General features: G+C 57.5%; 56 protein-coding genes (2 of these 56 only partly in view). 36 read left to right on the plus strand and 20 right to left on the minus strand.

Annotated elements, in window-relative coordinates:
- Nucleotides 1–1,284: the 3' portion of a M20/M25/M40 family metallo-hydrolase gene (locus B9A24_RS02760; protein WP_084443641.1), read on the plus strand. The gene continues 246 nt to the left of window position 1, outside the view; the window shows 1,284 of its 1,530 coding nt (coding positions 247–1,530); its start codon lies beyond the left edge, outside the window; its stop codon occupies nt 1,282–1,284.
- A 25-nt stretch (nt 1,285–1,309) separates the two neighbouring features.
- Here the strand turns inward: B9A24_RS02760 and B9A24_RS02765 are convergent, their stop codons facing one another.
- Nucleotides 1,310–1,762, minus strand: a complete 453-nt coding sequence (locus B9A24_RS02765) for a GNAT family N-acetyltransferase (RefSeq protein ID WP_084443642.1) — start codon at nt 1,760–1,762, stop codon at nt 1,310–1,312.
- Between the two features lie 78 nt (nt 1,763–1,840).
- Nucleotides 1,841–3,250 (minus strand): APC family permease, encoded by a 1,410-nt coding sequence (locus B9A24_RS02770; protein ID WP_084443643.1) that lies wholly within the window; start codon nt 3,248–3,250, stop codon nt 1,841–1,843.
- A gap of 122 nt (nt 3,251–3,372) precedes the next feature.
- Between B9A24_RS02770 and B9A24_RS02775 the strand changes: the two genes are divergently transcribed.
- From B9A24_RS02775 to B9A24_RS02820, 10 genes are all read left to right on the plus strand, one after another.
- On the plus strand, nt 3,373–3,813 hold the full coding sequence (locus B9A24_RS02775) for an SRPBCC family protein (protein ID WP_084443644.1): 441 nt from the start codon (nt 3,373–3,375) through the stop codon (nt 3,811–3,813).
- 55 nt (nt 3,814–3,868) lie between these two features.
- Nucleotides 3,869–5,113, plus strand: a complete 1,245-nt coding sequence (locus B9A24_RS02780) for a class I SAM-dependent rRNA methyltransferase (protein ID WP_084443645.1) — start codon at nt 3,869–3,871, stop codon at nt 5,111–5,113.
- A gap of 117 nt (nt 5,114–5,230) precedes the next feature.
- On the plus strand, nt 5,231–5,578 hold the full coding sequence (locus B9A24_RS02785; RefSeq protein WP_084443646.1) for an ArsR/SmtB family transcription factor: 348 nt from the start codon (nt 5,231–5,233) through the stop codon (nt 5,576–5,578).
- 32 nt (nt 5,579–5,610) lie between these two features.
- Nucleotides 5,611–6,195, plus strand: coding sequence for an ArsI/CadI family heavy metal resistance metalloenzyme (locus B9A24_RS02790; protein ID WP_084443647.1), 585 nt, complete (start codon nt 5,611–5,613; stop codon nt 6,193–6,195).
- An 83-nt stretch (nt 6,196–6,278) separates the two neighbouring features.
- Nucleotides 6,279–7,382, plus strand: a complete 1,104-nt coding sequence (gene arsB / locus B9A24_RS02795; protein WP_084443648.1) for an ACR3 family arsenite efflux transporter — start codon at nt 6,279–6,281, stop codon at nt 7,380–7,382.
- 23 nt (nt 7,383–7,405) lie between these two features.
- Nucleotides 7,406–7,825: an arsenate reductase ArsC gene (locus B9A24_RS02800; protein ID WP_084443649.1), complete on the plus strand. Its 420-nt coding sequence runs from the start codon at nt 7,406–7,408 to the stop codon at nt 7,823–7,825.
- A 380-nt stretch (nt 7,826–8,205) separates the two neighbouring features.
- On the plus strand, nt 8,206–9,717 hold the full coding sequence (gene crtD / locus B9A24_RS02805; RefSeq protein ID WP_084443650.1) for a 1-hydroxycarotenoid 3,4-desaturase CrtD: 1,512 nt from the start codon (nt 8,206–8,208) through the stop codon (nt 9,715–9,717).
- A gap of 222 nt (nt 9,718–9,939) precedes the next feature.
- Complete coding sequence (locus tag B9A24_RS02810; protein WP_159451925.1) at nt 9,940–10,629, plus strand: carotenoid biosynthesis protein; 690 nt, start codon at nt 9,940–9,942, stop codon at nt 10,627–10,629.
- Between the two features lie 74 nt (nt 10,630–10,703).
- The gene (locus B9A24_RS02815; protein ID WP_084443652.1) at nt 10,704–11,315 is read left to right on the plus strand and encodes a TetR/AcrR family transcriptional regulator; all 612 of its coding nucleotides are present in this window, start codon (nt 10,704–10,706) and stop codon (nt 11,313–11,315) included.
- 91 nt (nt 11,316–11,406) lie between these two features.
- Complete coding sequence (locus B9A24_RS02820; RefSeq protein ID WP_084443653.1) at nt 11,407–11,982, plus strand: arylesterase; 576 nt, start codon at nt 11,407–11,409, stop codon at nt 11,980–11,982.
- Between the two features lie 135 nt (nt 11,983–12,117).
- Here B9A24_RS02820 and glgP read toward each other — a convergent pair whose 3' ends face one another.
- Both glgP and B9A24_RS02830 read right to left on the minus strand, forming a co-directional pair.
- On the minus strand, nt 12,118–13,767 hold the full coding sequence (gene glgP, locus B9A24_RS02825) for an alpha-glucan family phosphorylase (protein ID WP_084443731.1): 1,650 nt from the start codon (nt 13,765–13,767) through the stop codon (nt 12,118–12,120).
- 203 nt (nt 13,768–13,970) lie between these two features.
- A complete protein-coding gene (locus tag B9A24_RS02830; RefSeq protein WP_084443654.1) occupies nt 13,971–14,597 on the minus strand; it encodes a ferritin-like domain-containing protein in 627 nt (208 codons plus the stop codon).
- 45 nt (nt 14,598–14,642) lie between these two features.
- Here B9A24_RS02830 and B9A24_RS02835 point away from each other — a divergent pair, with 45 nt between their 5' ends.
- The 5 genes from B9A24_RS02835 to B9A24_RS02855 all read left to right on the plus strand — a co-directional run bounded on the left by B9A24_RS02835 (nt 14,643) and on the right by B9A24_RS02855 (nt 19,924).
- Nucleotides 14,643–16,547: a glycoside hydrolase family 13 protein gene (locus B9A24_RS02835; RefSeq protein ID WP_084443655.1), complete on the plus strand. Its 1,905-nt coding sequence runs from the start codon at nt 14,643–14,645 to the stop codon at nt 16,545–16,547.
- Between the two features lie 50 nt (nt 16,548–16,597).
- On the plus strand, nt 16,598–16,978 hold the full coding sequence (locus B9A24_RS02840; protein ID WP_084443732.1) for a GxxExxY protein: 381 nt from the start codon (nt 16,598–16,600) through the stop codon (nt 16,976–16,978).
- 61 nt (nt 16,979–17,039) lie between these two features.
- Nucleotides 17,040–17,747, plus strand: coding sequence for an SDR family oxidoreductase (locus tag B9A24_RS02845; RefSeq protein ID WP_084443656.1), 708 nt, complete (start codon nt 17,040–17,042; stop codon nt 17,745–17,747).
- A 122-nt stretch (nt 17,748–17,869) separates the two neighbouring features.
- Nucleotides 17,870–19,708, plus strand: coding sequence for an alpha-amylase family glycosyl hydrolase (locus tag B9A24_RS02850; protein ID WP_084443733.1), 1,839 nt, complete (start codon nt 17,870–17,872; stop codon nt 19,706–19,708).
- A 27-nt stretch (nt 19,709–19,735) separates the two neighbouring features.
- Nucleotides 19,736–19,924, plus strand: a complete 189-nt coding sequence (locus B9A24_RS02855) for a hypothetical protein (RefSeq protein ID WP_084443657.1) — start codon at nt 19,736–19,738, stop codon at nt 19,922–19,924.
- Between the two features lie 191 nt (nt 19,925–20,115).
- Here the strand turns inward: B9A24_RS02855 and B9A24_RS02860 are convergent, their stop codons facing one another.
- The gene (locus B9A24_RS02860; protein WP_143434726.1) at nt 20,116–20,718 is read right to left on the minus strand and encodes a hypothetical protein; all 603 of its coding nucleotides are present in this window, start codon (nt 20,716–20,718) and stop codon (nt 20,116–20,118) included.
- Between the two features lie 338 nt (nt 20,719–21,056).
- Between B9A24_RS02860 and B9A24_RS02865 the strand changes: the two genes are divergently transcribed.
- Complete coding sequence (locus B9A24_RS02865; protein ID WP_234996931.1) at nt 21,057–22,478, plus strand: MFS transporter; 1,422 nt, start codon at nt 21,057–21,059, stop codon at nt 22,476–22,478.
- A gap of 86 nt (nt 22,479–22,564) precedes the next feature.
- Here the strand turns inward: B9A24_RS02865 and B9A24_RS02870 are convergent, their stop codons facing one another.
- Entirely contained in the window at nt 22,565–22,990 is a 426-nt protein-coding gene (locus tag B9A24_RS02870; protein WP_143434727.1) for a hypothetical protein, read from the minus strand.
- A gap of 321 nt (nt 22,991–23,311) precedes the next feature.
- Between B9A24_RS02870 and B9A24_RS02875 the strand changes: the two genes are divergently transcribed.
- From B9A24_RS02875 to B9A24_RS02895, 5 genes are all read left to right on the plus strand, one after another.
- Entirely contained in the window at nt 23,312–26,344 is a 3,033-nt protein-coding gene (locus B9A24_RS02875) for a M16 family metallopeptidase (RefSeq protein ID WP_084443735.1), read from the plus strand.
- A gap of 198 nt (nt 26,345–26,542) precedes the next feature.
- Complete coding sequence (locus tag B9A24_RS02880; RefSeq protein WP_159451926.1) at nt 26,543–27,073, plus strand: RNA polymerase sigma-70 factor; 531 nt, start codon at nt 26,543–26,545, stop codon at nt 27,071–27,073.
- A gap of 181 nt (nt 27,074–27,254) precedes the next feature.
- On the plus strand, nt 27,255–28,259 hold the full coding sequence (locus tag B9A24_RS02885) for a FecR family protein (protein ID WP_084443661.1): 1,005 nt from the start codon (nt 27,255–27,257) through the stop codon (nt 28,257–28,259).
- 29 nt (nt 28,260–28,288) lie between these two features.
- Nucleotides 28,289–30,955, plus strand: coding sequence for a TonB-dependent receptor (locus B9A24_RS02890; RefSeq protein ID WP_084443662.1), 2,667 nt, complete (start codon nt 28,289–28,291; stop codon nt 30,953–30,955).
- Between the two features lie 52 nt (nt 30,956–31,007).
- A complete protein-coding gene (locus tag B9A24_RS02895) occupies nt 31,008–31,823 on the plus strand; it encodes a DUF4249 domain-containing protein (protein WP_159451927.1) in 816 nt (271 codons plus the stop codon).
- A 78-nt stretch (nt 31,824–31,901) separates the two neighbouring features.
- On the opposite strand, the gene B9A24_RS02900 is transcribed toward B9A24_RS02895, so the two are convergent.
- The 5 genes from B9A24_RS02900 to thrA all read right to left on the minus strand — a co-directional run bounded on the left by B9A24_RS02900 (nt 31,902) and on the right by thrA (nt 39,411).
- A complete protein-coding gene (locus tag B9A24_RS02900) occupies nt 31,902–33,161 on the minus strand; it encodes a protoporphyrinogen/coproporphyrinogen oxidase (RefSeq protein WP_143434728.1) in 1,260 nt (419 codons plus the stop codon).
- A 129-nt stretch (nt 33,162–33,290) separates the two neighbouring features.
- The gene (locus B9A24_RS02905; protein WP_084443664.1) at nt 33,291–33,980 is read right to left on the minus strand and encodes a c-type heme family protein; all 690 of its coding nucleotides are present in this window, start codon (nt 33,978–33,980) and stop codon (nt 33,291–33,293) included.
- A gap of 90 nt (nt 33,981–34,070) precedes the next feature.
- Nucleotides 34,071–35,363 (minus strand): threonine synthase, encoded by a 1,293-nt coding sequence (gene thrC / locus B9A24_RS02910; protein ID WP_084443665.1) that lies wholly within the window; start codon nt 35,361–35,363, stop codon nt 34,071–34,073.
- Between the two features lie 204 nt (nt 35,364–35,567).
- Nucleotides 35,568–36,491: a homoserine kinase gene (locus B9A24_RS02915; RefSeq protein WP_084443666.1), complete on the minus strand. Its 924-nt coding sequence runs from the start codon at nt 36,489–36,491 to the stop codon at nt 35,568–35,570.
- A gap of 319 nt (nt 36,492–36,810) precedes the next feature.
- The gene (gene thrA / locus B9A24_RS02920) at nt 36,811–39,411 is read right to left on the minus strand and encodes a bifunctional aspartate kinase/homoserine dehydrogenase I (RefSeq protein WP_234996945.1); all 2,601 of its coding nucleotides are present in this window, start codon (nt 39,409–39,411) and stop codon (nt 36,811–36,813) included.
- Between the two features lie 323 nt (nt 39,412–39,734).
- Here thrA and prfA point away from each other — a divergent pair, with 323 nt between their 5' ends.
- From prfA to B9A24_RS02935, 3 genes are all read left to right on the plus strand, one after another.
- A complete protein-coding gene (gene prfA, locus B9A24_RS02925; protein ID WP_084443667.1) occupies nt 39,735–40,805 on the plus strand; it encodes a peptide chain release factor 1 in 1,071 nt (356 codons plus the stop codon).
- 164 nt (nt 40,806–40,969) lie between these two features.
- Complete coding sequence (locus tag B9A24_RS02930) at nt 40,970–42,484, plus strand: hypothetical protein (RefSeq protein ID WP_084443668.1); 1,515 nt, start codon at nt 40,970–40,972, stop codon at nt 42,482–42,484.
- Nucleotides 42,485–42,492: 8 nt separating this feature from the next.
- A complete protein-coding gene (locus B9A24_RS02935) occupies nt 42,493–42,924 on the plus strand; it encodes a secondary thiamine-phosphate synthase enzyme YjbQ (protein ID WP_200813851.1) in 432 nt (143 codons plus the stop codon).
- Nucleotides 42,925–43,318: 394 nt separating this feature from the next.
- Here B9A24_RS02935 and B9A24_RS02940 read toward each other — a convergent pair whose 3' ends face one another.
- Together B9A24_RS02940 and gpmI are read right to left on the minus strand one after the other, a co-directional pair.
- Nucleotides 43,319–43,897, minus strand: coding sequence for a hypothetical protein (locus B9A24_RS02940; RefSeq protein ID WP_084443669.1), 579 nt, complete (start codon nt 43,895–43,897; stop codon nt 43,319–43,321).
- Nucleotides 43,890–45,443: a 2,3-bisphosphoglycerate-independent phosphoglycerate mutase gene (gpmI, locus tag B9A24_RS02945; RefSeq protein ID WP_084443670.1), complete on the minus strand. Its 1,554-nt coding sequence runs from the start codon at nt 45,441–45,443 to the stop codon at nt 43,890–43,892. The genes B9A24_RS02940 and gpmI overlap by 8 nt, the downstream gene beginning before the upstream one ends.
- A 51-nt stretch (nt 45,444–45,494) precedes the next feature.
- Here gpmI and B9A24_RS02950 point away from each other — a divergent pair, with 51 nt between their 5' ends.
- The 7 genes from B9A24_RS02950 (at nt 45,495) to B9A24_RS02980 (ending at nt 50,511) form a co-directional block, all read left to right on the plus strand.
- A complete protein-coding gene (locus tag B9A24_RS02950) occupies nt 45,495–45,998 on the plus strand; it encodes a DUF4783 domain-containing protein (RefSeq protein ID WP_084443671.1) in 504 nt (167 codons plus the stop codon).
- A 45-nt stretch (nt 45,999–46,043) separates the two neighbouring features.
- Entirely contained in the window at nt 46,044–46,442 is a 399-nt protein-coding gene (locus B9A24_RS02955; RefSeq protein ID WP_084443672.1) for a DUF4783 domain-containing protein, read from the plus strand.
- Nucleotides 46,443–46,611: 169 nt separating this feature from the next.
- Nucleotides 46,612–47,472 (plus strand): carboxylating nicotinate-nucleotide diphosphorylase, encoded by an 861-nt coding sequence (nadC, locus tag B9A24_RS02960; RefSeq protein ID WP_234996934.1) that lies wholly within the window; start codon nt 46,612–46,614, stop codon nt 47,470–47,472.
- 111 nt (nt 47,473–47,583) lie between these two features.
- The gene (locus B9A24_RS02965; RefSeq protein ID WP_084443673.1) at nt 47,584–48,207 is read left to right on the plus strand and encodes a hypothetical protein; all 624 of its coding nucleotides are present in this window, start codon (nt 47,584–47,586) and stop codon (nt 48,205–48,207) included.
- Between the two features lie 125 nt (nt 48,208–48,332).
- Nucleotides 48,333–48,707, plus strand: coding sequence for a hypothetical protein (locus B9A24_RS02970; RefSeq protein WP_084443674.1), 375 nt, complete (start codon nt 48,333–48,335; stop codon nt 48,705–48,707).
- 246 nt (nt 48,708–48,953) lie between these two features.
- Nucleotides 48,954–49,694: a class I SAM-dependent methyltransferase gene (locus B9A24_RS02975; RefSeq protein WP_084443675.1), complete on the plus strand. Its 741-nt coding sequence runs from the start codon at nt 48,954–48,956 to the stop codon at nt 49,692–49,694.
- Between the two features lie 79 nt (nt 49,695–49,773).
- Nucleotides 49,774–50,511: a ZIP family metal transporter gene (locus B9A24_RS02980; protein ID WP_084443676.1), complete on the plus strand. Its 738-nt coding sequence runs from the start codon at nt 49,774–49,776 to the stop codon at nt 50,509–50,511.
- Nucleotides 50,512–50,523: 12 nt separating this feature from the next.
- Here B9A24_RS02980 and B9A24_RS02985 read toward each other — a convergent pair whose 3' ends face one another.
- The 3 genes from B9A24_RS02985 to B9A24_RS02995 all read right to left on the minus strand — a co-directional run bounded on the left by B9A24_RS02985 (nt 50,524) and on the right by B9A24_RS02995 (nt 52,296).
- Nucleotides 50,524–50,847, minus strand: coding sequence for a chaperone modulator CbpM (locus tag B9A24_RS02985; RefSeq protein WP_084443677.1), 324 nt, complete (start codon nt 50,845–50,847; stop codon nt 50,524–50,526).
- A gap of 45 nt (nt 50,848–50,892) precedes the next feature.
- Nucleotides 50,893–51,840 (minus strand): DnaJ C-terminal domain-containing protein, encoded by a 948-nt coding sequence (locus B9A24_RS02990; protein ID WP_084443678.1) that lies wholly within the window; start codon nt 51,838–51,840, stop codon nt 50,893–50,895.
- A 117-nt stretch (nt 51,841–51,957) separates the two neighbouring features.
- Nucleotides 51,958–52,296: a DUF3140 domain-containing protein gene (locus B9A24_RS02995; RefSeq protein ID WP_084443679.1), complete on the minus strand. Its 339-nt coding sequence runs from the start codon at nt 52,294–52,296 to the stop codon at nt 51,958–51,960.
- Nucleotides 52,297–52,465: 169 nt separating this feature from the next.
- On the opposite strand from B9A24_RS02995, the gene B9A24_RS03000 reads away from it, so the two are divergent.
- On the plus strand, nt 52,466–52,879 hold the full coding sequence (locus B9A24_RS03000) for a DUF6799 domain-containing protein (RefSeq protein WP_143434729.1): 414 nt from the start codon (nt 52,466–52,468) through the stop codon (nt 52,877–52,879).
- A gap of 64 nt (nt 52,880–52,943) precedes the next feature.
- Here the strand turns inward: B9A24_RS03000 and B9A24_RS03005 are convergent, their stop codons facing one another.
- The 3 genes from B9A24_RS03005 to B9A24_RS03015 are packed head-to-tail and all read right to left on the minus strand — an operon-like array spanning nt 52,944 to nt 54,452.
- The gene (locus B9A24_RS03005) at nt 52,944–53,138 is read right to left on the minus strand and encodes a hypothetical protein (protein ID WP_084443681.1); all 195 of its coding nucleotides are present in this window, start codon (nt 53,136–53,138) and stop codon (nt 52,944–52,946) included.
- Nucleotides 53,139–53,177: 39 nt separating this feature from the next.
- Nucleotides 53,178–53,567 carry a septal ring lytic transglycosylase RlpA family protein gene (locus B9A24_RS03010; RefSeq protein ID WP_084443682.1) on the minus strand — a complete coding sequence of 130 codons (390 nt, stop codon included), beginning with the start codon at nt 53,565–53,567 and terminating at the stop codon, nt 53,178–53,180.
- A 36-nt stretch (nt 53,568–53,603) separates the two neighbouring features.
- Nucleotides 53,604–54,452 carry a glycoside hydrolase family 25 protein gene (locus B9A24_RS03015; RefSeq protein ID WP_084443683.1) on the minus strand — a complete coding sequence of 283 codons (849 nt, stop codon included), beginning with the start codon at nt 54,450–54,452 and terminating at the stop codon, nt 53,604–53,606.
- 117 nt (nt 54,453–54,569) lie between these two features.
- Between B9A24_RS03015 and B9A24_RS03020 the strand changes: the two genes are divergently transcribed.
- The gene (locus tag B9A24_RS03020) at nt 54,570–54,851 is read left to right on the plus strand and encodes a VF530 family protein (RefSeq protein ID WP_084443684.1); all 282 of its coding nucleotides are present in this window, start codon (nt 54,570–54,572) and stop codon (nt 54,849–54,851) included.
- A gap of 40 nt (nt 54,852–54,891) precedes the next feature.
- The gene (locus tag B9A24_RS03025; RefSeq protein WP_084443685.1) at nt 54,892–55,215 is read left to right on the plus strand and encodes a hypothetical protein; all 324 of its coding nucleotides are present in this window, start codon (nt 54,892–54,894) and stop codon (nt 55,213–55,215) included.
- Nucleotides 55,216–55,299: 84 nt separating this feature from the next.
- Here the strand turns inward: B9A24_RS03025 and B9A24_RS03030 are convergent, their stop codons facing one another.
- The gene (locus B9A24_RS03030) at nt 55,300–55,680 is read right to left on the minus strand and encodes an Hsp20/alpha crystallin family protein (protein WP_084443686.1); all 381 of its coding nucleotides are present in this window, start codon (nt 55,678–55,680) and stop codon (nt 55,300–55,302) included.
- A gap of 239 nt (nt 55,681–55,919) precedes the next feature.
- Between B9A24_RS03030 and B9A24_RS03035 the strand changes: the two genes are divergently transcribed.
- Nucleotides 55,920–56,144: the start of an alpha/beta hydrolase gene (locus B9A24_RS03035; protein ID WP_084443687.1), read on the plus strand. It continues 459 nt past the right edge of the window; 225 of the gene's 684 nt are visible here — the first part of the coding sequence; its start codon is at nt 55,920–55,922; its stop codon lies beyond the right edge, outside the window.

The following is a 56,144-nucleotide window of genomic DNA, read 5'->3' on the forward strand; positions in this document are numbered from 1 at the left end:
ACTACGCCGGGCGTGCCGCCCGCCGTGTATGGGGAAGTGCGTACGCCCGGTGCCAAGCGCACCATCGTTTTTTATGCCCACTATGATGGCCAGCCGGTAAACGCGGCGCAGTGGGCTACAGGGCTGAGTCCGTTCAAACCCCAACTAACGAGCGCCGCTTTGACTCAAGGGGGGCAATTTATTCCGATGATGCAGGCTGGGGAAACGTCCAAACCTGACTGGCGCCTCTACGCCCGCAGCAGCTCCGATGACAAGGCCGGGGTTATGGCAATCCTGGCAGGCTACGAAGCCCTGGTGCAAAGTAAGCAGCGGCCCGGCGTCAACATCAAATTCTTTTTTGAAGGCGAAGAAGAAAAAGGCTCGCCGCACTTGAGTGAGATTGTGGAAGGCAACCGCGCCCTGCTCGCTTCCGACCTCTGGATTATCTGCGACGGGCCGGTGCATCAGTCGGGGCAGAAGCAGGTGGTATTTGGCGCCCGCGGCGACGTGAATGTGGGCCTCACCGTCTATGGCCCCAAGCGGCCCCTGCACAGCGGACACTACGGCAACTGGGCACCGAATCCAGCGCTGACTTTGGCGCAGCTATTAGCCTCCATGAAGGATAGCACTGGCCGCGTGACCATCGCCGGCTTTTACGACGACGTAACGCCACTCACTGCCAAGGAGCAGCAGGCGCTAAGCCGCGTGCCCAACCTCGACGCGCAGATACAGCAAGAGCTAGGCTTCGCCCGGCCAAATGGTGGGGGGCAAAGTTTGAATGAATTAATCAATCAGCCTTCGCTGAACATAAACGGTATGCGCAGCGCTAATGTGGGGGCGCAGGCGGCCAATGTTATTCCCACCACGGCCGAGGCTACCCTGGATTTGCGCCTCGTGCTTGGCAATGACTGGGAGCGGCAGGTAGCCAAAGTGACAAGCCACATCCAGCGTCAGGGCTTTTTTGTGACCACGCAGGAACCCACCGACGCCGAGCGCGCCCGCTATCCGCGCATTGTGCGCCTAACGCCTCATACGGGCTACAACGCCGAGCGCACCGCCATGGATTTGCCTCTGGCTCAGGAAGTAGTAGCCGCCGTGCGGCGCACCAGCACCCAGCCGGTAGTGCAGGTACCTACTTCGGGCGGCAGCCTGCCCCTGCATGTGTTCAGGAAAATAAACGCGACGACGCTCACCGTGCCGGTCGCTAACTATGACAACAACCAGCACGCGGAAAATGAGAATATCCGGCTGGGCAACCTCTGGGATGGGTTGGAAACCATGGCCGCGATTATGCAGCTGAAGTAGGGCCGTTTCTGAACCAGCTTAAGCGTTAGGTTAGCTCCTTCTGCATACATACGCTATTCTCTACGCCCACGTACTGCCCATAATTCGGAATGCGTTGGTAGCCGCTCTTTTGATAAAGACGGATGGCTTCAAGTTGCTTCATGCCCGTTTCCAGGACGCAGCCTTTGTAATGAAGTTCCTGTGCCCAGCGCTCTAATTCCGCTAGTACAGCCGGCGCAATTCCCTGGCCCCGCCAACTAGGGTGCACAAACATGCGCTTGACTTCCATCAGCTCGGCCGTAAACTCCTTGATAGCCCCGCAGCCGACCGGCTCGTCGTGCTGGTAAGCTACTACGACGTGCTTGATCTTATCAACCTTGTTGAACTGAGCGTAAAACGCATGATCAGGGCCGTTGCGCTCCCGCAAATCGTGGTCGAGCAATTGCACCAGCGCCCGAAAGTCGGGGTTGTCGGAGGCCGTTCGGGTGAGGCGTAGCATAGAAATTTAAGTTGTTGCGGTCGGGAAGATTAAAGCCAAAGAATTGCCCCCAGGCTGCAATGCGTTCGTTCTTTAGGCTTACGCTCGTTTTCTTTTGAAATAGAAGTAAAAGGGCAAGCTCGTAAGCATCAGGGCAAGGCCCAACATGGACTGCTGGGGTTGAGTGACGAGCGTATTGACAACTAAGGCGAAGGCGAACAGCAGAATAATAAACTGAATAATGGGGTAACCAGTCACCGGCACCGTGATTTTGCCCTGACGCTTCATCTTCAGTACCGCCGCCGCTAACATACCGTAGAAAAGGAAGTTACCGAAGATGACTAAGTCGGTTAGCCGCTCGAAGGTGCCGGAAATAACCAGCAGGCAGCTCCACGCAAAAGTGAACAGCAGGGCTACGTGGGGCGTGCGGTAGCGCTGGTGCACTGCCCCGGCGTGGGCAAAGAAAAAACGCTCCTGCGCCATGCGGAAATAAATGCGGCTATGGGAAAGCAGTACGGTATTGAGGGACCCAAATACGCTGATCATAATTAAAACCAGAATCCACGTTTTGCCCGCCTTTCCCAGCATCGCTTCGGCCACTACCGCCGCACCTATCTCATTCGGACTCACCGCCGCCAGAGCAGGCAAAGGCAATACCCGCAGGTAGGCATAGTTGACCAATACATACAGCCCAATGGCGATGCTTACCCCTAACAGGATGGCTCGCGGCACATTACGCGTCGGATTTTTGATTTCGCCCGTAACGAAAGAAAGGTCCATCCAGCCATCGTAAGCCCAAAAGACACTGAGCAGCGCCCCAAAAAAGGCGTTGAAAAAAGGCGTATCCGCAACCGCCGCGGTGCTTAGGTTGGGCAATGGCGTTTGCTCCGAAGTTGGGGTGGTCATAAACAATCCCAGAATGATGAGCAGCAGAATACCCATGATTTTGGCGGCCGTGAACACGTTGCTGAGCTTACCGCTGCCGGCCACCCCACGGTAGTTTACCCACGTCAGAACGCCGATGGTGCCGATAGCCAGAATTTTGATTCCTGAATCGGCAAAGGGATAAATGAGTTGGCCGATAGATACCTGCTCAAGGTGCCGCAACGGATTGGGTAGCGGCAACAGAGTGTTAATGGTTTGCGCGAAGATGAAAGCCAGCGCGGCCACGGAAGCGGTACCGATAATGGTGAAGTCGCTCCACCCAAACAGGAAGGAGGCAAAATTACCGAACGAAAGCCGCAGGTACTCATAAACGCCCCCCGACTCTTCTGTGAGGGAGGATAAGCCAGCTAGATTGAGTGCTCCACATATCGTAATGAGGCCAGCTAGTACCCACGCGGCCACTATCCAAGCTTCACTAAGGCCAGTCTGGGCCAGGGGCACGATCTTCTTGAACACCCCGGAGCCAATCACAACGCCGGCCACGAGGAAGATGCCGGTGAATAACCCAACTGCGCGGATCAAGGTAGGGCCGGAAGCACTGGTTGGCCTAGCGGGATTGTCCATGCACGAGGAATAAGTAAGGGTTAGAAGCCGGGGAAGATAGAAAAATTGTCCTGCGAAAGTGTAAGCAACAGGCGAAGGGGCGCTCCGTAAACTAACCTCGCATCCCGCCGTTTAAATTTGATATGCATCTCACCCTCCGTACCCGCGTCGCTCAGCCCCCGGCTCAGGTAATGGCCGGTTTCACCCGCGAGCTGTTCCTGCAACTGGCACCCCCGTTTCCTCAGATGCGACTGCACCGCTTCGACGGCAGCCGGCGCGGTGACCAGGTGGAGATTGAGTTGGTTGCGGGTCCCATCAGTCAGCGCTGGACTAGCCTGATTACCGACGACGGCGTGATGCCCGGCGGCACGCATTATTTCATCGACGAAGGACAAAAACTGCCCGGACCTTTGCGCTTCTGGCGCCACCGCCACCTCATGCAGCCCAGCCCCGAGGGTGGCACTATTATCATTGATGCGGTGGAATTCCGCACAGCCTCGCGGGTGCTGGATGCGCTGCTGTACCCGGTGATGTGGGCGCAGTTTGCCTGGCGTCAGCCTATTTATCGGCGGCTATTTCGGTGAAGGGGCAGGGATTGGCGTACTTTTGCCCCCCAGCTCTTTTTTATTTCTTGCCGCCATGCCTGCCATCGTCACCCTCAAACCTGGTAAAGATCAATCCTTGCGTCGCCTGCACCCGTGGGTGTTTTCGGGCGCTATTGCTCGTATGCAGGGTCAGCCACAGGAGGGCGAAGTGGTAATAGTGCAGGCCTCGAATGGTGAGCAGCTGGGCGTGGGGCATTATGCGCCGGGCTCAATTGCCGTGCGTATGCTGGGTTTTGGCCCCGAAGCCACGGAGCCGGATGCCTCTTTCTGGGAAGGTAAGCTGCGCAACGCGTACCAATTGCGCCAGCGCTTGGGTTTGACAACTCAGGGAGAAAATTCGTCGCAGCCCGTTGCTGGAAAAGCCCCCCAGACTGCAAAAGACAGTGTTACCGACGTTTACCGCTTAATTCACGCCGAAGGTGATGGTCTGCCAGGCCTGATTGTGGACGTGTACGGCGACGTAGCCGTGTTGCAAGCGCACAGCGCCGGTATGTACCTGGCCCGTCCGCAGATTGCCGCCGCGCTAAAAGCCGTGTTGGGCGAAAACCTTCGCGCCATCTACGATAAAAGCGCCGAAACCGTACCGGCCAAAGCCGCCCCCGACGCGCAGAACGGCTACTTATTGGGCAGCTCAACCGGCACCGAGCATCTGGTACACGAAAACGCGCATCCCTTTGCCGTGGATTGGGAAACCGGCCAGAAAACCGGCTTCTTCATCGACCAGCGCGACAACCGTGACCTGTTGGCCCGCTACTCGGCCGGCCGGCGCGTGCTGAACACGTTTTGTTATACGGGGGGCTTTTCGGTGTACGCCCTGCAAGCCGGGGCTACTTTGGTGCACTCCGTGGACAGCTCCAAACGCGCCATTGAGCTTACCGAGCGCAACGCGGCCCTTACTGGTCTGGAAGATAAGCACGCGGCCTACGCCCAGGATGTTTTCAGCTTTATGAAAGCCAGCGAGGAGCAGTACGACCTCATCGTGCTCGATCCGCCGGCGTTTGCCAAGCACCTCTCGGCCCGGCACAATGCCTTGATGGGCTACAAGCGCCTGAACGCGGCGGGCCTGCGCCGCATCGCGCCGGGGGGCATTTTGTTCACCTTCAGCTGCTCGCAGGTGGTGAGCCGGGAGCTGTTTCAGGGCGCAGTGCTGGCGGCGGCCATTGAGGCGGGCCGGCAGGTGCGGGTGCTTCATCACCTCACCCAGCCCGCCGACCACCCAGTAAGCTTGTTTCACCCCGAAGGCGAGTACCTGAAGGGATTGGTGCTGGCGGTAGAGTAGGACTATTTTCACAGAACCAGTCAAGCTTAGCACATCATAGCATAGATAAAATTTATCTATAACGTAAACATCTATCATACTATGTCGTATATTTGCGTCATACTTCATAGTTCGTTTATGACTTACGCCAAAACCACCGCCTTCACCGAGGAACAGCAACAGTTGGCTCGCGTAGCTAAAGCCCTGGCTCATCCGGCGCGGGTGGCCATTATTCAGCTGTTGGCTTCTAAAAGAACTTGTATATCCGGCGACATCGCGGCGGAGCTGCCGCTTTCGCGCACCACGGTTTCCCAGCACTTACAAGAGTTAAAGGCGCTGGATTTGATTCGGGGCGAGATTGACGGGCTGACCGTTTGCTACTGCCTCAATACGGAGCTGCTGCGCCATGTACACCAACAGTTCACCGCCTTTTTTGTCGAGTCGACTGCTGCCGATACCTGCGCGCCAGGTAGCGCTTGCTGCTAATTTTTTCTCTCACCTCTACCCTTTCCGCACTTATGGAAACTGCTGTTTTTCCCCGCATGCACGTCTCGCTGTACGTGTCCGATTTGGCCGCTACGGTCAACTTTTATACGGCTTTCTTCGGGCAGCCGGCGGCCAAAATCCGGCGTGGCTACGCTAAGTATGTGCTGGATAAGCCATCATTGATTATCTCCTTTGTCGAAAATCCCGACCGTGTAGCCAGCAACTTCGGTCACCTGGGCTTTCAGGTAGAGACGGTGCAGGAAATGGAGCAGCGCCTGGAGGCAGCGCGCAGAACTGGCCTGCTGCCCCGCGAAGAAATGGGCACCAGCTGCTGCTACGCTAAACAGGACAAGTTTTGGGTAAACGACCCCGACGGGGTAGAGTGGGAAGTGTACTACTTCCACGAAGACGCCGAGTTCAACGACCCGCGCTACCAGCAGGAGTACGATCAGGCCAACGGCAGTGGAAGTAGCCAGTGCTGCATCGCGCCAGCCGCTAAAGCTGCCCCGGTAGCCGAAGAAGTGCTGACCACGGCCCCGATGGCCTTCACGTTGGTAGACGCCACGCTGGCCAACTCGTCTGCGGCAGCCTGCACGCCCGGCGGCGGTTGCTGCTAGGAAAGAGTGTGCCTGTGCTGACTAGTCCTGCTTTCCGCTGATCGTGGGGGGCTTTTTCCTGCTCTTCTGACCATTGCTACCGCATGAAACCATCTCACCCGGCTCTTCCAAGTCCTCCGCCCGAAGCAGTAGCTCACAAAAAGCTCTCCGGCCTCGACAGAGGCCTGACGCTCTGGATATTTCTGGCGATGGGACTGGGCGTGGCTCTGGGCTACCTGGTGCCGGGCATAGAGCAGGCCGTGGACTACTTCACGGTAGGCACCGTGAACGTGCCCATTGCCATCGGCCTCATTCTGATGATGTATCCGCCCCTGGCCAAGGTGAAGTACGAGCAGCTGCCTCGGGTCTTTAAAAATACCCGCATCATTGGCTTGTCGCTGGTGCTGAACTGGATTGTGGGGCCGCTGCTGATGTTTTTTCTGGCCATCTGGCTGTTGCCCGACAAGCCCGAGTACATGATGGGCCTGATTCTGATTGGCATTGCCCGCTGCATTGCCATGGTGCTGGTCTGGAATGACTTAGCCGATGGCAGTCGTGAGTACGCGGCCGGATTAGTAGCCCTGAATTCCATTTTTCAGGTGCTGTTCTACTCGGTGCTGGCCTGGCTGTTTATCACGGTGCTACCGCCTTATTTTGGGCTGAAAGGCTACGCCGTGAATATTAGCATCTGGGATATTGCCCAGAGCGTGCTCGTGTATTTGGGTATCCCGTTCGCGGGGGGCTTTTTGTCGCGCCTCGTGCTGCGCCGGCTGAAAGGTGATGTCTGGTACGAGCAGGTATTTATCCCCGCCATCAGCCCTATTACCCTCATTGCCTTGCTCTTGACTATCGTGGTCATGTTTAGCCTGAAAGGTGAACTGATCGTGCGGATTCCGTTGGATGTGCTGCGTGTGGCGCTGCCACTGGCCTTGTACTTCGGTATCATGTTCGTGCTCAGCTTTGCGGCTGGCAAGTGGCTGGGGGCCGATTATGCCGAAAACGCCTCCATAGCCTTCACCGCCACCGGCAACAACTTTGAGCTGGCTATTGCCGTGGCCATTGGAGTGTTTGGCCTGAACTCGGGGCAGGCCTTTGCCGGCGTTATCGGGCCGCTGATTGAGGTGCCGGCGCTCATTGCCCTGGTCAACGTGGCCTTCTGGTTTCGCCGCCGCTGGTACGCGGGCCGAAGCGTAGCGGCTCCTTTTTGATTCCTCATCTCCCTCTTTTGTGTATGTCTGATAAGAAAAACGTGCTGTGCACCGGTAATTCCTGCCGCAGCCAGCTCATGCACGGCTACTTAGCTCAAAGTCTGGGCGACCAGGCCACTGTGTACAGTGCTGGCATCGAAACGCACGGCGTCAATCCGAAAGCTATTCAGGTGATGCGGGAAGATGGAGTAGATATTTCGCACCACACCAGCAACCACGTAGACGAGTACGCGGCCGTGTCCTTCGATTATGTCATTACCGTCTGCGACAATGCCCGCGAGGCCTGCCCGGTATTTCCCTCCTCGGCCACTAAGCTGCATCACAACTTCCCCGACCCGGCCAGAGCCACCGGCACCCCGGACGAAATAATAAATCAGTTTCGGGTAGTGCGTGATGAGGTGAAAGCGTATGCCCAGGATTTTACGCGTCGGTATTTTAATTGATTCTACTGGTTATCTGGATTTCTAAGCGACGTTAATTTTCACTGCGCCGCGCCTCATTCAGCGCGTGAAATACGCAAGCGGAGCTACAACCCGAAAAGAAGACTTCAGAGTGCTCGGGCTGCCATCCAGCCACAAAATCTCTTCTACCGTGTAAAAAAGCCACCCAGTAGACTTTTGCGCCTTTTACGCGCTCCTTCCCACATTCTGGTGAACCTGAAGGCAGTAGTGTTGAGTTTAGGTAGTCGTATTTGGTACTGCTCACTAACAATTCAGCTGTTGTAGCGGTAGAGTTCAGCAACGTGCCCCACCAGCGTAGGTGGAGCGCGCTGCTGAACTGCTAATTTTATGACCCTTCGGGGCTACTTATACAGCCAGTTAGCGTGAAGCAAACCAGCACTACAAACCGTACATCCGCTTCTTCCCTTAAGCAACCTGCCGCTATCATCGGGGCCGGCATTGCCGGTATCGCCACGGCCGTGCGGCTGGCGCTGAAAGGCCACGCCGTCACGGTATTTGAGGCGCAGGAGTCGTTTGGGGGCAAAATGTACCAGTTTGAGCTGCCCGGCGGCTACCGCTTCGATGCCGGTCCGTCGCTGTTCACCTTGCCCCAACTCGTAGACGATTTGTTTCGGCTGGCTGGCCGCGACCCGCAGGACCATTTTCGCTACGAGCGCCTTGATCCGATAACCCATTACTTTTTTGCCGACGGCACCCGTCTGAAAGCCTGGGCCGACGAAGAAAAGTTTGCCGCTGAAGTAGAGGAAAAGCTCGGTGTGCCGGCCGCCGATGTACTAAGCTTCCTGCGCCGCAGCGCCTCCGCCTATAAGGCCACCGAAAGCACTTTTCTGCATAAGTCCCTGCACAAAGCCGCCACCTACCTCAGCCCTGAGGTGCTGCGGGCGGTAGCGGCGCTGCCGGGCTTGGGCCTCACCGGCACCATGCACCAGCGCCACACCAAGGCATTCACTGACCCGCGCCTGGTGCAGCTCTTTGACCGCTTCGCTACTTACAACGGCTCCGATCCTTACCAAGCTCCTGCTACGCTCAGCCTGATTCCGCATCTGGAGCACGGAATTGGTGCTTTTTATCCCGTGGGGGGCATTTATAGCATTGCCCAAAGCCTGGTAGGTCTGGCCGAAGAGCTGGGCGTGGAGTTTCGCTATAATGAGCCGGTGGAAGAAATATTGACCGCTATGAGCCGCGTAACCGGCGTGCGCACGACCCAGGACGTGTACGACTTTGAACTGGTAATCAGCAACATGGATGTGGTGCCGACCTACCGCCGCCTGTTGCCGAGCCAGCCCGCGCCTGAGCGCACGCTGAGCCAGCCGCGCTCTTCCTCAGCCCTGATTTTTTACTGGGGAATCGCCCGCGAATTCGCCGAGCTGGACCTGCACAATATATTCTTCTCCCAGGATTATCAGCAGGAATTTAAGGCCATTTTCGAGCAGAAAACCGTGAGTGCTGACCCGACGGTCTACGTGAACGTGACGTCCAAAAAAACGCCCCCCGATGCGCCCGCGGGCCACGAAAACTGGTTTGTGATGGTGAATGTGCCCCACCATCAGGGCCAGGATTGGGACGCGCTCATTGCCCAAACCCGTCGGGCCGTGCTCGACAAACTAACCCGCACCCTGGGCGCAGCCGTAGAACCCCTGATTCGGGCCGAGCGGGTCTGGGACCCGCGTGGGATTGAGGAGCGCACATCGTCTTTTGGCGGCGCTTTGTACGGCAGCAGCTCTAACAATGCACTGGCCGCTTTTCTGCGTCATCCCAACTTTTCGCGCCAACTTGATGGCTTGTACTTTTGCGGCGGTAGCGTGCATCCTGGCGGCGGCATTCCACTTTGCCTGCTATCGGCCAAAATTGCCGCTGAGTTGATCAAGAGTTAAGAAGTTGTTTCACCTTTCGTCAGTCAGCCTCTGAAACGTCATGCCGAGCAACGCGCAGCATCTCGCGTGCCGATGCGGGGTTAATCCTATAACCGCTGGTAAGATGCTGCGCGTTGCTCGGCATGACGGTTTAGTGAAAGATTTATGTTAATTCCGAAAACATGCGTTCTTCCAGCTGCTGCTAAACTTCATTTAGAACGCTTACCGATAATTTCCTCCTCCGTGTCTTTTTCCGAATCTACGCAAAGCTTGCCCATCGCGCCGCCTACGGGCACCGACCCAGGGCAACACCGGTTGCGCCTGGCGCAGGGCATTCTGCTCCTGTTTCACGTCACGGGTTTCCTGGGCCTGGCGCTTTCCCAGGACCCCAGCTTTTTCCTGCAATTCACCCCGCTCAATCTGCTGCTGACGGCCGCGCTGCTGCTGGCTTTTCACCCCGACCACAGCCCCACGTTTATCTGGTTTAGTCTGGTGGTGATGGTAGTCGGCTTTTTCGTGGAGGTAGTGGGCATCAACACAGGCTACCTGTTTGGGCAGTACAGCTACGGCGATACGCTGGGCATAAAGGTGCTGGGCGTGCCGCTGCTGATTGGGGTAAACTGGTGGATACTAACCTATTCTACGGGCGTATTGGCCAGGTACCTGCCGCTGCCCAGTATCGGGCGGGCGGTGGTGGCGGCCCTGCTCATGGTGGGCCTCGATGCCTGCATTGAGCCCGTAGCCGGCAGCCTCGACTTCTGGCAGTGGCAATACGATTTGATTCCGCTCCTTAATTTTAAGGGCTGGTTCGTGATTTCATTCATTTTGCAGGTATATTTCAACCGAACGCAGTTCACGAAGCGTAATGCCCTGGTACCTTTCGTGTACCTATTACAGCTGCTATTCTTCTTCGGTTTAGGGTTGGTGAAATAGAGATTAAGAGGTTAAAAATCATCTTGTTGACTAGGAAAAGAAGGTGACGTACACGCTTTTCCTGTAGCTATAGTATGTTACAGACTTTTAAGAGCAACCTGCTGAAAGAGGCCCAGCTCGTATTTGCCCGCTTCGGCGTTAATCGCTTATCCGAGAGTGAGCTGATGGAGGCGCTGCATGTGGCACCGGCTACTTTCTATGGCCTGTTTCGCGACAAGGACGACCTGGTTGTGCAGGCCATGGCCTACGATCTGGAGCGGCAAAAACAGGAGCATCAAGAGCTGTTCGCCAACTTCTCGACGCCCGTTGAGCGCCTGTTGGCAGTGTACGCGCACGGGTACAATGAGATGAGTAAGGTGACGGGCAATGCTATCCTGGAGATTCAGCACCTGCATCCGAAAGCCTGGAATTTGATGCAGGACCATTTGAAAAACTATGGCTTTCTGATGCTCCGCGACCTCATACAGGAAGGCGTACTTCAGCAGCAGCTACGCCATGATATTGATATTGAGCTGGTAACCAAAATCTTAATGGAAATGCTAAATATGGTTTTAAACCACGAGCTTTTCCCTCCCGACCAATACACCCGCGCAGAAGTAATGCGTAGCGCGCACTTCTACTACATTCGGGGCCTGTGCACCGATTCGGGGCTGCGCCTGGTGTCTTCGCACTTTGCCAAGCTTTAAAAAAGCCCCCCAGCCATCGGGGAGTAGTGGGCGTCTGGCAAATAGTAAGGCTCACGCAAACAGGAGCTTCTTAGCGAGTCCACCCATTCGTATGCATAACATTATTTTCTTCGGTAATAGCCTTACCGCGGGTTACCAGCTACGCGCCAACGAGGCCTTCCCAGCCCTCATTCAGCAGCGCCTCGACTCGCTGAAGCTGCCCTACAAAGCCCTCAACTATGGCGTGAGCGGCGAAACGACGGCCGGTGGTCGTCAGCGCGTGGCCAGCGTATTGGCGCGCCAGCCCGTCGATGTGTTTGTGCTGGAGCTAGGTGCCAATGATGGACTGCGCGGCATTCCCGTCCGCGAAACCACTCAGAACCTGCAGGAAATCATTGACTTAGTGAAGCTAAAGCACCCGCAGGCCAGAATTGTGCTAGTGGGCCTGGAGTTTCCGTTCGATCTGAGCGCTTTTGGCAACCACCAATATGGCCGCTACGCTGCCGATTTTAAGGCTTCCTTCCGCACGCTGGCCGACAAAAACAACGTTGCCTTCGTGCCTTTTCTGCTGCAAAACGTGCTCGGCGTACGTGCCCTGAACCTGCCGGATGGCGTGCACCCGAACGCGGAGGGACAGAAGATTCTGGCCAGCAATGTGTGGGCTGTACTCCAGGCGGTTCTGGTCTGAACTGCGGCTCGAAGAATTAAAAAGAACGTCATGCTCAGCATGACCGCCTTGTGGAGGCAAGCACGTTTTTAAAATCCAAAAAAAGCCCCCCAGAAATGCTCCGGGGGGCTTTTTTACGCCTTGATTGTTGGCCTATTACGCCTTATACATCAGCTTGTAGTACTCGGTAGCCATGCGGTGCGACTCAAACTCGGGCTCTACCTCGCGCATTCCGGTTTTTATCACCTTCAGGAATTTGTCGGGCTGTCCGTAGTACAGGGGCACTACCTCGTTCTCCAGCACGGTTAGCAGGCTGTCGGCCTCGAAGTCATCCTTCTCGTGTTCGGGACGGTTCAGGTCGGCCAAAGGAATGAGGAAACCGTTTTCGCCGTGGCGCACGAACTCGGGTATCCAGCCGTCGGCGATGCTGAGGCTGGCGCTGGCGTTCATGGCGGCGGTCATGCCGCTGGTGCCGGAGGCCTCGCGGGGGAAGCGCGGCGTATTGAGCCAGATATCGGAGCCTTTTTTCATGGCCGCCGACAGGGCCAGCTCGTAGCCGGTAAGCACGGCGCAGGTTTTCAGATGGCGAGTCTGACGGATAATGTCGTTGAACAGGTTGATGGCCCCGTAGTCTTTCGGATACGGCTTGCCGGCCCAAATGACCTGCACTGGCCGGTCGGTGCTAGATACCAAGGCCTCGAAGCGCTCAAAGTGCCGCAGAATCAGGTCGGCACGCTTGTAGCCGGCGAAGCGCCGGGCCCACACCACGGTCAGCACGTCGGGGTTCAAGAGGGTGCCGGTCTGGTCGGCTACTATATCAAATAATTGCTTTTTCAGCACCCGCTTGCGGGCTTTCAGAGCCGTATCATCCTTTGCTTTGAGCGCCGCGTGCAGCTCCGGGTCGCGCCAGTAGGTGCCATTTTGCGCGTTGGTGATGGGGATAATCGGACAGATGCCTGCATTTGCCCCCCACATCTGATTGGCCACGATGCCATGTACTTTCGATACCGCGTTGGCTTTGCGGGCGAAGCGCAGGGCCGTGAGGGTATAGTTCAGGCGCTCGTGCTCTACGCCAGCCACTTGAGTAATTTCGGCGGCGGGCACGTTGCCAAAGAAGCTCATTTTGGCGAGCAGCTTCATGTCGTGCTCCTCGTTGCCGGCCAGCTCGGGCGTGTGGGTGGTAAATACCAGGCGCTTCTGCACTTCCTCCAGCTTGCGGCCGTGCTTGTCGTAGAGGTAAAAAGCCAGGGGCAGGCCGTGGCCTTCGTTGAGATGATAGGTATCCACCTTGACACCCAGCTCATCCAGCAATTTGCCGCCACCCACACCCAGCAGGATCGACTGGGCCACGCGGGCGGCGGTGTCGGCGTCGTAGAGGTGGTGCGAAATGGTGCGCGAAATGAAGTCGTTCTCCGGGATGTCGGTGGTCAGGAAGAACATCGGGGCGGTGCCGAAGGTATCGGGGGCCAGATACATGGCCTTTACGTTCACCTCGACATCGTGAATGACGATGGGAAATATGAGGCCCGTGTCTTCCAGAAACGAGTAATGCTTCTGGCTAAAGTCGGCGCGCATGGTCTGGTCTTCGTTGCGGCCCTGGTCGTAGTAGCCAAACGACCACAGAATGCCGATACCAATCAGGTTTTGCTTGAGCTCATAGGCCGAGCGCATATGCGAGCCGGCCAGAAAACCCAGGCCGCCCGAGTAGGTTTTGAGGGCTTGGTCCAGGGCAAATTCCATGGAGAAATACGCGGCTTGGGGGGCAAATTGGCGGGCAGGTTTGTACGGTTTGAATTCGAATGCCATAAGGGAAAAGTCGAAATGAAAAATGAAGGACGGGCCAAGTTCGGCTGTTGCGGCGGCCAAGGTCAGCATTTTGCGCAAAAAAAGCGGGAGCCGAACGTTTTGTTCAGCTCCCACTGATTAGGAAATGGGGAGAGAAAAGATCAAACCAGAAGAACTTGTCATGCAGCGCAGCGCGAAGCATAACTGCCTGCCTGGAGAACCGCTTACGTGCTGTGCTCTAGCTTCTTGAGCTTCTTGTAGGTTTTCTCCGAGATGTGGAACTGCCGCTCCACGGCGGGGCGGATAGAAGCGGGCAGGTGGTGGTCGTCGAGGGCGTCCTGGTAGGCTTTCAGGGCCCACTCCTCGCCGTAGACGTTCGAGCTGAGAATGGCTTTCTCGTCGGTGGCGGTGAGCAGGGCTTTGGCGTCCGTCCAGCCCCGGTAGAGCTTGCCTTTGAGCGTGGTGCCGGTTTCGGGGTCTTCGCCCTGCTTGCGCAGGTAGGCGTTTAGCTCGTTGGCAAACTGCTGGCTCTGGCTCACCAGCTGCTTGTAGTAACCCTGCATCTCGTGGTCTTTGCTTTCCTCGACGGCCTTCTTGTAGCCTTCGATGCGGTCATTGACGAAGAGCAGCAGCTCTTGCAGCGAGGCGGTGCCGTCGTTGTTTTCGGTAGCCATAGCATTGAGTAGTAAGGGGAAAGAATCGGAAAGAGGCGGACGGGTCAGCCCTGTGTAGCAAACGGCGGCGCGCGGAAAGGGTTGGCAGTGCATGCGCCCCGGCGCCTCTTCTCCGACTCCCAAGCCCGGCCCGCCGCCCACCCGGTGGCCGTGGGGGGCTTTTTTGGATGTGCTCACCCGTCGCTACCTTGCCCACTGATTCAACTCCTACGCTGCTTTCCTATGAAATCTGTTCGCTTTCTCGCCTTGCTTGTCGGAGTATTTCTTAGTGCTCACGCCGTCGGGGCCGTCGGAGCTACCGCTGTCCCCGAGGTAGCGGCTACCACTGCCTCGAAGAAAAAAGCTGGCCCCATTACCCGCATCGACCCCACATTTTGGTGGGTGGGCATGAAGAATCCGAAGCTGCAATTATTGGTGTATGGTCCCGGTATTGGTGCCAGCAAGGTCAGCTTGAAGTACGATGGAGTAACCCTGAACGGCGTGCAAAAGCTGGAGAATCCGAACTATTTGCTCGTTAATCTGACCATCAGCCCCAATACCAGGCCGGGCAAGCTGCCGCTGGAGTTTCAGGGCGAGCGAAAGATAAAGTACGACTACGAGCTGCGCGCCCGCAGCAATAAGGTTGGCCGCGTCCAGGGCATCACCAGCGCCGACTTCGTGTACCTGCTCATGCCCGACCGCTTCGCCAACGGCGACCCGAAGAATGACGTGGTGAAAGGCACTCTCGTGAACCGCGTGGCCCGCGACTCCATGTACGCCCGCCACGGCGGCGACTTGCTGGGCATCGAAAACCACTTCGATTACCTCAAAGAGCTGGGTGTCACGGCTATCTGGCCCACGCCCATCGTCGAGAATGACATGCCTAAAGCCAGCTACCACGGCTACGCCCTCACCGATTATTATGCCGTGGATCCGCGCTACGGCACCAATGAAGACTATGTAAACTTTGTGCGCAACGCCCACCGCAACGGCCTGAAGGTGATTCACGACGTAGTGCTCAACCACATGGGCAGCAAAAACTACCTGTTTCTGGATCAGCCGGCAAAAGACTGGTTTCATCAGTGGCCCACCTTCACGCGCAGCAACTACCGCGACGCGGCCTTCAATGACCCCTACGTATCCCAGGCCGACCGAAAGCAGTTTGGCGAAGGCTGGTTTGATACCACCATGCCCGACGTGAATCAGAGCAACCCGCTGGTAGCCAACTACCTGATTCAGAATTTTCTGTGGTGGGTAGAGTACACCGGCCTCGACGGCTACCGCATCGATACCTACCCGTACTCCGACCGCAGGTTTCTGATGGACTGGGGCGCGGCCATTCAGGAGCAGTACCCGCGGCTGGGCATGTACGGCGAGGCCTGGGTGCAGGGCAACGGGCAGCAGGCCTACTTTGCCCGCAATATTTTGCCCCCCGTCGATGGGTTCAAGTCCAACCTGCCCGGCGTGACCGACTTTCAGTCGCAGTACGCCATTACGGAAGCCATGACCAAAGATGCTGGCTGGACAGATGGTATCGCCAAGCTCTACTACGCCCTGCAAGGCGACTGGATGTATGAAAATGCCCTGCGCAACGTGGTTTTTCTGGATAACCACGACATGAGCCGCTTCTTTTCCGTCATTGGCGAAGATGTGCCCAAGCTCAAGATGGCCCTGAGCTGGCTCCTTACTACGCGTGGCATCCCGCAGCTTTACTACGGCACGGAGATATTGATGAAAAACTTCTCCAACCCCGATGGGCTGGTGCGCGCCGACTTTCCGGGGGGCTTTCCGGGGGATATTCAGAATAAATTCGTGGCTACCGGGCGATCAACTGCTGAGCAGGAGGTGTTTGCATTAGTAAGCAAGCTGGCGACTTACCGGAAAGCGCACCCGGCTTTGCACAGCGGCCGGCTCATGCAGTTCGTCCCGCAGGAGGGCGTGTACACCTACTTCCGCTACTCGGATGCGGGCACGGTGATGGTGCTCATGAACTCCAATAAAGACGCGAAAACCGTGGATGGGGGGCGTTTTGCCGAGCGCCTCAATGGGTTTTCGTCGGGGGTGGAGGTGGTGTCCGGGGCGGTGGTTCTCGATTTGAAGACCTTGCGGATTCCGGGGCGCACGGCCTGGGTGGTGGAGTTGAAGTAGTTCTTGCTTTGGGTTCCCGCAGAGGAGCGCAGAGGCTCGCTGAGGTTTTTATGCACGAGAATAATATTTCATTTTTAGTTAGGAAGGCTGCTTTTGCGGTCCATACTACCTTGGGTCCGGGATTGTTGGAGTCGGTGTATGAAACGGCTTTGACATACGAAGTAAGTCAGGCTGGATTAGGGGTACGCACTCAGGTGGCGTTGCCTATGCTATACAAAGAGGTGCGAATGGATGTCGGATTCCGACTTGATCTGTTGGTGGAAAACAAAGTAATTGTCGAAATTAAGTCGGTGGATGCACTACTGGATGTGCACCACAAGCAGCTATTGACGTACCTGGAGTTGTCCGGGTGCAAACTGGGCCTGCTTATTAATTTCAACGTGGCCCACGTAAAGGAAGGAATCGTGCGCAAAGTAAACGGTCTGGAATAGCCCCTGCGAACCTCTGCGAAGCCTCTGCGTTCCTCTGCGGGAACCCAACACCCGAACAAAAATGACCGACCTAACCGACAAAGTTGCCATCGTCACCGGGGCCAGCCGGGGCATTGGCCGGGCCATTGCCTTGCTGCTGGCCATGCAGGGGGCAAAAGTGGTGTGTGTGGCCCGCACCACCGACGATCTGCTCGACGTAGCCCACAAAATCAACGGCCTGGCCGTCCCTGCTGATATATCCGACGAAGACGACGCCCAAAACGTCGTGCAAGTAGCCCTGCGCCACTATGGCCGCCTCGACATCATCATCTGCAACGCGGGCGTGGGCAGCTTCAACCTGCTCGAGAACATGGCCGCCGACGAGTGGGACCGTATTTTTGCCGTGAACGTGAAAGGTACCTTTCTGCTGTGCAAAGCCGCCGCGCCCCACTTTAAGCTGCAAGGCTACGGCCACATCATCGGCATTGCCTCCGATGTGAGCAAGCGCACCTTCGCTACCGGCGCGGCCTATGGGGCCAGCAAATACGCCCAGGATGCCGTGCTCAGCGCCCTGCGCAAAGAGATGCGGCCCCACGGCGTCAAGGTCAGCACTATTTACCCCGGCCTGGTCGATACCTACTTCAACGACTCCCGTCCCGGCAGCCCCGAGGCCGAAAAAACCCACCTCCGGCCACTCGACATTGCGCAGGCCGTCCGCTACGTGCTGGAGGCCCCGCCTCATGTGGTAGTCGATGAGCTAATGTTGCATCCGCTTAGCCAGGAATGGTGAAGTGGTGAGGTGGTGAGGTGGTGAGTTTGTCGTTCAACCGGCGCTACTTGTGCAAGTTGCACATCAAACTCACCTTTCACCATTTCACCTTTCGCTACTTCACAAAATATTACCTTGCTCCTATGCATAAACTCATACCTATCGCAGCTTGCGCGCTGGCTTTGGTCGCGTTCCGGCTTTCTCCTTCGTCATCTCCTGTTTCCGTGACCGATTCTACTACGCTTCCCGACCCGAATACTACCGACGAAACGCCGAAGGATAACAAACTCGTTATCTATCAGCTGCTGCCGCGCCTGTTTGGCAACAAAAAGGCCGTGAACAAAACCCACGGCACCAGCGCTGAAAACGGCACTGGGAAGTTCAACGACATCACCGCGCCCGCCCTTCAGGCCCTGCGCCGGATGGGCGTGTCGCATGTGTGGTACACCGGCATCATCGAGCACGCCACCATGGCGGACTTCACCAAATATGGCATTCCGCTCGACGACGCCGACGTGGTGAAAGGGCGCGCCGGCTCGCCCTACGCCATCAAGGACTACTACGACGTGGACCCCGACCTGGCCGTGGACGTGCAGAACCGGATGCGGGAGTTTGAAGCCCTCGTAAAGCGCACCCACGACAACCAGCTCAAGCTCATTATCGACTTCATTCCCAACCACGTAGCGCGCACCTATACCTCGGATGCCAAGCCGGCCGGCGTGGTGGATCTGGGGCAGAAAGACGACAAGACCAAGGCATTTGCCCCCCAGAACAACTTCTACTACCTGCCCGGCAAAACCCTGGTCGTGCCGAAGGCCAACAACCCACTGGGGGCGGCGCTAGGGCCGAAAGAGGACAAGAAGTTCAACGAGACGCCGGCCAAAGCCACCGGCAACGACGTGTTTTCGGCCGAGCCGAAGATTGATGACTGGTTTGAAACCATCAAGCTCAATTACGGCGTCGACTACCAGCAGGGGCGCAAGAGCCATTTCGAGCCCGTGCCCGACACCTGGAAAAAGATGCGCGACATCCTGATTTTCTGGGCTAAAAAAGACGTGGACGGTTTCCGCTGCGACGTGGCCGAGATGGTGCCCGTTGAATTCTGGGCCTGGGTAATTCCGGAGGTGAAAAAGGTGAAGCCCAGCCTCGTGTTTATTGCCGAAGCCTACGACCCCAAGGTGTACAAGCGCTATATCGAGCAGGGCAAATTTGATTTCCTCTACGATAAAGTCGGCCTCTACGACGGCCTGCGCCGCCTCATGCGCGGCGAAGGCAACACGGAGGACATTACCAAAGTCTGGAAGGAGGAAAGCCGCGGCATCAGCTCCCACATGCTGCGCTTCCTGGAAAACCACGACGAGCAGCGCATTGCCTCCCCGGAGTTTGCCACCGACCCGCGCACCGCTATTCCGGCCCTCACGGTGTCGGCCACGCTGGCCTCCGGTCCCGTGATGGTGTACATGGGCCAGGAAGTAGGGGAGCCAGCCAAAGGGGTGGCCGGCTTCAACACCGGCGATGGCCGCACCACCATTTTCGACTATTGGGGCGTGCCCGAGCATCAGAAATGGATGAACGGCGGCAAGTTCGACGGTGGCCGGCTCAGCGCCGAGCAGCGCCAGCTTCGCGGCTTCTACTCCCGTCTGCTCAACCTCGCCGCCAGCTCCGACGCCATCCGCCGGGGCCGGTTCTACGAGTTGCAAGATGCCAACAACCTCAGCCAGAGCTACGACCAGAAGCACGTATACAGCTACCTGCGCTACACCGACAAGCAGAAATTGCTGGTCGTGGTCAATTTCAGCCGCGACCAGACCCTGAAGCCCACCATCGCCATTCCCAAAGAAGCGCAGGTGGCCATGGGCCTCGATCCGCAGCAACAGTCCACCTATACCGATCTGCTCAACCAGGCTCCGGCGACCGATAATTTAAGTCTAAACCTGGCTCCGCTTAGCGCCTACGTGTTTGAGATTAGTCCGAAGAAGTAGATTTCACTCTTCATTTTTGCCCCCCCAATGACGCCCGACGGAGGCCTAGACCAGCTTGAGGCCTTGCTCTCCGACGCTTTAACTGTTCTGAACCGCCACACGGCTCAACTCAAGCAGCACACGGTTATCCTGAACCAGCATATCACGCTGCTGAACCAGCTTGTCACGGCCATGGGCCAGCAAAGTGGCACTATTGGCTTCTTGCTGCGGGAGTGAGTAGAAGTGAAGACTGAGCTAGCCGGAGTACAAACGCAGGTGGCCGGAAGGCAAACCCAATTGACAGAAGTACAGATTCAGCAAACCGGCATGGACGGTAAATTGGATGTGATTCTGGAGAAGCTCAGTAAATGAGCTGCTAACCGGAGCTGGGCTGCTATACGGCGTAGCTCCGGCAGCGCGTATGGGCACTACAGCTGGTAAGAAAGCGTGGGGGTGAGCGTGAGCATTTCAAAGGTAGATACAGAGGCCAGGTAGTAGCCTCGTATTTTAAGGCCTAACCGCAGTCGGGTATCGATGGGCCGCGAATATTCCAGCCCCGCTACTATGCCGGCTTCCTCGGCGTAGTTGTTGCCACGGTTGCTTTCGCTCACTGTTACGAATGGCATATTGCCAGCGATAAGTGGATATACATAAGCCGTTTGCGAAGCTGTGGTCATATACACAAGTCCAGCGTGCGCTTTGAAATCGGAATTCAGGGCGCGCTCATACAGGACCTGGAAAGCGTTGTTGATGTAGCGCAACCGGAAATCAATCTGGGTGGTAGTAGTTGAGGAGTTTTGATAGCGCAGGTGTTTTTCATCCATATTCACACTGCGGGTGTAGCCTAAAGCCACCGCCCCTTTCTGCCCCACGCGGTACGACACTTCGCCGCCCCCAACGGCACCCTGCAGGTTCACGCGCTGTAGTTCACTGGGCGTATCGCGAAAGGAGGCTGCCTGAAAATTGGCCCCCACTCCATACTGTATTTGTAAAGTAAAGCGGGTATCATGTGTGGGGGCTTGCTGTGCCAAAGCACCTGGAGCAACGCCAACCCATAAGAGGGCACCAAAGGCCCTGAGATAACAAGTAGAGAAAAGCACGGGCATATAAGATAAGTAGTAGCACAGACAGAAAGCTAAATGTAGACAGAACAGGTGAAGCCCTATCTACTTGGCGTCTGAACCAGCTACTCCCTGTACTTACCGGACCTGAAATGGGGGAATAAGTTCGAGGAAATTGTTCCGATACAATCGGCTCTAATCTTCCCTTTCCCCGGCAGCGCCTGCACTTCAGGCGCGGTTGGCCGCGTTTTTACGTGATTTTTTGTACCTTTTTCGCCCTTATCCCTATCCCACCAAAAATCCCCCCAATGGCAACCAGCGTCGCAGCCGCCCCGGCCAGCAGCACCCGCGAGAAACCCCGCCTGAGCTTCTGGCAAATCTGGAATATGAGCTTCGGCTTTCTGGGTATTCAGTTCGGGTTTGCGTTGCAGAACGCCAACGTGAGCCGCATCTTCGAAACGATGGGGGCCGACGCCGACAATATTGCCTTTCTGTGGCTGGCCGCGCCCGTCACGGGCCTGCTGGTGCAGCCCGTCATCGGCTACTTATCCGACCGCACCTGGAGCCCGCGCTGGGGACGGCGGCGGCCGTTTTTTCTGGTGGGGGCCATTCTGGCTTCGCTGGCGCTGCTGGTAATGCCCAACGTGACGGCCCTGTGGATGGCTGCTGGCATGCTCTGGATCATGGATTCGAGCATCAACATCAGCATGGAGCCCTTCCGCGCGTTGGTCGGCGACCTGCTGCCTTCGGAGCAGCGCACGGCGGGTTTCGCGGCCCAAACCTTCTTTATCGGCGTGGGCGCGGTGGTGGCTTCGTCGCTGCCGTGGATGTTCACTAACTGGTTTGGCGTAGCTAATACAGCCCCGGCGGGTCAGATTCCACTATCGGTGAAGTACGCCTTTTATATCGGCGGCGCGGCGTTTTTTCTGGCCGTACTCTGGACGGTGCTGCGCACCCGCGAGTATCCGCCGGAGAACATGGCGGAGTTTGAGGAGGAGAAGCAGCGCAACGCGGGCTTTATGAATGGGGTGCGCGAGTCGTTCGCGGGTATTTTTGCCATGCCCAAAACCATGCGCCAGCTGGCCCTGGTGCAGTTTTTCTCGTGGCTGGCCTTGTTCTCGATGTGGATTTATACCACGCCCGCCGTTACCAGCCACATCTACGGCACCACCGACGCCACCTCCAAGCTCTACAACGAGGGTGCCGACTGGGTGGGCATCTGCTTTGCCGTCTACAATGGCGTGTCGGCCATTGCCGCGCTGCTGCTGCCCTTCATTGCCCGCGCTACCAGCCGCCGCTTCACGCATATGCTGTGTCTGGTGGCCGGTGGCCTGGGGCTGATTTCCATCTATTTTATTGATAATCCCACGATGTTGCTCTTCTCGATGGTGGGCGTCGGTATTGCCTGGGCCAGCATTCTGTCGGTGCCTTACGCCATGCTGGCCGGGGCGCTGCCGGCCAACAAAATGGGCTACTACATGGGCGTATTCAACTTCTTTATCGTGATTCCGCAGGTAGTAGCCGGCCTGATTCTGGGTTTCTTTACCAAGACTGTCTTTGAGGGTGAATCGGTGTACACCCTCGTGCTGGGGGGCATTTCCATGATTATCTCCGGCCTGCTCACCCTGCGCGTGGATGACGCCGACGACATCCGCCTGCCCGCCACTGAGCCCGTCGCACTCGATACTCCGGCCTACGACGCTCCTGTGCAAACTGATTCGCGGCTGTAAGTCAAAAGAAACTGCTACAAAAAGCCCCCCAACCGCCTGAGTAGGCTGCTGGGGGGCTTTTTTAGTTTAAATCAGATCCGATTGGGTCAGTCCTTGCCGGTGCGCAGCCACTGCTGGGCCGGCTGCTCTTCGGTGAAGGCACGCACTACGGCGCTCTGCCGCAGGGCCGCCGGATACGTGGGCTCCAGCGAGGTCAGGCGCGCCCGGATAGTATCGGCGTGGTAGGGGGCCACCAGGTAAGCGATGCGGCGCGGCACGGCGGGGGGCAGCGCGGCGGCCAGCTCCACCCGAAAATCCGTCAGAATCCAGGCGAAATCCTCGAGCGAGGCCAGGCCCCGGCTGCGCAGATCGACCAGCCAGCGGCCCGTGCTCACCGTGCGCGCCAGCTCCAGCGCTGCGCCGTAGCCCTGCCGGTGCTCCTGCGACGATACGGGCCGGCCCCAGCGCATAAAAAGTACCTGTAAATCGGGGCGATAAGAGAGTTGTAAGAAATCCAGATAAGGCGGGAGCATAGTGCTAAAATATCTTGCGAAGATACTAGAGCGCCGCTGACTTCGGATGTCTGAATCCGGAAAGAAGGCCGGAAAAATTATGGCCATTCGGGGCTACGTTCTGTGACTGCCCGGCTGGACCTAAGGCGGGCTTTTGGGGCAGTGAAGCCGGGCCAGAAGGCGCACATTGCCAAAAAAGCCCCCAAGGCGCGCTGCTCTATCCGAATATGCTGAAAAACAGGTAATCTTGGACAGGAATACGTGCGTCCTGACCGGGCCGTGCGGTGTCTTTGCTCGTCTCCGTCTTTCTTTATCCTTTACACGCAGGAATACATGCCCTTTATGATTCGAAAACAACTCTGGCTGCTGGGCCTGGGCCTGACGCTGGCCCTGAACCCGGCCGCAGCCCAGCAAACGCCCGCCCCCAAGAAAACGGCCAAGCCCGCCACCGCGCCCGGCGGCACCAAGCTGGTGGAAAAAGTAACCCGCAAAGGCTCGGAGCTGGTGATTCCCTACGAGAAATACGTGCTGCCCAACGGCCTCACGCTGCTCGTACACGAAGACCACAGCGACCCGCTGGTACACGTCGATGTGACCTACCACGTAGGCTCGGCGCGGGAGGAAATCGGCAAGTCGGGCTTCGCGCACTTCTTCGAGCACATGATGTTTCAGGGCTCCGACCACGTAGCCGACGAGCAGCACTTCAAAACCGTAACGGCGGCGGGCGGCACCCTGAATGGCTCTACCAACCGCGACCGGACTAACTACTACGAAACCGTGCCCAGCAATCAGCTCGAAACGGCCCTGTGGCTGGAAGCTGACCGCATGGGTTTTCTGCTCGATGCCGTCACGCAGCCCAAGTTCGAGGTGCAGCGCTCCACGGTGAAAAACGAGCGCGGCCAAAACTACGACAACCGCCCCTACGGCCTGGCCGGCGAGAACGTCTCCAAAAACCTCTACCCCTATGGACACCCGTATTCCTGGATGACCATCGGCTACCTGGAAGACCTGGACCGCTCTGATGCGAATGATCTGAAAAACTTCTTCCTGCGCTGGTACAGTCCCAATAACGCCACCGTCACCGTGGGCGGCGATGTGAAGCCGGCCGAGGTAGTGAAGATGGTGGAGAAGTACTTCGGCCCCATTGGCCGGGGCCCGGCCGTGCAGAACATGAAGCTGCCCGCGCCCAAACTCACCCAGGACCGCTACGTGAGCTACCAAGACAACGTGCGCTTTCCGATGCTGCAAATGGTGTTCCCCAGCGTGCCGCAGTATCACCCCGACGAAATAGCCCTCGATGCGCTGGCCGAGATTATGGGCCAGGGCAAGAACTCGCTGCTGTATAAGAACCTGGTAAAGAACCAGAAGGCCGTGCAGGCGTCGGCTAATAACCGCAGCGCGGAGCTGGCCGGCGAGTTCAACATTACGGCCCTGAGCTTCCCTGGCAAAGGCCTCGACAGCATCGAAGTCATTGTGCGCCAGACCCTGGCCGAGTTTGAGAAAACCGGCGTGAGCGACGAGCAGGTGCGGCGCTTCAAGGCCAGCACCGAGGCCCAGATGGTGAACAGCCTAGCCAGCGTGAGCGGCAAGGTGTCGCAGCTGGCCGCTTACCAGACCTACACCGGCAACCCCAACCGCCTGACCGAGGAGCTCAAGCGCCTGCGCGCCCTCACTAAAGCCGACGTGGTGCGCGTGTACACTCAGTACGTGAAGGGCAAAAAGGCCGTCGTGCTGAGTGTGGTGCCCAAAACGGCCCCCACGCTGCTGGCCAAAGCCGACAATTACACCATCTCGAAGGACGGCTACCAGGCCCAGGCCGACGAGTACCAAGGGCTGACCTACGCGAAGGCAACTGACACTTTCGACCGGAGCAAGCAGCCCAAGAGAGGAGCCAACCCCGTGGTGCAGGTGCCCACCTTGTGGCAAGATCAGTTTAAGAACGGCCTGCGCGTAATGGGCACGCGTAACACTGAGATTCCTTCCGTGACCATGCTCCTGACCATTCGCGGCGGCCACCGCCTCGAGCAGGCCGACCCAACGAAGGCCGGTATTGCCTCGCTGACGGCGGCAATGCTGAATGAGGGCTCGCAGAAATACTCGGGCGAGGAGTTTAGCGCAGCGCTTAACACCCTAGGCAGCACGGTGCAGGTAATTCCCGGCGACGACAACACGACGGTGTATGTGCAGTCGTTAACCAAAAACCTGGACCAGACCATGGCTCTATTGGAAGAGCGCCTGATGCGTCCGCGCTTCGATGCAGCCGACTTTGCCCGCATTAAAAAGCAGACGATAGAAAATATTGCCAATCAGAACACCCAACCGGTGACCATTGCCAACAAGACCTACAGCCGCTTGCTCTATGGTACCGACGACATCATGAGCATACCCAGCAGTGGTACCCAGAACTCGGTGCAAAACATCACCCTGGACGATGTAAAGCAGTTTTATGCCAAGAACTACGCGCCCAACGTATCTTATATGGTGGCCGTGGGCGACGTAGAGCAGAAGACCCTGGTACCGAAGCTGGGCTTCCTGGAAAACTGGAGTCGCAAGGAGGTAGCTATTCCGGCTGCTAAGCCCGCCTCCAAGCCCGACAAAACCAAAGTCTACTTCGTAAACAAGGACGACGCGGCCCAATCGGAAATCCGCATTGGCTACCTGGCCATGCCCTACGACGCCACTGGCGATTATTACCGCTCATATCTGGCCAACTACATTCTGGGGGGCGCTTTCAACTCGCGCATCAACCTGAACCTGCGCGAGGACAAGGGCTACACTTACGGTGCCCGCTCGGGCTACTCCGGCACCCGGTACGTAGGTCCGTTTACGGCTAGCGCCGGCGTGCGCGCCGACGCCACGGCGGCCTCGGTGAAGGAGTTTGTGAAGGAAATAGAAGACTACCGCAAAAACGGCATCAGCGACGAGGAGCTGGAGTTCCTGAAGTCATCGGTGGGCCAGCAGGACGCCCGGCTCTACGAAACGGGGCAGCAAAAAGCCGCTTTCCTCAGCCGCCTGCTCGAGTACGACCTGACGCCCGACTACCTCAAGAAGCAGACGGATATTCTTCAAAACCTCAAAAAGGAAGAGGTGAAAGCCATTGCTGCAAAATACCTGCCCCTCGAGAGCATGGTGATGGTAGTAACCGGCGACCGAAAGCAGCTGCCCGAACTGCAAAAGCTAGGCTACGAGGTAATAGAGCTTGACCTCGACGGCAACCCTGCAAAAGCCGATATGTCGGCCTCGTACAACGTAGTAGCCCCCGCCGCTGCCGAAGCCGATGCTACTCCCGCCACCGACAAGAAATCGAAGCGGAAGATGAAGTCGGACAACGGCAAAAAGATGAAGATCAAGGAGAAAACAGAAAAGACGAAGTAGCGCTTGAGCTTCGCTTATTAGGCAAAAGCCCGGTTCCAGATGGAGCCGGGCTTTTTTGTAGTCAGAGAAATAGGTGTTCTTTGCAAGCCTTGCCTCATAGCCTGTATATGGTGGGCGTTGCACTGTCTTACAGAGTAATTCTATAGTAGGATAAGCTCCTGCGTCTATTCAGATGAACTAAGCTATTTATTCCCTACAGTGCCTGAGAATCTGGAAGAGCTTACGCGTTTTGAAGAGCTGTTTCGGCGCAATTACCCGCGTCTTTGCCAGCGCGTTCAGCGCATCACGCGCGACCTGGCCGTGGCGGAAGACATTGTACAGGAGGTATTCGTCAGCTACTGGCACAGCGAACAGCGGCCGACTATCGAGAACCCAGAGGCGTGGCTCTATAAAGCTGTTATCAATAAAGCACTCAACGCCGCCAGCGTGCAGCAGCGCCGCAACGTGCTAACAATACACTACGGAGCACAACAACCTTTAACGACCAGCTCCGCCGACCAAGCCCTGCAATTGGAGGAGCTGCAGCAGCAACTAGAGCAGACCCTGACCACGCTGCCGCCCATGTGCCGGAAAGTGTTTTTGCTGAGTCGTTACGAGGAAATGAGTCACCAGGAAATTGCCGATTTCTTGGGTATTTCGCCCAACACCGTGGATAATCACATCAAGAAAGCTCTGGCTATTCTTCGGCAGGCGTTGCTGAATTGGCTGCTTTTGTTCCTGGTTAGTTGATTAAGTGAGGGCAGAAATTCTGACTGGGGGGCTTTTTATAAGAATATATTAAATTTTTTGTGGAGCGAGTAGCGGTGCGGCGACTTTCACTGGTCTTAGGAGCAGAAACCACCTGAAATGTCTACCTCTGCGCAGTAGGGAAGGGGGTGTGGTTTCATCAACCCTTTACCATCTACTCTCTTTGGATACCTATTACTGGGACCTAGCAGCCCGTCAGTTCGCCAGTAAAGCTACGGAGGCCGAGCAGCGCGAGCTGCAACAGTGGCGCGCTGCGCAGCCGGCCAACGAGACCCAATACCAGCAGCAGAAACAGCTTTGGGAGAAAACTGCGCCGCCTATCAGCGGGGTGGTAAACATTGATGCCGCTTGGCAGCAGGTAAGCGCTAAGCTCCAACTACAGCTCGCTACTGAGCCCCTACCGGTTGCGAAGGTGATACCGCTGTACTCGTATGCGATGCGGATTGCGGCTTCGGTGCTGGTGCTGCTGGGTCTGGGCTGGTTTACATATACTTACTTTTTCTCCGGCCCCGCTATGCAGGTGGTGAAATCCGGGAAGAAACGGCTGGAGGTCCTTTTGCCGGATAGTAGCCGGGTGTGGCTCAATGAAGGCAGTACGCTCACTTATGCGGCTACGTTTAGCGCGGCAGAGCGCTTGGTGCAGCTAGAGGGCGAGGGTTTTTTTAAAGTTCGTCGCAATCCGCGGCAGCCATTTATTGTCAAAACCGGCCTGGCCACGACCAAGGTACTGGGCACTTCCTTCAATCTGCGGGCTTACAAGGCCGACAGGGCGGTGGAGCTGACGGTAGCCACGGGCAAGGTTGCCTTCACCAGTGAGCGGGGCGCAGAAGCTATTGTGACTCCGGGCTACGGGGTGGTGCTGGAAAAGCAGAATAATCGGCTTACCAAGGGGCGCGTGGCCGATGAAAATGCCTGGGCCTGGCAGTCGGGGCGGCTACGGTTCGCGGGGCAGCCGCTAAGTGAGGTGTTGCCGGCGCTGGAGCACTATTATGGCGTTTCGCTCCGGCTTTCGGATAAAAATCTGGCTAACTGTCGCTTTACGGGCACCTTCGACCACGCTCCGCTAGACGAGGTGCTGCAAGTATTGGAGGCTACCCTCCAAGTGCGCTATACCAAGCCGGCCGCGCAGGTCTATCAGCTTCAGGGGCCTGGCTGTCTAAACCGCTAATTAAGCTATAACAGGGTTTTTATTCCTTTATGAGAAGACATCTACTGTGTGGTGTCATTGGCTGGATAGCCGTGATATTCTCGGCTCTTGGTCAAACATCGCCACTGAACCAGCGAGTAACAGTGAAGGTTACGGATAGCTCAATCCAACAAGTGCTAACCGACCTGACCACCACCTACCAGCTACGCTTTTCCTATGCCCCTGATCGGCTGCCCCTGCAACAGAAAGTGACCCTGCGGGCCGAACAGCAGCCCTTGCATCAGGTGCTGGACCAGCTATTTCAGGGCTCCGGCATCCGTTACCGGCTTATTGGCCCTCAGATAGTGCTGCAATTTGCCCCCCAGCCCGGCCCAGACAAGAGCAGGAAGACAATAATTATTAGCGGACATGTGACCGATAAAACCTCCGGCGAGGCCCTGATTGGGGCCAGCGTCGCGCCCGCTGGGGAGTTGGCGGCTGGCGTTGGTGCCAACACCTACGGGTTCTACTCGCTGCGCCTGCCGGCCGGGCCGGTGCAGCTGCAGGTGCGCTACCTGGGCTATGCCCCGCTGGATGTGCCGCTGGCTGCTATTCGGCGCGATACGGTGATTGCCTTATCGCTCCAACCCCTGACCCAGGAGCTGGCCGAAGTACAAGTAATAGGCACACAGGTTACTGACCTGGAGCAAGCTGACCGGCTGTCGTTGCGGGGTGCGGAGCTAAAGCAGCTGCCCCGCCTGATGGGGGAAGCGGATGCCGTGAAAGCCTTACAGTTATTGCCTGGCGTACAGGCCGGGCGCGAAGGCTCCTCCGATCTGAGTGTGCGCGGCGGCGGGCCGGAGCAAAACCTGGTGCTGCTCGATGGGGTGCCGGTTTATAATGTGTCGCATTTGCTGGGGACGTTTTCAGTCTTTAATCCGGATGCGGTGAAAAGCGTGGACCTGATTAAGGGAAGCTTCCCGGCGCAGTATGGCGGCCGGCTATCCTCAGTGGTAGATGTGCGGCTGAAGGAAGGCAACAACCAGCAGTTTGGGGGCGAAGGAGCCATTGGTCTGATTTCGTCTAAGCTGCTGCTGGAAGGTCCTATCAAGAATGAGAAAACTTCCTTCCTGCTGGCCGCCCGGCGCACTTACCTTGATCTGCTAACCGCTACGGCCGCTGCCCTCAGTGGGGAGAGTATCAGCAACTATCATTTCTATGACCTGAACGCGAAGGTGAATCACACGTTTTCGCCCAAAGACAAGCTCTACCTGAGTGTGTACGGCGGCCAGGATAAATTTTCGGATAAGCAGGAATTTGGGACTGCGGATCAGGTCGAAAAGCAGCAGTTTGCCATGCGCTGGGGCAACGTGACGGGGGCTTTGCGCTGGAATCACACCTTTGGCCCCCGGCTGTTCACCAACGTTACGCTCGTTCACAGCCAGTACAGCTTCAGTCAACGGACAGATTTTGCCCAGCAAGTAAACGAGCTGCAACTCAACCGCTCCTCCAGGTATACGTCCAGCATCGTCGACTGGGGGGCAAAAGTGGACGCCGATTACTATCTGAACGCCCGGCATCGCGTGCGTTTTGGCGGCAACTATACTTTGCACGTATTCAGCCCCGAAGCCTTTGTGCTCAAGGCAGACACGCTCACTTTTACGTCTAATGCCTTCTCCCGCATTCAGGCCCAGGAAGTGTATGCCTACGCCGAAGACCGGGTGCAGTTAAGTGAGCGGGTGCAGGCTAGTATCGGCCTGCATGCCTCGGGCTTTGCGGTAAATGGCACCTTCTACTCCTCCCTGCAGCCGCGCCTGGCGGTGGGCTACACGGCCGCGAGCGGCATTAGCGTGCGCGCCTCCTACGTGACGATGGCGCAATACCTGCACCTGCTCAGCAATGTCTCGACCGGCAACCCCACGGATATTTGGGTGCCGGCCACCGATAAAGTTAAGCCCCAGCGCTCCTGGCAGACCTCGCTGGGCGCGGCCATGAGCTTAAGCAAACACTGGGAGCTAACCTCCGATGCCTATTACAAGCAGATGCGCGACGTAACCGAATTCAAAGACGGCGCCGATTTTATATCTGATTTTTTCAGAAATGGCCCCCAGACCAACTTCGCTAATCTGATTTCGGCGCCCTACGAAGATCGACTCGTGAGCGGCAAGGGCTGGAGCTACGGCTCGGAGTGGCTGCTGCGCAAGCGCCAAGGCAAAACTACGGGCTGGCTGGGCTACACGCTGGCCTGGTCGTGGCGGCAGTTGCCGGGTATCAACTTCGATCGGAAATACCCTTACAGCTACGACAGCCGCCACAGCGTGTCGCTCGTGGCCAACCACCAGCTTACCAAGCGCCTGACGCTGGGGGGCAATTTTGTGTACCGCACGGGCTTTGCTACGACGCTGCCCACTACTTCCTACCAAGCGTATAACGAGCCGATTTATGATCCGCGTAGTTTTTCGCCCTCCGTGCAATCCGTGGACTATATCGGGGAGCGCAACAATTACCGTCTGGGCGCCTACCACCGCCTCGACCTAAGCCTGACGCACACCAAGGAAAAACGGTGGGGCGCACGCACCTGGAACGTGTCGGTTTATAACGCCTACAATCGTAAGAATCCTTACTACGTGCGCCTGAGCAACTCATTTGCCGGCTTCGGTGTCACCTCGCCCCGGCGGCTGTATCAGGTGTCGCTGTTCCCCATTTTGCCCTCTTTCAGCTATGGATTTACCTTCTAAGAAAGCACGAATGAGCCCATTGACTAACTTACAATACTGGCTGCCAGTGCTAATGATTCTACTAGCGGGTTGCGAAACCGTGGTTGAGCTGAACTTGCCGGAGCCCGAACCAACGCTGGTAATCAATAGTGTGTTGAACCCGGACAGCCTGTTTGCGGTGGACGTAAGCGCCAACCAGACTATCTTTTCCAACCAAGCCTACAAACCAGTTGAGAACGCTGCCGTGCAAGTGTACCGGGCCGGACAATACGTGGAAGAGTTGCAAGAAGTAAGCAAGGGCCGCCACCGTGGTACCCGCCGCCCGCAGGAGCTTCAGCCGTACGAAGTCCGGGTGAGCGCCCCCGGCTACCCTAGCGCCCGCGCCACCACTGAGCTGCCAGCAGTGCCCGTACTGAGTGAGGTGAGTGCCACGAAAGTACCCTCGTCCAGCCCCGGTTTCTTCATTGTGGAAGCCTCTCTGGTACTAACCGACGTTGCAGCCCAGGAAGATTTCTACTACGTGCAGGCTTACACGCCTGACGTGGACCGGTCGAATAACAACAAGCCCTACAACCGGTACGTGAGCCTAACCTTGCTGTCGCCCTTCGAGGCGGAGTTCAGCATGGAGGTTCGCTCCTTTTTTAGTGATAGGCTTTTCAACGGGCAGGCGCTAAAGCTGCGATTTCGCCTGGAAAACAGCGCCGAAAAGACGACTTACGTGCGCGTGGCACGCGTCTCGAAGGCCTACTACGAGTACGTTAGAGCCTTGGAAAAGCAATCGTATGGAGATAATATCTTGATTAGTTCGGCCCCCGTAGCCAACAACATTCAAAACGGTTTGGGCCTGCTCGGCAGCTATACTGCCAGCACGCTAGCAATCAAGCCGTAACTCTTGCAGGGGCCACCGCAGAGAATCTGAATCAGGGAAAGCCCTGACAAATACACTAGCTCGTAGCCTGCTCTGAAGCTAGCTTGCCAGCAGCATCTCCGCCACCTCGCGCCCGGTGGCCAGCGCCGCGTTCTGCGACGGATACGCCGCGTAATCGCCGCAGCGGTACAGATTCCCGGCTACCCGCAGCGCCTGCCGGTGCGCCTGCCCGGCCGGGTACACCGGTAGCGCGTACGGAATAGGATAAGTTCGCAAATGCTGCCACTGCGCCGCCTCGGGCCCAAACCAGGCCGTAAGCTCCTGGCGCAGGCGGGCGGTAAGCGTAGCCTCATCCAAGCCATACTCGTCATGAGTGCTCACCGACACGAGCGTGCGGCCCTGGGGGGCATATTCGGGGGCTATGTCGCTGGGAAAGCTCACGTTGTGGGCCAGGCAATCGGGAGCCGCATTCAGCCGCAGCAGGCCGTCGCCGCGGCCGGGGGAACGGTCAGCGGCGAAGTAGGTGCAGGTGGTGCGACGCCAGACTAATGGAGGGCTAGCAGGTGCGCTGGGGGGCAAAAGTCGGGCGGCAGATTCTCCATCGGTGGCTACCACTACGGCGCTGGCCGCTAGCGTTTCGCCGCTGCTGAGGCGCACAAAATTGCCCCCCACGGCCTCTGCCAGCGTGTACAGGCGCACGCTGCCGGCGGGCAGGCGGGCAGCCAGCTGCTCGGGTATCTGCTGGATGCCACGGGCCGGGACCACGGCTTCGCCTATGACGAATTGTTGAAACACGAATTCGAAGAAATTGCTTGCCGTGCTCAGAGAACGGTCCAGAAAGACGCCCCCGAAAAACGGCCGGAAAAAGGAGTCGATGATCTGCTCGCTCCAGCCGTAGCGGCGCAGGAAGGTGAGCGTGTCGGTAGCCGGGCGCGCCAGCAGCTGCTCGCTGGTCTGGGCGCGGACCGCCAGCGCCAGCCGCAGAATCCGCAGCTTGTCAGTAAGGGAGCCGATGGGTGCGGTCAGGGCCGTAAAAGCGGCCAGTGGAGCCTGCAAGGGGTTTTGGAGGGTTGTTTCGCGTCCATCAGCCAAGCGAATAACGGCCCCGGAGCTGAACGCTTTCAGGTCGGCCGCGCCGTAGTCGAGCAGGCGCTCTACTTCGGGGTAGCGGGTGAGCAGCACCTGAAAACCCCGGTCGAGGCGGAAGCCGTCGGGCGTGAGGTCGGTGCGAAGGCGGCCGCCCACGGCGTCGGCGGCATCCAGCACCAGCACGGGCCGGCCGGCGCGATGCAGGTAAGTGGCGCAGGCCAGGCCGGCCAGGCCAGCCCCGACGATAATGGTAGGCGCGGTAGTAGTCATAAGTAAGTAAAATGAAGCGCTGGGGGCAAATCTGCCTATAAACTATGCCGCGCGCGAAAAGTCCCGGTCACTTGCAAAATAGGGCGACGTGGTACTACGACTCCAAAGTCGTAGTACCACGTCGCACACCTAAAATAGCTTCGGCCGCGGCTTCATAATTTTCCGCGTTTTCATGGTGTAAAACTCCGCTACGCCCGACCGTTGCAGCTGCACCCGCCAGACGCCCATGGGCTCACCCAGCCGGAAACCCACGGATTTATCAGTTGGATACTGCTTCTTAATCAGCGCGTAATCGGCGGCACTTATGTCCTTGCCTACCTGGCCGTGGCAGCGCAGGCAGAGTTGGTCGTTGAGAATGATAGGGCGCTGATAGCTAAACTGTTCCGCGCTAAGGCGGCTGACGAGGCGCACGGTATCGGGGTGAAGCTGGTCGGGGGGCAAATCAGCCTGGTTTCGCGGGTTGCGGGGCCGCTGGCTCAGGCGGCGCGGGGTGGCTTCCAGCACCCTGGCCAGCGAGTCGACGGCGGCGTAGGTTTCGGGGCGGCAGTAGGGGAGGGCCGCCGCCAGGCCGCCGCTGTCCAGCTTGGTGCTGAGCACGCGGCGCAGCTCCCGGTCGGCGTGGGCGGTGAGCGAGTCGCCGGCCCAGCGGGTGGCGCGCAGCAGATCGGTGGGCATAATGCGCTTCACCGTCATGTTTTCCAGCACGATAGCGATTTTCTTGCCGTTGCGGATGTGCTCGATCTGGTCAGAAGAGCAGGCGCTCAGCAGCCCGGAAAGCAGTAGAAAAGCCCCGGCCAGCGGGCGGAAAGTATAGCGCATGAGGAGAGAAAAAATCGACAAGACAAAGAAAAGACAACCAGCGCACCCCCTAACTACCAGCCGCACTGCCTTCAGGTTTTGGCGCGGCTGCTACCGGAGCAAAAACGCCTGCAACGCCGCGTACTCCGGCTCCAGCAGAATGCTTTGCTTCGTCCGGCTCAGCAGCCCGCGCACCGCCGCCGGCACCGGCACCGCGGCCCCAACCACGGCCTCCACCACTTCCGGAAACTTCACCGGGTGGGCTGTTTCCAGGAAAATACCGCCCTCAGCCGGGTGCCCGCGCAGGTATTCTTCCAGCGCCCAAAACGCCACCGCCCCGTGCGGGTCCAGCAGGTAGCCGGTTTGCTGATGCACGCGCCGGATGGTGGCCGTGGTTTCTGCATCGGAAACCATTTCTCCGCTAACAAGCTGACTTACAGTGGTATGATTCTGATTAAACAGCTCCAGAATCCGGGCGAAGTTGCTGGGGCTGCCCACGTCCATGGCATTGGAAAGTGTAGCGACGGCGGGTCGCGCCGTGAAGGTGCCAGTGCGCAGATAGTCGGCCACGGCCGAATTGGCGTTGCAGGCCGCTACGAAATGCCCGATGGGCAGGCCCGAGGCGTGCGCCAGCAGGCCGGCGCAGATATTGCCGAAGTTGCCGCTGGGCACCGCTATCACCGGGGGGCTTTTTGGCGTCCATTGTTGCAGGGCGTAGCAGTAGTAAAACTGCTGGGGCAGCCAGCGGGCCACGTTGATGGAGTTGGCGGAAGTAAGCTGCAGGTGCTTGGTAAGCAGCGGGTCCAAAAAAGCCTGCTTTACCAGCCGCTGGCAGTCGTCGAAGTTGCCACGCACTTCCAGGGCCTTGATGTTCTGGCCCAGCGTGGTAAGCTGTAATTCCTGCAAAGGGCTGACTTTGCCCGACGGGTACAGAATGACCACTTCCACGCCTTCCACGCCCAGAAACCCATCGGCCACGGCCCCGCCCGTATCGCCGGAGGTAGCTACCAGCACCGTGACCGGAGCCGTTTGCCGGCGCGAGAAGTAGCCCAGGCATCGGCTCATAAACCGCGCGCCCACGTCCTTGAAGGCCAGCGTCGGCCCGTGAAACAGCTCCAGCGCGGCTATCCGCTCGGTTACGGGCACCAAGGGAAACGCAAAATCCACGGTTTCGGCGCAGATGCCGCGCAGCACAGCCGCCGGGATAGCCTCGCCCACGTAGGGCCGGATAACCTCGAAGGCCACTTCCGCCCGGCTCATCGTTTTCAGATTGGCCAGAAACTCCGGCGAGAACCGCGGAATATGCTCTGGGAAATAGAGCCCGCCATCCGGGGCCTGGCCAGCAATGGTAGCGGCCTGAAAGTCAACGGGTGGAGCTTGCTTATTAAGACTATAGTAGCGCATAAGGGCAGAAAAGTAGCACGGCTTGCAGACAAGTAACGCTTGGCGCACGAGCAAAGCGAGTATCAGGCTATAAGTAACCGTATGGTCATGCTGAGCTTGTCGAAGCATCTCTACCGCTTCGTTTGAATAGCATTGCAACGAAGCGGTAGAGATGCTTCGACAAGCTCAGCATGACCGCCTTTTTACTATACGTTTGCTTATGCGTTACTCTTTAAATTGTACGCCCGCTGGATTGATGGTGCTGACGTGGATGTGAAAATCGACGCCCAGCTGCTCGTATACGGTACGCATGGCGGCGGCTACGGCCTGGGCCGTCGGCTCGTCTTTGCTCAGCATAAAAATGGACGGCCCGGAGCCGGAAATGCCGCCACCCAGCGCGCCAGCTTCCAGGCTACGGGCCTTTACGGCTGCGAAGCCCGGAATCAGGATGCTGCGCACGGGCTCCACAATCACGTCTTCCAGGGAGCGGCCAATAAGCTGGTAGTCAGCCTGCAACAGGCCCGCTACCAGCCCGGCTACGTTGGCCCACTGCCGGATGGCGGCCTTCAGCGGCACCTGCTGCTTGAGCATCTGACGGGCGTCGGCGGTGCGTACTTCTATCTGCGGATGCACTACCGTCACATGCAGGGGCGGGGCCGACAAGGGCACGACATCCAGCGGCTCGACGGAGCGAATCAGCGTGACGCCGCCGTAAATAGCCGGCGCGATATTATCGGCGTGCCGGGCCCCCGAGGCCACTTCTTCCCCGAACATGGCGAAGCGCACCAGCTCTTCCCGCGAAAAAATGCTCCCCAGCAGCCGGTTGGCCCCCACCACGGCTCCCGCTGCGCTGGCCGCGCTGCTGCCAATGCCGCTGCCCGGCAGAATGGCTTTGCGGATGCGCACCTCGAAGCCCGTGCCCGCCGGTGCCGCTTTCAGCAAAGCCAACAGGGCCGCCCCCGCCACGTTGCGCGCTGGTTCGGTTGGTAGATTGAAGTCGTCCTCATGCTCGATTGTTATCCCTGGTTGGTTGGTCAGGCGCAGGTGCATGGTGTCGCAGGGCGCTTCCAGGGCAAAACCCAGCACATCAAACCCACAGACCATATTGGCCACGGTAGCCGGTGAGTACAGCGTCAGAAAATCAGTCATAAAGCGAATGTAATCCCACGCTCTGGCTTGGGGAGTCGTGGCGGTCGTTGTTTGTAGCGCGACCCGAAGGACGGCAAAGACGGGCTTCCGCTTCGCGCACATCGTTGTTTAGTTGAAAAAAGCCCTCCGCGTGACCCCACCCCCGGCCTCTCCCCTCCGGGAGGGGGGGGGCAGACGTAAGTTTCACTAGAACTCACCCCTCTCCCGGAGGGGAGGGGCCGGGGGTGGGGTCACGCGGAGGGCGACTTGATACACGAACCTGAGAACCGCTCCAACAACGACAGCCACGACTCGCCAAGCGGGAGCCTGGCGTTACAGGTTACGCCCTGGCGGCCCGGATGATATCAGCGAAGACGCCGGAGGCCGTGACGTCGGCTCCCGCGCCCGCGCCCTTGACCACCAGGGGCTGCTCGGGGTAGCGGTTGGTGAAGAACAGTACCGCGTTGTCTTTGCCCTGCAACACGTAGAAATCGTGGCCCGGCACCACGCCCTGCAGCCCTACGCTGGCTTTGCCATCGGCGTAGCGGGCCACGAACTTCAGCCGCTGGCCCTGGGCCGAAGCCGCGTCATAAAGAGCGCGGAAGTGCGGCTCGTGCAGGGCCAGTTGCTCGTAAAATGCTTCCACGTCGCCTGCCAGGCAGGCGGGGGGCAAAAATGACTCGTTGTGAATGTCGGCCAGCTCCATTTCCTGGCCGGCTTCGCGGGCCAGAATCAGGATTTTGCGGGCCACGTCGGTGCCGCTCAGGTCCAGGCGCGGGTCGGGCTCGGTGTAGCCCTCGGCCTGGGCCTGGCGCACCACCTCGGCGAAGGGTATGGTGCCATCGTAATGATTGAACACGAAGTTGAGCGTGCCGGACAGCACCGCCTCGATGCGGCGCACCTGGTCGCCGCTGCGCAGCAGGTCGTTGAGCGAGCCAATGACGGGCAGGCCCGCGCCCACGTTGGTTTCAAACAGAAACTCCGTGTTGAACTCCCGCGCCAGGGCTTTCAGGTGGGCATAATTCACGTATTCCGAGGAGCAGGCGACTTTATTGCAGGCCACCACCGCCACGCTTCTGGCCAGCAAGGCCGCGTAGATGTCGGCCACGTCAGCGCTGGCCGTCACGTCCACGAACACGGTGTTGCGCAGGTTGAGGGCCAGCAGCTGCCGAACCAGCTCCGGCAAATCCAGCGGCTGCCCCTGGGCCAGCGCCGCCGGCCAGTCGTTCAGTTCCAGGCCGCCGCCCTCCGTTAGCACGAAGCGCTGGCTGTTGGCCACGCCCACCACGCGCAGGTTCAGGCGCAGCTTCTCGCGCAGCCATTGCTGCTGCCGGGCCAACTGCTCCAGCAGTTTGCCCCCCACGTTGCCCACGCCCGCCACAAACAGGTTTACCTGCTTGGCTGTCGCCTCAAAAAATGCCTCGTGCAGCACGTTGATGGCCTTGCGCACGTCAGCAGCCCGAATTACCGCCGAGATGTTGCGCTCCGACGAGCCCTGGGCAATGGCGCGAACGTTCACGCCATTCTGGCCCAGCGCGCTAAACATCCGCCCGCTGATGCCAGGGTGGTTGCGCATATTGTCGCCCACCAGCGCCACGATGGCCAGGTCGGTTTCGCAGCGCAGCGGCTCCACTTTGCCGGCGGCTATTTCGGTGCTGAACTCCTCATCAACCGCGGTTTGCGCGGGCCCGGCCTCGGCCGCCCGGACGGCCACGCAGATGGAGTGCTCCGAGGAGCTTTGGGTAATGAGAATCACGTTGATGCGCTGCTGGGCCAGCGCCCCGAACAGCCGGCGCGAGAAGCCCGGAATGCCCACCATGCCGCTGCCCTCCAGATTCAGCAAAGCCAGCTGCGCGATGCTCGACAGGCCCCGCACCACATCCTTGTTGGCCGGCGGACTTACTTCTACCAGCGTGCCCGCATCCTGGGGGGCAAATGTGTTCTTGATCCAGAGCGGGATGCCCTGGCTCCTGACCGGCTGCACGGTAGGCGGATACAGCACTTTGGCCCCGAAGTGCGACAGCTCCATGGCCTCCTGGTAGGAGATGTGCGGAATAGGCCGCGCCAGCGTTATAAGGCGCGGATCGGCGGTCATCATGCCGCTCACGTCGGTCCATATTTCCAGCCGCTCCGCCGCCAGGGCCGCCGCGAACAGGGCTGCCGTGTAGTCGGAGCCGCCCCGGCCCAGCGTGGTGGTTACGCCCCGCGCATCGCTGCCGATAAAGCCCGGTACTACGTAGATCGGGCTGGGGTGGGCGGCTACCAGGGCCTGGATCTGCTGGCTGGTCACCCCGCTATCGACGGTTGCGAAACCGAAGCGCGAATCAGTGCGGATGAGCTGCCGGCTGTCGTGCCAGCTGTGGGTAATACCCTGGGCCTTCAGGTAGGCCGCCAACAGCCGCGACGAGAGCAGCTCGCCGAAGCTCATCAGCCGGTCCAGCGTCCGGTCCGACAGCTCGCCCAACGCGAATATGCCGTCGCAGAGGCCGTCCAGCTCATTGCAGTGCGTTTTTACCAGGCTCAGCACCGCGCTTTGATCCGGGATAGGCAGCAGCCCGCGCACGACTTCCAGGTGCCGGTCTTCCAGCGTCTGCAGGCAGGCACGATATTCCTCGGAGCCGGCTGCGGCCAGGCGGCCGGCTTCAATCAGGGCGTCGGTGGTGCCGCCCAGCGCCGACACGACCACCACCACGGGCGACGTTTGGGCGGCCGTGTTCACGAGCCGCGCTACGCGCTGGAGGTTGAGGGCCGTAGCCACCGATGTACCCCCGAATTTTAAGACCTGCATAGCTTGCTTAGAAGTGAGAGCCAGGAAGTGAGATAATAAGACTGGGCTGGTGGTTGATACAGCAGCTACCACCAAAAAGCGGGGCACGAAAAAGCCCGTCGGGACCGGCTGAGCTTCGGGGCAGGAAGCGGCCGGCGACGGGCTGCGAAACATCAAGACAAAGCGAGGTAGCGCAGCCCGTCTAGCGGGTTGTGGTACCGGTAATGGCGTCGGGGCCAGGGGCAGAAAAAAAGCCCCCCAGCGCCGGAAAAGGATGGTTTGAAGCGAATAGCGAAGTCATGGAGGCGCGCTTGACGGCCGTAAAGTAGGAATTTTATCAACAGGCTAATATAGCATCGCGTATTTACTCTGAAAACGGAAGGGGGTCGGCGCGCCGCTGAACAGCCCGCCGGCCCGGCGCAAAGCTGCCTGCCGTGCGCAGGACCTGTTTGTTTTCAGTACCTTTGCCTTCCCAATTAAAATTCTCTGAAGGCAAGATGTTAGAAAAACTGGAGGCCATTCGCCAACGCTACGACGACGTGAATGAGCAGCTGATGCAGCCCGAGGCGATGAGCGATATGAAGCGCTACAAATCCCTCAATAAAGAATACAAAGACCTTGGCCGCATTGTAACTGAGTATCGCAGATACCAGGAGGTGCTCTCTAATATTGAAGGTGCCCGCGCGGTCATATCTACGGAAAAAGATGAGGATTTTCGCGAGATGGCCAAGGCTGAGCTTGATGAGCTGGTGCCCGAGCAGGAGCGCCTGGAAACCGTTATCAAGGACCTGCTGCTGCCCAAAGACCCCAACGATTCCAAGGACGTGATCATGGAAATCCGGGCCGGGGCCGGGGGCGACGAGGCCGCCATCTTTGCCGGCGACCTGCAGCGCATGTACATGCGCTACGCTGAAAAGCAGAATCTGCGCATGGACCTGATTGACGCCACCGAAGGCACCAGCGGCGGCTATAAGGAGATTATTCTGTCGGTGAAGGGCGAGGACGTGTACGGCAAGCTCAAGTTTGAGAGCGGCGTACACCGCGTGCAGCGCGTGCCGGCCACCGAAACGCAGGGCCGCATTCACACCTCCGTCGCCTCCATCGTAGTAATGCCCGAAGCCGAGGAGCTGGACGTGGAAATCGACATGAACGACGTGCGCAAGGACCTGTTCATGTCGTCGGGGCCGGGGGGGCAATCGGTGAATACGACCTACTCGGCCGTGCGCCTCACCCACCTGCCCACCGGCTTGGTGGCGCAGTGCCAGGACCAGAAATCGCAGCTCAAGAACTTCGATAAAGCGTTGCAGGTATTGCGCTCGCGCATCTACGAGATAGAGCTGGCCAAGAAGAACGAGGCCGAAGGTGCCCAGCGCAAGAGCATGATCGGCGGCGGCGACCGTTCGGACAAGATTCGCACCTACAACTATCCGCAGGGCCGCGTCACGGATCACCGCATCGGCTACACGGTCTACAACCTAGCCAGCGTAATGGAAGGCAACATCGACGACTTCGTGGAGCAGCTGCGCATCGCTGAAAGTGCCGAGCGGCTGCGCGAGGGCGTATCGTAGCCTCAACCCCTAGCCGCTTCTCCTAGGAGAGAAGGGGAACTAGCTCTAAAAAGTAGACTTTAAGTCAGGACCAGCTGCTAGAAAAACTAAAGCTAGTTCCCCTTCTCCCTTAGGAGAAGGGGCTAGGGGTTGAGGCCTCTGGAGAACAATCTACATATTCCTCCGTGCGCTTATTTCTTCCTCTTCTGCTCATTCTGCTCAGCCTGGCGGCCCTGCTGCCAGGCTGCGAGCCCAAGGAGGAAATCGTGACCCGCGACGCCAGCGCGCGCCTGGAGTTTTCGGCCGATACCGTCCTTTTCGATACGGTATTCGCGCAAACCGCCACCGTCACGCGGCGCCTGTGGGTGTACAACCGCAACCGGCGGGCCGTGCGCGTGGAGCAAATCGGTTTGAAGACTGCTAACTCACCTTACACACTGACTGTCAGCGGAGTTGCTGGGCCATTGGCTCAGGCTGTAGAAATTAGAGGGCGTGATAGTCTTTTGTTGCTGGTGAAAGCCAAACTCGGGCCGGGGGCAGAGAACACGCCGTTTCTGATTGAGGACCAGGTGCAGTTTCGCACCAATGGCAATGAGCAGCAGGTAGCTTTAGTAGCCTACGGCCAGAATGCCTATTTCCACAGGGCCGAAACACTGGCTTGCAATACCGTATGGCGCAATGATAAGCCCCACGTCATCTATGATTTCGTGCGGGTCGATGCCGGCTGCACGCTTACTATCGAAGCCGGTGCCCGTATTTATGTGCATGCCGGGGCGGGCGTCGTAATCAAAGGGCGGCTGCTGGTAAATCCCGATCTGGCCCCCAACGAGGAGCTGAAGCCCGACGACCCGCGCTTCGTGCGCTTCGCCGGCGACAGACTCGAAGCGGCGTACAGCGAAATCCCCGGCCAGTGGCGCGGGATTCAGTTTGATGCGACGAGCCAGGACAACGTGGTGCGCTACGCCGAAATCAAGAACGCCGGGTTTGGGCTGCTGGTCTTCAACCCCGAAAACCGCCAGCCCCGGCCTGACGTGCTGGTAGAGAATACCATTATCAAAAACATCTCCGGCGCCAGCCTCAACTTTGCCAGCGGCGGCGCCAGCTTCGACGGGGCCGGTATCCTGAGTTTTTCCGGCGACTTCACCTTGCGTAATTGCCTGCTTGCCAACTGCGGCGAATATGCCGTGCGGGGCTTGCAGGGGGGCAATTTTTCCCTCAATTTCTGCACCGTGGCCAACTACACACCCGGCTTTGTGCGGCCAAACCCTTCTCTGGTTTTCTCCGATGTGCTGACGTTGGCTAACGGCCAGCCCGGCCCGTCGGTGTTACCCACGGTCAGTATTCTGAATTCCATCGTTTGGGGTAAAAATATGGAAGAGCTGGGCTTTGAAAACGTAAGCCGCTACGCAAATCAGGTTACCGTCCGTAATAGCTTACTCCGTACCACGGCTTATCAGGTAGCTAGCACTGCTACCCAACTAGGATTTGGAGGAACGGGCACCGATAATATTTTTACCGACCCGAAGTTCTTCAGCTCGCCCGACCAGCCGCGCGGCAATCGTTTCGACTATCGCCTCGATACGCTTTCGCCCGCCAGCAACCGCCCCGTGCTCGCGCCTTTGCTCGCTCGCGATTTGCTCAATAAGCCCCGCGCGGCCGCTACTCCCGACCTGGGCGCCTACGAGCGCCTGAATCCGTAGTTTATCTTATGATTTGGTTTCAAAAACGTCTGCGCCTGCCTGCCGTGCGGCGAGGATTTCATCTTGTCACGGACTTGCTTATGGCTGAACTGCCGGAGCTGGAGGGAATTGAAGTTGGTACCGCGCACTTTTTTATCCAGCACACTTCCGCCAGCCTGAGCATTAATGAAAACGCCGACCCAACGGTGCGACAGGATTTTGAATCGTATTTTAATCGGGTAGCACCCGAAAATGCCCCCTACTTCCGCCATACCCAGGAAGGGGCCGACGATATGCCGGCTCATTTGAAAGCGGCACTTCTGGGTACTACCGTAAGCGTGCCTATCATGGGTGGACGGCTGGCTTTGGGCACCTGGCAAGGGATTTATTTAGGCGAACACCGCAACGATGGCGGGCGCCGTTGGGTGGTAGCCACGCTGATGGGCAAGGCCACTAAGTAGATCTAGCTCAAGAGACATTCAGTTGCAAAAAGCACCAGTAAAAAGTGCCCCTTAGAGCAGCAGGGGGCTTTTTATGAATAAGAGTCGGCCGTATACAAATCGGAAATCAGCGGCTGGGTCAGATATTTCTTCGAGTTGGAAGAATCGATCGAATCAGTGGCGGTGGAATCGGCTGGAACAGGAGTCGATTTCCTGGTGGAGGTCTTGTTCTGATAAGCGCTGCTTACTACCAGCGGAAGTAGGTAGAGCCTTGGCCGGAAAGAAAGAGAGTGGGGATGAAGCTGCGTGTAGAAGTAGGATAGTGGCTCCTGCTTCTATAGCAAAGAAAACCGATTGTAAGATGTAAGCCCGTGCTCAGACGTTGAACGCCATCGCACAAATTTGCCCCCCAGCACTAGTCCAGCACGCGTCCGGCCGCTGAATAGCGCAACGTGTCGAACAGCACCAGCTTTTGTACACCTTTCACTTCGTACTCTGAAAGCTTGCCATTATGCAAACGCAGCAAGAGTCGCTTTTCAGAATAGAAAAGCGGGTTATCTTGTTGAATAGTAGCAGTTAGTAATTGCACCTTATCAGCTTTAGTTTCTATGAAGAGCATAGTTACAGGTGCTTTATCATCCCTATCTGCTTGATACACCGTGCGGGAACCGCCTTGCCATTTATCTTGATGCATTATTTTATATGCATCACGCAGAGCCGGCTTGTTAATGTCAGCCTGGTAAAATATCTGCAGTTCCTTGCTCCACTCTACTTCAGGTACACGAGTAGTCTCTATTTGCCCCCCACGCAGCATCACGCGCTTTTCTACGGCCGGATTGCGCCGTGTCAGCTCCTGGGTTTGAGCATCCAGAAAAGCCTTGATATCGAAATACCTAGGCCTGCGCGTCTCCTGCGTCGAAGTTGGGCCCGCCGCTTCAGTCCCACAGGCCGAAACCAGAGCGAGTATTCCCAGCAGCCAGGAAGCCCTACGCATTAGTAGTGCTCATGGTGGCAGCGGGTTGTAGTAGCGATTGGCCCGTCATGACAGTCGGCTGCGGTATTCCCATAAGCGCCAGCACGGTAGGTGCGATGTCACCGAGCTTTCCATCAGCCAGCGTACCACGGTACGTAGTATCGGCCAAAATGCAGGGCACCAGGTTGGTCGTGTGGGCCGTATTGGGTGTACCGTCGGGGTTAATCATCATGTCAGCGTTGCCGTGGTCGGCAATCACAATGCAGGCGTAGCCACTGGCCAGAGCGGCCTCTACTACGTCTTTCGTACAGGTATCTACGGTTTCCACGGCTTTCACCGCTGCCTCAAATATGCCCGTATGCCCCACCATATCGGGATTGGCGAAGTTGAGCACTACAAAATCGGCTGAGCGAGCTAGCAGCTCCGGCACCAGCGCGTCGCGCAGGTCGTAGGCGCTCATCTCCGGTTGCAGGTCGTAGGTGGCTACCTTGGGGGAGGGACGCATAATACGGGTTTCGCCCGCGAATTCCGTTTCGCGGCCGCCGGAGAAGAAAAACGTAACGTGCGGATACTTCTCCGTTTCAGCAATACGAATCTGGGTTTTGCCCGTCGCGGCCAATACTTCGCCCAGCGTATCATTCAGGTTATCCTTCTCAAAAATCGCCGTCACACCCGTAAAGGTGGCGTCGTAGTTCGTGAGGGTGAGATAATGCAGGTTGAGCCGGTGCATGTTGAAGGCGTGAAAATCCTGCTGGGTTAGCGCCTGCGTGATTTCCCGGCCCCGGTCGGTGCGGAAGTTGAAGCAGATAACCACGTCACCTTCCTGAATGGTGGCAATCGGCTGACCATCAGCGCCTACCTTCACGATGGGCAGCAGAAATTCATCCGTCACGCCTTCCTTATAAGAGTCGAGCATACTCTGAATCAGGTTTTGTGAAGGAGTGCCTATGCCGTTTACCAGCAAGTCATACGCTACTTTAACCCGTTCCCAACGGTTGTCGCGGTCCATGGCATAGTAGCGACCTACGATGGTCGCAATCTTGGCGCTGTTACGCTCCAGGTGCTGCTCCAGGTCATTGACGTAGTTCACCCCACCTTTAGGGTCAGTGTCGCGGCCATCGGTGAAGGCGTGAATGAATACTTTGTGCACATCAGCATCGTGCGCCAGCCTGCAAAGGGCTTTCAGATGTTCGATATGCGAGTGTACGCCCCCATCGGACAGTAACCCCATGAAGTGTAGGTTCTTGCCGTTAGTGCGGGCGTACTCAAACGCCTTTTCCAACGCGGGCACCGTTCCCAGTTTCCGCTCCCGGATAGTTTTATTGACTCGCACCAGATCCTGATACACCACGCGGCCGGCCCCAATATTCATGTGGCCTACTTCCGAGTTGCCCATTTGCCCATTGGGTAAGCCTACGGCCTCGCCTGAAGCCTGAAGCCGACTGTGCGGGAAACGCTGAAAAAGAGAGTCAACGAAGGGAGTCTGAGCAGCATCAATGGCCGAAACGGCTTTGTTTTGAGCCAGACCCCAACCATCCAGAATAACGAGCAACACCTGTTTGTTCATACCTACAAAGATAAGGGCAGCGACCCGAACCCCAGATTGTGTTCTTCCGGGATGATTTCAATTATCTTAGTGCTGGTGCAAATTAGTGGGGGAATAAATCAATTTATTGTCTATTGGCATAGTTTTGGAGTTATTCGTTTCGTACTTTCCCTCTATATGAGACGCAACGTTTTTCGGGCTTGCCTGCTGGTTTGGCTAGGACTACTCTCCATAGCAAGCTACGCGCAAAGCGAAACCTTTGGGGCCGTTCGAGGCGCTATCCGTAATGGTTCGGCCCAAGAATTAGCGCCTTACTTAGGTGCGAAGGTAGAAGTGGGCTACGACGGGGATAAGAACAGCTACAGCGCTGCTGAAGCCGAATCGGTTCTCAAAAACTTTTTCACTAAAAACCCTCCTGCCGCTTTTGACTTTATACATCAGGGAAGCAGTAACGAGGGGACAAAGTATGCCATTGGTAAATACACGGGCAAAAATGGTACCTATCGGGTGTTCGTTAAGATGAAACCTGGCAGTGGCTCACCCACCATCGACACGATTGACTTCACTCAGGAATAACGGCCGGGCAACCGGCCTGGTATAACCAGATAAAGAATTTTTTATATGAAACGAATATTACTCCAGCTCTGCGCCATCCTATGGTTTGCTTTGCTGGCTGTTGGAGTACAAGCCCAGGGGGAGTCGCTGGGGGCTGTTAAGGGGGCAATTCGTAATGGCTCGGCCCGCGACCTTTCCCAATTCTTTGGCCCTACGGTGGAGCTGGCCTTCGATGGTGACAAGCAAAGCTATAGCGCTACCCAGGCGGAGTTTGTCATGAAGGATTTCTTCGCCAAAAACTCGCCCGCCAGCTTTGAGTACGATCACCAAAAAACCAGCGCCGAAAGCATTCAATATGCTGCTGGCAAATACATTGGCAAAACAGGATCCTACCAGGTATTTGTGCAAATGAAGCCTATCGGTGGTGCCTTAGTCATTGACTCAATTAATTTCACGAAGGAATAAAGCGTATGCGGCTGGCTTATTTGCCAGGCTCCGTTGATACATTTCAAACCCAGCATCCGGCCGATGCTGGGTTTGTTGTTTTAAGGCTTATTCAGCAGTTGGCAGCTTGCACGGTGCGAAGTGCCTTTAGGGCAGAGGCTTTGTCAGGGGCTTTTTCTATTTTTGCACCGTGCAAAATGCTCTCTACCTCACGCCTGAAGCTATATCCACGTTTATCCGCATGGCCTTGGCCGAAGATGTGGGCGACGGCGACCATTCTTCTCTCGCTTCCATCCCGGCGGATGCTCAGAACCGAGCCCACTTATTAGTGAAAGATGATGGCGTACTGGCCGGTGTCGCCTTGGCTCACCACATTTTTCGCGCCGTCGATCCTGACTTGCGGGTGGAAGAGCTGCTGAGCGACGGGGCCCGGGTTCAGGAGGGTAATATTGCCTTCCGGGTGGAGGGGCGCTCCCAGAGTATTCTGACGGCGGAGCGGCTGGTGCTTAATTGTATGCAGCGCATGAGCGGCATTGCCACCCATACGGCTCATTTGACCAGCCTGCTGACGGGTACGCGTGCCCAACTGCTCGACACGCGCAAAACCACGCCTAATTTTCGTCTGTGCGAGAAATGGGCCGTGCTGATTGGCGGGGGCGTGAATCACCGCTATGGCCTGTTTGACCAGATTATTCTCAAGGATAACCACGTAGACTACGCCGGCGGTATTCGGGCGGCAATTGAAGCGACGCATGCTTATTTGAAGCGCACGGGTCGCCAACTGCCGATTGAAATAGAAACCCGGACGCTGGCCGAAGTGCAGGAAGCACTCGATACAGGCGGCATCGACCGTATTATGCTTGATAATATGCCCCCCAGCCAGCTGCGGGAAGCAGTAGCGCTTATTGGGGGGCGTTTTCCCACGGAGGCATCGGGCGGAATCACGGAGGAAACGATTGCCGCGGTAGCTGCTACGGGCGTCGACTTTATTTCCGTTGGGGCCCTTACTCATTCGCTTAAAAGCCTGGATCTGAGTCTTAAAGCGTATTAAATTCACATGGATAAATGGCCGAATTGTTAAATGGCTGACCGTTCTGCGCCTTTATTTGAACACTTACCCATTTAGCCATTTAGCTATTCACCCACCCAACCATTTTATTCAATGCAGCAACCTAATCAACGGGGCTTCCGTCAGGCGCAAGGAGCCGCGCCGCTGGCCATCCGTACCAAGAAATACCAGTTGAGCACCAACACCTACACCCGAATGGCCATGACGCAGGTGTGGAAAAAGGAATGGTGGTATGCGCTTATCCCGCTGGCCATTGGGCTGTTGCCGGCTCTCATCTGGCCTTCGTGGTGGTGGGTTGGCCTGGCCGTGCTGCTAACCGTGTTGTTTGTGCTGCTCCGCTCGGCCCAGATTACGAGCGTGACGCAGATGGAGCAAAGCAAGCCGCTTTTTGAGCGCTTTAACTACGAGATTGATCAACGCCAGATTCTGTTGCGCCTCAATGAAAAGCAGGGGATGAACCTAAACTGGGACATGATTGGTCGGGCCCAGCGCGACACGGAGGGATTCACGATGTGGCTGCGCTCCGGCCAGGCACCCGATGAGGTGACTGGCTGGCGCCGCTGGATTGCAAGCACCTTCGATGTGCCCGTATTTTTGCTGCTGCCCCTGCGTATTTTTAATTCGCCGAACGATATAAAGCTGTTTGATGCTATGCTGCGCCGCAAAAACCTGCTGCCCGTAGCCCCGGTAGCGGCCGCTGACGCGCCGGCGGCGTAACATTTGCCCCCCAGGGTCGGTAATCCTTACCTGGCAGAATGGTTTGCTGGCTGCCGGCTCAGATGAAGCAAGCAGTTAGGTAGCCCTCCCGCACTCAATCATTAAGCACATACTAGTTTAACCCCATGAATAAGAACCTGTTGCTCGCTGGCGTGGCCAGTCTCGCGTTATCAATGTCTGCTTGTAGCAGCGAACCTTCTGCCTTCCGCCCCGACAAGCAAGTGTCCATCGATCAGGTAGCGCCCGGCTCCCGCACTTCCGACAATTTTGACCAAGGCACGGCCTACGAAACCAACCAGGCAAAAGGCGCCGCGATTCCGAAGCCGGTTAGCTCGGCCGTAGAAGGTGTTGATGGCCGGCCCAAGCCTTCGGCGGAAGCCAGTATCTCGGCTAATGCCGAGGAAGCGATGCGTACAAATAGAAAAAAAGAAGCCGCCAAGATCAACGCTAAGCCCAGCCAGGCCGATACCATGGCAAATGGCAGCGAGATTCAGCGCTAAAGTTTAAGCATCTTGTATTTAACACCTTAGCAATAGCCGCCATTGGCATAAGGCCAACGGCGGCTATTGTTTTAGCTGGCTGCCTTAGCCACCTCCGAGGGGCAAAATTGTCTGCTTACAACGACCTGTCTAAATAAGTAGCAACAGGAAAGCAATGATTTATTTGTAACATTGTTGCAGGTTTTGCCGGCTATTGGTTTTCGGAACTTATTGGCTGACCAGCAGGCCTTTTCTTTTAGAGTATTAATGTTACACCCTGCTATTGAGTGGTTTATCGGTTGGTTCGACTCGCCGTATTACCACCTGCTATACCGCGACCGTAACGAGGAAGAAGCTAAAGCTTTTATAGATGCTCTGTTGGGACATCTGCGAGTTAAGCCAAACGCGAAGCTGCTCGATTTGGCCTGCGGGAAAGGCCGCCACTCGGTGTATCTGAGTCAGAAAGGCTACGAGGTTACCGGCGTCGATCTGTCGCCGGAGAGCATCGCCTATGCTCAGGAGTTTGCGCACGCGCGCCTGCACTTCCATGAGCATGATATGCGCAACCCGCTGCCTTTCGGGTCGTTCGATTTCATCTTTAACCTGTTCACCAGCTTTGGCTATTTCGCCCACGAGACTGAAAATATAGTAGCGTTGCGCTCCGCGGCTAAGGCTTTGCGGCCGGGGGGCAAAATGGTGATTGACTTCATGAATACCGAGCGCACACTGCGCGAGTTAGTACTGGAGGAGGAAAAAACTGTTAGCGACATCACTTTCCACATCACCCGCCGCCTCGACACTGGGTTTATAGTCAAAACGATTCGCTTCCTAGACGCGCTGGGGCAGGAGCAGCAATTCGAGGAGCGGGTTCGAGCACTGAGCCTGGACAACTTTGAGGAATATTTTCAAATGGCGGGTCTGCGCCTGGCCGAGGTGCTGGGCGATTATCAGCTGAGCCCGTACAACGAGGCGCTCAGTCCCCGTATGATCTTCATAGTAAAGAGATAAAGATGATGAATCAGGTAAGATTGCCGTATCCTGCTTGACTGTCCACTCCATCAACGCCTATCTAATCAACACATTATCCATGTGGATTGCCGTTCTGCTGCTATTCCTGACCGTGTTGGGTGCGGGCCTACTCACTCGCCTGTTGCCCACGGCCCGCACCAGCTGGATGAAACCCCTGCTGGCTTTCAGCGGGGCGTATCTGTTTACGCTCACCATCACCCACCTGCTGCCCGAAGCCTTATTGCTTGTACCCAACAATGAGATGCACCGCATCGGCTACTATGTTCTGGGGGGCTTTTTCGGGCAGTTGTTGCTGGAGGTTTTCTCGCAGGGCGTCGAGCACGGCCATATTCATCACGACACGGCGCATGATGGGCAGGTACCATTTCTGCTGTTGTTCTCGCTAGTAATTCATTCTTTTCTGGAAGGCAGCATTCTGGTTAAGCAGCCCGAAGCCACGCCCAGCAACGAGAACTTTTATGCTATTCTGGGGGGCGTGGCCCTGCATCACATTCCGGCCGCTTTTGCCCTGATGGCGGCTTTACTGTTGCGGCTGCACAGTTTTAAGCGGGCCCTACCGTATCTGGTGCTGTTCGCGCTGGCCGCGCCCATAGGCATTGTAGTCAGCAACTATGTGGTGCTGGAGGAGCTGATGTCCAGTGGCTTGTACGCCGCGCTGCTGGGCCTGGTAGCAGGCAATTTTCTGCACGTATCCACCACCATTCTCTTCGAGACCAGCCCTGAGCATCGGCTCAACTGGCCTAAGCTCGGCGCTACGCTAGCCGGCACGCTGCTGGCGCTGGCCATTGATGTGTAGCCGTAACGGCCACTACAGATCTACTAGCGGGCCGGATTTATTCAGATAATACTCCAGCTGGGCAACGCGGGCGCGCTGCCGGGCTAGCTCGGTTTGTAGCTCCAGCAGGCGGTGGCGCATGGCCAACACAATGTCGATGCCTTCCGCGCTCAGCCCTAGCTCATGGCGCAGGCGGGCCAACCGGGCCAGATTATCAGGCTCGGCGCGGAGTGTATCGGGTGCCTCGGCGGGATGCAGCAGGCCGAGGTCTACAAACGCATGCAGGTCCGGCTCGCTCAGGCCGTAGCGCGTGGCGCAGTCGTGGAAGGTGATAGTGATGATGGACAACGTTTCCATAGCAGATAATAAATAGCGGGTGGCAACGGCAAGGGCTAAAGGAGGTTAAGCAGCTTCGCCCCGAAGCTGCGCCAGCTGCCGGAACAGCTCTTTCTCTGTATTTGTGAGGTGCTGCGGCAACGTCAGATCAAGCCGCAGATACAGGTCGCCGAACTGGCCGGGCTGCTTATAAATCGGAAAGCCTTTGCCTCGCAGACGTAGGCGCGTGCCGTTCTGCGTTTCAGGCTTCACATTGATTTTAACCGGCCCCGACAGCGTCTCGACCACCTGCTGCCCACCCAGCAGAGCGGTATAAATGCTCACTGGCACATCCAGCGTGAGGTCGGCGCCGGTGCGGGTGTAGCGCGGGTCGGGGGCTATGCGGAACGTAATGTAGAGCGAGCCGGCCGGGCCACCATTGCGGCCGGACGCACCCTGGTCGCGCAGCCGGATAGTCTGGCCATCTTCGACGCCGGGCTGAATGTTGATGCGCAGCTTTTTGCCATTCACGGTGAGCGTGCGCGGGCCGCCTTCGTAGGCTTCGGCCAGCGTTAACTCTAGCTCGGCCTGATAATCCTGGCCGGCGCTGGCCCTGGCAGAATGCCCCCCAGCACGGCCATCGCCCTCCATACCACCAAAAATGGAGCTGAAGAAATCGGAGAAATCGGTGTTGCCAAAAGGGTCGCCGCCCCCGGCCTGGCCGTAGCCGCCAAAGCCTCCGGGCTGCCCGTACTGCGACCAGTCGAAGCCTCCCCCGCCGGGCCGGCCGCCCCCGGCGGTTTGTTGGTAGCGCTGCCAGTCGGCGCCTAGCTGGTCGTATTTACGGCGCTTTTCCTCGTCGCTCAGTACTTCGTGGGCCTCATTTATCTCTTTAAACTTGCGCTCAGCCTCCGCATTATTGGGGTTCACGTCAGGGTGATACTGACGGGCCAGCTTGCGGTAAGCCTTCTTGATCTGGTCGGTAGTAGCCGATTTGTCCAGTCCTAACACTTTGTAATAATCCTTGTAGTCCACTTCGTGAGTTGATGATGGTTGAATACTGAATATTAACTGAATAAACTGCCCCAGCTCTTAGATGTCAACTTACGAGCGCCGGTAGCCTGAAGTAGAATCCAGCATACATCAAGCAGCTTACTTTTTCAGCGGATCGTGGCCCCAATTCATCAGCGAATAGCGCCAGCGTGAGTGCTCTACGTCTTTTTCTGGTCCTTGAGCCAGATGCCGGCTAATGTACGAGTGAACCTTGTGCATGTGGGTCTCATCCGCTTCCGTCAGATCCGCTTTTTTCTTGTTCAATATCTCAATAATCCGCTCGCCCGACTTGTGGCCGATGCTGGTGCCGTCGCCGCTATCCTGGCCCACCGAGTTGGATTCCTCCGTAGCAAGCCACTTCTCCAGCTCGGATGCGGTCATGTTTACCTGAGCCTTAAAATCGGCGTAAATATTGTCTGATGCTTTCTCGGTCGCCATATAACTTGCTGATTTAGACAAGAAAATAATACGTCACTTCAATGACTCTCTGTTCCTTTCTAACGCGCCTGACTTAAGGCAGGTTGCTGGCTTGTGGTGGCACGCTACCCAGTGGCGGTTCGTTGCATTCGCTTCACTTATTTCTCCCACCCTCAATCTTTTTATCATCATGAGATTTCGCAGCATTGCGCTTCTGACTTTTGCCTTGACTACCAGCGCTGTATCCGCCTCAGCGCAGGCTAAAATGCCCCCCCGTAAGGTCGCAGCCCCCCGCCCCAAGCCGGTAACGCCCGGCGTCGCCACCCTGAAAGATGACGTGATGATGAAGGAGGGCAAAGTACTGGTAACTCAGATGGGCCAAACCAGGGCGCTTACACAGGAGATGAGCCTCACCAACGGCACCAAGATTACCCCAACCGGCAGCGTTGTGACGGCGGCGGGGGGTAGCGCCCAACTCCAGGAAGGTGATATGATGTCGCTGAGTGGCCGCCTCACGACGAGTGCTCAAAAAGCGGAGCAAGACAGCCTCCTTTTAGTGAAGAAAGAGAACCTGAAAATAAAAGGCAAGAAGAAGAAAGGCTAGCCTGCGCTAGCTACGAACAGCCGGGCGGCCCAGACTATATTAGTTTGGGCCGCCCGCCTATGTTTTAGATTTGGGTGTAGTCCAATAAAATAAGCGTGGCCTCGGCATCGTCGCGGGCTTCTACTACTTCATCCATCACATACTGAATTTCGGTATCGGTCCAGGCTTGCGCTTCGGCGGCTTTCACGAAGGCGGCCAGCGCCGCGAAGCGGCCCGGCGTGGCGGGCACCGTCCAGCGCACTTTTTTGCGGATTCTCATGCGAAACAAATAGAAAAATCGGGTAAAAAAGCCCCCAGCTTAGCGCGGGGGAGCTGCCTTCACCACCGTTACCTGCACCGGTACCACGCCAGCGTCAATCAAATCAATTTTGCGGGCGGCTTTGCGTGATAAGTCAATAATGCGGCCTTTCACATGCGGGCCCCGGTCCGTGACCGTGACTTTGACTGAGCGGTTGTTGCGCGTGTTGGTTACGCGCACCACCGTACCGAAGGGAAGGGTATTGTGGGCGGCCGTCATCTTGTTGGGCCGGTATACGGTGCCGCTGGCCGTTTTGCGGCCATTGAACTTGTTGGCGTAGTAAGAGCCCTGACCGCTCTGGGTGAAGGTGTTGGCGCCACCGGCGCAGGCGCTCAGTAGCCACGGTAAGCTGAGCAGCCAGCAAAAACGACGAAAGGAAAAGGGAAGCATAAGCAAATATAGATGACACCAGGCCGGAGCCTGCACTCACTCCGACTTTTCCGGAATGCGCATGGCCAGCAGCATGGCGAAGTTGCCCTGAAATACGTTGAAATCGACCGGCCCGCGAATACCTGGCACATGCGATTCGTCGCTGTGCTGCCAGATAATCCATTTGTCGCGGGGCAGGAGGGGCTTTTCCACTTCATAATGCGCCAGCCATAAAGGATACTGATCGAAGTGCCCAGCTAAGTGGCGCTTGTAGAAGTTGTAGTTGGTATACAGGATGGGGCGCACGCCGTAGTGGCGCTCTATCAGGCGCAACCAGGTAGCTACGTTGCGCCGCATCACCGCCACGTCGTGAAAGTTTGGAGCTTCCACATCGAGTACGGGGGGCAAATCGCCGGCGGCCAGGGGCACGTTGCGCACAAAAAGATCGGCTTGCTGGGCGCCGTCGTAGTTGGGCTGAAAGTAGTGATAGGCCCCGCGGTAAATACCCACAGCCTGCGCCTCGCGCCAGTTGCGCTGGAAGCGAGCATCGCGCAGCGTAACGCCTTCGGTAGCTTTAATAAACGCAAAACGCACCTGGTGTTCCGCCACTTCCGGCCAATCGATACGGCCCTGATACGACGATACATCAATACCGTGCACCGTGTAGCCGGTTAGCAGCGGTGTCTTCTCGCGGCCCGTCAGCTGATGAGCCGTGTACTTGGCATAAGTCAGCCGCGCATAGCGGTTGATCTGCCGCCAGTACCGCCCGTAAAAAACCATTGCCGCCAGCAGCAATCCCAGGCCGATGAGCAGGGGCAAACGACGCCGGAGGGGGGCGGAGTGGCGGGCAGCAGGGCGTCGTCGGGGTCGGTTCATCAGCGTAGCCATCGCAAAGGTAACGCACATACGTGCCTCGCTCGTACCTAAGCTAGTGGTTCCGGCGCAGAAAAAGCCCCCCAGCTACCACAGTTTGCCTGCCAGTCCCTGCTTTTCCCGACCTTTCGCTTCTTAACGCTCCGCCACATGGCTACTTCCAATCTTTCCGACGCCCGCGACGAATCGGGCCACCTCATCCGTGAGCTGCACGGCATCACCCTGGCCCAGATTCTGGAATACCTCGTGGCTCATTATGGCTGGCCGGGGCTGGATGAGCGCATTCATATCAATTGCTTTGCCGTCAATCCCAGCATCAAATCCAGCCTGGTATTTCTGCGCCGCACGCCCTGGGCCCGCACCAAAGTGGAGGAACTCTACATAAAAACCCGAAGTAAGGAGATTTTGAGCAAGAAAAACGAAGTGCAGTAAGACTGGGGGGCAATTATGTATCTAGCGTTTTAAAGTAAAAATGGCTGACGTTTCGCAGAAATCGGGTTCCCAGGCGCTGCTGATTGGCTTCGTGTGCTTTGTGGTGTTTGAAACATTGACGTACTATATTCTGCGTTTTGCTACCTCGGGGCTGGGCAAGAGTGACCAGTATCAGCCCGAGAATACCATTGTCAGCAATTGGGTGAAAACCGTGGTATTTCTGCTGCTACACCTGCTGGTGATAGTGGTAGCGGTGCTCGTGCTCAGCAACCGGCTGCCGCGCCGGTATCGGGGGCAGGTGATGGGCTGGTTCTATCTGGCGCTCGTTACTGGTTTTCTGCTGCTGATACCGCTTTTTGATTAAGACTAAAAAAAGCCACTGCGGTTGGCAGTGGCTTCATTGAAAAGGTGTCGGTCGGTCCCGACGTTATAAGCAACTAAGCAGAGCCTAGCGCAATTTGATATCGATTTCACGGCGGCTGGCCGAATCCTGGAACGGAATGCGGATGCGCAACTCATTAGCCTCATGCACGGCGTCGATGCGGTCGAGGTCGAGGTTAGCGGGCAGATCCAGCGTTTGGGCAAATAGGGGAGCGCTCAACTGGTCGTTCTCTTCGTGGCGGTAGTCGCAGTACACGGTCAGGCGGTTGTTATCGAGCAATACGTGGAAGTTCTCGGGGCGCACAGACGGCGCTGCTACCCGCACTACCACACCCTTCGCCACCTTATCAACGCGCAGCTGCGCCTGGGCCGTGCCGCCGCCCAACGTGTTGAGTAGGTTAAGCTGGGGGGCAATATTGCGAATGAATTCTTGGCTTATCAACTTCATGGTTAGGTCTATTTCTTGATTGTGATGGGGTTATTTCAAACGATGTACCAACCTCTATTGTGCGTCATCAACGCCGGGTTTCGGCCACATTGACGCCTTAAAAGCTGTCTGAAACCCATGTAAACGGCCATTGTGGCATGTAGTGGCGTTGTGCTTCAGCGCAACTTTGGGCGCCTCCCAACCATGCCTTGCGCCGCTCTCGTATAGCATACTCTCGCTTACAGCATCCATTAGACCTTATGCAGCTCCAAACGTTTAATACGACGCGCACCGCCCGCTACTATTGCGTGGGCGAACCCGGCCCGACGATTCGTCACGTCTGGTTTTGCCTGCACGGCGAAGGCCAATCCGTTGCCGATTTTGCTGCCCAGCTCAGCAACCTTGTCACGCCCGAACGGCTGCTGATTCTGCCCGAAGCTTTGTCGCGCTACACGTTGCCACCCGCTCCCGATGGTACTCTGAGC

It is taken from the genome of Hymenobacter roseosalivarius DSM 11622, from assembly GCF_900176135.1.
GTDB lineage: Bacteria > Bacteroidota > Bacteroidia > Cytophagales > Hymenobacteraceae > Hymenobacter > Hymenobacter roseosalivarius.

Bases quoted from the DNA above. Each gene is read 5' to 3' on its own strand.
- thrC (WP_084443665.1), bottom strand. From the start codon at position 35,363: ATGCGCTACTATAGTCTTAATAAGCAAGCTCCACCCGTTGACTTTCAG.
- thrA (WP_234996945.1), bottom strand. From the start codon at position 39,411: ATGTTTCGCAGCCCGTCGCCGGCCGCTTCCTGCCCCGAAGCTCAGCCG.
- B9A24_RS02915 (WP_084443666.1), bottom strand. From the start codon at position 36,491: ATGACTGATTTTCTGACGCTGTACTCACCGGCTACCGTGGCCAATATG.
- B9A24_RS02950 (WP_084443671.1), top strand. From the start codon at position 45,495: ATGATTTCAATTATCTTAGTGCTGGTGCAAATTAGTGGGGGAATAAAT.
- B9A24_RS03020 (WP_084443684.1), top strand. From the start codon at position 54,570: ATGGCTACTTCCAATCTTTCCGACGCCCGCGACGAATCGGGCCACCTC.
- B9A24_RS02785 (WP_084443646.1), top strand. From the start codon at position 5,231: ATGACTTACGCCAAAACCACCGCCTTCACCGAGGAACAGCAACAGTTG.
- B9A24_RS02875 (WP_084443735.1), top strand. From the start codon at position 23,312: ATGATTCGAAAACAACTCTGGCTGCTGGGCCTGGGCCTGACGCTGGCC.
- B9A24_RS03030 (WP_084443686.1), bottom strand. From the start codon at position 55,680: ATGAAGTTGATAAGCCAAGAATTCATTCGCAATATTGCCCCCCAGCTT.
- B9A24_RS03010 (WP_084443682.1), bottom strand. From the start codon at position 53,567: ATGCTTCCCTTTTCCTTTCGTCGTTTTTGCTGGCTGCTCAGCTTACCG.
- B9A24_RS02770 (WP_084443643.1), bottom strand. From the start codon at position 3,250: ATGGACAATCCCGCTAGGCCAACCAGTGCTTCCGGCCCTACCTTGATC.
- B9A24_RS02970 (WP_084443674.1), top strand. From the start codon at position 48,333: ATGAATAAGAACCTGTTGCTCGCTGGCGTGGCCAGTCTCGCGTTATCA.
- B9A24_RS02765 (WP_084443642.1), bottom strand. From the start codon at position 1,762: ATGCTACGCCTCACCCGAACGGCCTCCGACAACCCCGACTTTCGGGCG.
- B9A24_RS03000 (WP_143434729.1), top strand. From the start codon at position 52,466: ATGAGATTTCGCAGCATTGCGCTTCTGACTTTTGCCTTGACTACCAGC.
- B9A24_RS02870 (WP_143434727.1), bottom strand. From the start codon at position 22,990: ATGCTCCCGCCTTATCTGGATTTCTTACAACTCTCTTATCGCCCCGAT.
- B9A24_RS02905 (WP_084443664.1), bottom strand. From the start codon at position 33,980: ATGCGCTATACTTTCCGCCCGCTGGCCGGGGCTTTTCTACTGCTTTCC.
- arsB (WP_084443648.1), top strand. From the start codon at position 6,279: ATGAAACCATCTCACCCGGCTCTTCCAAGTCCTCCGCCCGAAGCAGTA.
- B9A24_RS02780 (WP_084443645.1), top strand. From the start codon at position 3,869: ATGCCTGCCATCGTCACCCTCAAACCTGGTAAAGATCAATCCTTGCGT.
- B9A24_RS02965 (WP_084443673.1), top strand. From the start codon at position 47,584: ATGCAGCAACCTAATCAACGGGGCTTCCGTCAGGCGCAAGGAGCCGCG.
- B9A24_RS02845 (WP_084443656.1), top strand. From the start codon at position 17,040: ATGACCGACCTAACCGACAAAGTTGCCATCGTCACCGGGGCCAGCCGG.
- B9A24_RS03005 (WP_084443681.1), bottom strand. From the start codon at position 53,138: ATGAGAATCCGCAAAAAAGTGCGCTGGACGGTGCCCGCCACGCCGGGC.
- gpmI (WP_084443670.1), bottom strand. From the start codon at position 45,443: ATGAACAAACAGGTGTTGCTCGTTATTCTGGATGGTTGGGGTCTGGCT.
- B9A24_RS02790 (WP_084443647.1), top strand. From the start codon at position 5,611: ATGGAAACTGCTGTTTTTCCCCGCATGCACGTCTCGCTGTACGTGTCC.
- B9A24_RS03025 (WP_084443685.1), top strand. From the start codon at position 54,892: ATGGCTGACGTTTCGCAGAAATCGGGTTCCCAGGCGCTGCTGATTGGC.
- B9A24_RS02995 (WP_084443679.1), bottom strand. From the start codon at position 52,296: ATGGCGACCGAGAAAGCATCAGACAATATTTACGCCGATTTTAAGGCT.
- B9A24_RS02820 (WP_084443653.1), top strand. From the start codon at position 11,407: ATGCATAACATTATTTTCTTCGGTAATAGCCTTACCGCGGGTTACCAG.
- B9A24_RS02855 (WP_084443657.1), top strand. From the start codon at position 19,736: ATGACGCCCGACGGAGGCCTAGACCAGCTTGAGGCCTTGCTCTCCGAC.
- B9A24_RS02935 (WP_200813851.1), top strand. From the start codon at position 42,493: ATGATTTGGTTTCAAAAACGTCTGCGCCTGCCTGCCGTGCGGCGAGGA.
- B9A24_RS02975 (WP_084443675.1), top strand. From the start codon at position 48,954: ATGTTACACCCTGCTATTGAGTGGTTTATCGGTTGGTTCGACTCGCCG.
- B9A24_RS02800 (WP_084443649.1), top strand. From the start codon at position 7,406: ATGTCTGATAAGAAAAACGTGCTGTGCACCGGTAATTCCTGCCGCAGC.
- B9A24_RS02980 (WP_084443676.1), top strand. From the start codon at position 49,774: ATGTGGATTGCCGTTCTGCTGCTATTCCTGACCGTGTTGGGTGCGGGC.
- prfA (WP_084443667.1), top strand. From the start codon at position 39,735: ATGTTAGAAAAACTGGAGGCCATTCGCCAACGCTACGACGACGTGAAT.
- glgP (WP_084443731.1), bottom strand. From the start codon at position 13,767: ATGGCATTCGAATTCAAACCGTACAAACCTGCCCGCCAATTTGCCCCC.
- B9A24_RS02955 (WP_084443672.1), top strand. From the start codon at position 46,044: ATGAAACGAATATTACTCCAGCTCTGCGCCATCCTATGGTTTGCTTTG.
- B9A24_RS02940 (WP_084443669.1), bottom strand. From the start codon at position 43,897: ATGCGTAGGGCTTCCTGGCTGCTGGGAATACTCGCTCTGGTTTCGGCC.
- B9A24_RS02775 (WP_084443644.1), top strand. From the start codon at position 3,373: ATGCATCTCACCCTCCGTACCCGCGTCGCTCAGCCCCCGGCTCAGGTA.
- B9A24_RS02850 (WP_084443733.1), top strand. From the start codon at position 17,870: ATGCATAAACTCATACCTATCGCAGCTTGCGCGCTGGCTTTGGTCGCG.
- B9A24_RS02815 (WP_084443652.1), top strand. From the start codon at position 10,704: ATGTTACAGACTTTTAAGAGCAACCTGCTGAAAGAGGCCCAGCTCGTA.
- B9A24_RS02900 (WP_143434728.1), bottom strand. From the start codon at position 33,161: ATGACTACTACCGCGCCTACCATTATCGTCGGGGCTGGCCTGGCCGGC.
- B9A24_RS02865 (WP_234996931.1), top strand. From the start codon at position 21,057: ATGGCAACCAGCGTCGCAGCCGCCCCGGCCAGCAGCACCCGCGAGAAA.
- B9A24_RS03015 (WP_084443683.1), bottom strand. From the start codon at position 54,452: ATGTGCGTTACCTTTGCGATGGCTACGCTGATGAACCGACCCCGACGA.
- B9A24_RS02835 (WP_084443655.1), top strand. From the start codon at position 14,643: ATGAAATCTGTTCGCTTTCTCGCCTTGCTTGTCGGAGTATTTCTTAGT.
- B9A24_RS02895 (WP_159451927.1), top strand. From the start codon at position 31,008: ATGATTCTACTAGCGGGTTGCGAAACCGTGGTTGAGCTGAACTTGCCG.
- B9A24_RS02840 (WP_084443732.1), top strand. From the start codon at position 16,598: ATGCACGAGAATAATATTTCATTTTTAGTTAGGAAGGCTGCTTTTGCG.
- B9A24_RS02890 (WP_084443662.1), top strand. From the start codon at position 28,289: ATGAGAAGACATCTACTGTGTGGTGTCATTGGCTGGATAGCCGTGATA.
- B9A24_RS02985 (WP_084443677.1), bottom strand. From the start codon at position 50,847: ATGGAAACGTTGTCCATCATCACTATCACCTTCCACGACTGCGCCACG.